Origin of the sequence: Hominisplanchenecus sp. (genome assembly GCF_046967715.1) — a bacterium.
GTDB classification, from domain to species: domain Bacteria; phylum Bacillota; class Clostridia; order Lachnospirales; family Lachnospiraceae; genus Hominisplanchenecus; species Hominisplanchenecus faecis.
Map to the genome: position 1 here is coordinate 1 of NZ_JBKVNQ010000009.1, position 52,993 is coordinate 52,993.

Annotated in this window: 35 protein-coding genes; 3 read left to right on the plus strand and 32 right to left on the minus strand. The window is 43.2% G+C overall.

Annotated features, from left to right (window positions below; all coding sequences use genetic code 11):
- Positions 1 to 328: 328 nt before the first annotated feature.
- Both ACLTL4_RS02225 and ACLTL4_RS02230 read left to right on the plus strand, forming a co-directional pair.
- Positions 329 to 421 carry a hypothetical protein gene (locus ACLTL4_RS02225; protein WP_412291261.1) on the plus strand — a complete coding sequence of 31 codons (93 nt, stop codon included), beginning with the start codon at positions 329 to 331 and terminating at the stop codon, positions 419 to 421.
- Between the two features lie 32 nt (positions 422 to 453).
- Positions 454 to 687: a tyrosine-type recombinase/integrase gene (locus tag ACLTL4_RS02230; protein WP_147632358.1), complete on the plus strand. Its 234-nt coding sequence runs from the start codon at positions 454 to 456 to the stop codon at positions 685 to 687.
- Positions 688 to 1,300: 613 nt separating this feature from the next.
- On the opposite strand, the gene ACLTL4_RS02235 is transcribed toward ACLTL4_RS02230, so the two are convergent.
- From ACLTL4_RS02235 to ACLTL4_RS02390, 32 genes are all read right to left on the minus strand, one after another.
- Entirely contained in the window at positions 1,301 to 4,450 is a 3,150-nt protein-coding gene (locus tag ACLTL4_RS02235; RefSeq protein WP_412291233.1) for a S8 family serine peptidase, read from the minus strand.
- Between the two features lie 93 nt (positions 4,451 to 4,543).
- Positions 4,544 to 5,761: an FHA domain-containing protein gene (locus tag ACLTL4_RS02240; protein WP_412291234.1), complete on the minus strand. Its 1,218-nt coding sequence runs from the start codon at positions 5,759 to 5,761 to the stop codon at positions 4,544 to 4,546.
- 35 nt (positions 5,762 to 5,796) lie between these two features.
- The gene (locus ACLTL4_RS02245; RefSeq protein ID WP_412291235.1) at positions 5,797 to 6,777 is read right to left on the minus strand and encodes an FHA domain-containing protein; all 981 of its coding nucleotides are present in this window, start codon (positions 6,775 to 6,777) and stop codon (positions 5,797 to 5,799) included.
- 17 nt (positions 6,778 to 6,794) lie between these two features.
- On the minus strand, positions 6,795 to 8,039 hold the full coding sequence (locus ACLTL4_RS02250) for a serine/threonine protein kinase (protein WP_412291236.1): 1,245 nt from the start codon (positions 8,037 to 8,039) through the stop codon (positions 6,795 to 6,797).
- Positions 8,040 to 8,049: 10 nt separating this feature from the next.
- Positions 8,050 to 9,075 carry a serine/threonine-protein kinase gene (locus tag ACLTL4_RS02255; protein WP_147632352.1) on the minus strand — a complete coding sequence of 342 codons (1,026 nt, stop codon included), beginning with the start codon at positions 9,073 to 9,075 and terminating at the stop codon, positions 8,050 to 8,052.
- A 43-nt stretch (positions 9,076 to 9,118) separates the two neighbouring features.
- Positions 9,119 to 11,617: a protein kinase domain-containing protein gene (locus ACLTL4_RS02260; protein WP_412291237.1), complete on the minus strand. Its 2,499-nt coding sequence runs from the start codon at positions 11,615 to 11,617 to the stop codon at positions 9,119 to 9,121.
- A gap of 39 nt (positions 11,618 to 11,656) precedes the next feature.
- On the minus strand, positions 11,657 to 14,029 hold the full coding sequence (locus ACLTL4_RS02265; RefSeq protein WP_412291238.1) for a protein kinase domain-containing protein: 2,373 nt from the start codon (positions 14,027 to 14,029) through the stop codon (positions 11,657 to 11,659).
- A 62-nt stretch (positions 14,030 to 14,091) separates the two neighbouring features.
- Positions 14,092 to 14,649 carry a hypothetical protein gene (locus tag ACLTL4_RS02270; RefSeq protein WP_412291239.1) on the minus strand — a complete coding sequence of 186 codons (558 nt, stop codon included), beginning with the start codon at positions 14,647 to 14,649 and terminating at the stop codon, positions 14,092 to 14,094.
- Positions 14,650 to 14,676: 27 nt separating this feature from the next.
- Positions 14,677 to 16,416: a hypothetical protein gene (locus ACLTL4_RS02275; RefSeq protein ID WP_412291240.1), complete on the minus strand. Its 1,740-nt coding sequence runs from the start codon at positions 16,414 to 16,416 to the stop codon at positions 14,677 to 14,679.
- Between the two features lie 19 nt (positions 16,417 to 16,435).
- Entirely contained in the window at positions 16,436 to 17,389 is a 954-nt protein-coding gene (locus tag ACLTL4_RS02280; protein ID WP_412291241.1) for an FHA domain-containing protein, read from the minus strand.
- Between the two features lie 15 nt (positions 17,390 to 17,404).
- Positions 17,405 to 19,741 carry a serine/threonine protein kinase gene (locus ACLTL4_RS02285; protein ID WP_412291242.1) on the minus strand — a complete coding sequence of 779 codons (2,337 nt, stop codon included), beginning with the start codon at positions 19,739 to 19,741 and terminating at the stop codon, positions 17,405 to 17,407.
- 12 nt (positions 19,742 to 19,753) lie between these two features.
- Positions 19,754 to 20,677, minus strand: a complete 924-nt coding sequence (locus tag ACLTL4_RS02290) for an FHA domain-containing protein (RefSeq protein ID WP_147632345.1) — start codon at positions 20,675 to 20,677, stop codon at positions 19,754 to 19,756.
- An 18-nt stretch (positions 20,678 to 20,695) separates the two neighbouring features.
- Complete coding sequence (locus ACLTL4_RS02295; RefSeq protein ID WP_412291243.1) at positions 20,696 to 21,550, minus strand: FHA domain-containing protein; 855 nt, start codon at positions 21,548 to 21,550, stop codon at positions 20,696 to 20,698.
- A gap of 53 nt (positions 21,551 to 21,603) precedes the next feature.
- Complete coding sequence (locus ACLTL4_RS02300) at positions 21,604 to 22,479, minus strand: PP2C family protein-serine/threonine phosphatase (RefSeq protein WP_412291244.1); 876 nt, start codon at positions 22,477 to 22,479, stop codon at positions 21,604 to 21,606.
- Positions 22,480 to 22,500: 21 nt separating this feature from the next.
- On the minus strand, positions 22,501 to 23,646 hold the full coding sequence (locus ACLTL4_RS02305; protein WP_412291245.1) for an FHA domain-containing protein: 1,146 nt from the start codon (positions 23,644 to 23,646) through the stop codon (positions 22,501 to 22,503).
- 95 nt (positions 23,647 to 23,741) lie between these two features.
- Positions 23,742 to 24,332, minus strand: coding sequence for a hypothetical protein (locus ACLTL4_RS02310; protein ID WP_412291246.1), 591 nt, complete (start codon positions 24,330 to 24,332; stop codon positions 23,742 to 23,744).
- Complete coding sequence (locus ACLTL4_RS02315; protein WP_412291247.1) at positions 24,317 to 24,946, minus strand: FHA domain-containing protein; 630 nt, start codon at positions 24,944 to 24,946, stop codon at positions 24,317 to 24,319. The genes ACLTL4_RS02310 and ACLTL4_RS02315 overlap by 16 nt, the downstream gene beginning before the upstream one ends.
- Before the next feature lie 26 nt (positions 24,947 to 24,972).
- Positions 24,973 to 25,671: a PP2C family protein-serine/threonine phosphatase gene (locus ACLTL4_RS02320; protein WP_173897817.1), complete on the minus strand. Its 699-nt coding sequence runs from the start codon at positions 25,669 to 25,671 to the stop codon at positions 24,973 to 24,975.
- A 233-nt stretch (positions 25,672 to 25,904) separates the two neighbouring features.
- Positions 25,905 to 27,074, minus strand: coding sequence for a tyrosine-type recombinase/integrase (locus tag ACLTL4_RS02325; protein ID WP_412291248.1), 1,170 nt, complete (start codon positions 27,072 to 27,074; stop codon positions 25,905 to 25,907).
- Between the two features lie 918 nt (positions 27,075 to 27,992).
- A complete protein-coding gene (locus tag ACLTL4_RS02330) occupies positions 27,993 to 29,573 on the minus strand; it encodes a glucose-6-phosphate isomerase (protein ID WP_412291249.1) in 1,581 nt (526 codons plus the stop codon).
- 160 nt (positions 29,574 to 29,733) lie between these two features.
- Complete coding sequence (locus tag ACLTL4_RS02335; protein ID WP_412291250.1) at positions 29,734 to 30,411, minus strand: hypothetical protein; 678 nt, start codon at positions 30,409 to 30,411, stop codon at positions 29,734 to 29,736.
- A 9-nt stretch (positions 30,412 to 30,420) separates the two neighbouring features.
- Positions 30,421 to 31,542: a hypothetical protein gene (locus ACLTL4_RS02340; protein WP_412291251.1), complete on the minus strand. Its 1,122-nt coding sequence runs from the start codon at positions 31,540 to 31,542 to the stop codon at positions 30,421 to 30,423.
- 73 nt (positions 31,543 to 31,615) lie between these two features.
- On the minus strand, positions 31,616 to 34,891 hold the full coding sequence (locus ACLTL4_RS02345; RefSeq protein WP_412320184.1) for a YDG domain-containing protein: 3,276 nt from the start codon (positions 34,889 to 34,891) through the stop codon (positions 31,616 to 31,618).
- A 21-nt stretch (positions 34,892 to 34,912) separates the two neighbouring features.
- On the minus strand, positions 34,913 to 36,997 hold the full coding sequence (locus ACLTL4_RS02350) for a hypothetical protein (protein WP_412291253.1): 2,085 nt from the start codon (positions 36,995 to 36,997) through the stop codon (positions 34,913 to 34,915).
- 380 nt (positions 36,998 to 37,377) lie between these two features.
- A complete protein-coding gene (locus ACLTL4_RS02355; RefSeq protein WP_022118193.1) occupies positions 37,378 to 38,769 on the minus strand; it encodes a sodium-dependent transporter in 1,392 nt (463 codons plus the stop codon).
- A gap of 64 nt (positions 38,770 to 38,833) precedes the next feature.
- Entirely contained in the window at positions 38,834 to 39,184 is a 351-nt protein-coding gene (locus ACLTL4_RS02360) for a PqqD family protein (protein WP_022118192.1), read from the minus strand.
- Entirely contained in the window at positions 39,181 to 41,079 is a 1,899-nt protein-coding gene (locus ACLTL4_RS02365; protein WP_412291254.1) for an OPT family oligopeptide transporter, read from the minus strand. The genes ACLTL4_RS02360 and ACLTL4_RS02365 overlap by 4 nt, the downstream gene beginning before the upstream one ends.
- A gap of 444 nt (positions 41,080 to 41,523) precedes the next feature.
- Positions 41,524 to 42,756: an MYG1 family protein gene (locus ACLTL4_RS02370; RefSeq protein WP_412291255.1), complete on the minus strand. Its 1,233-nt coding sequence runs from the start codon at positions 42,754 to 42,756 to the stop codon at positions 41,524 to 41,526.
- Positions 42,731 to 46,060, minus strand: coding sequence for an SbcC/MukB-like Walker B domain-containing protein (locus ACLTL4_RS02375; protein ID WP_412291256.1), 3,330 nt, complete (start codon positions 46,058 to 46,060; stop codon positions 42,731 to 42,733). The genes ACLTL4_RS02370 and ACLTL4_RS02375 overlap by 26 nt, the downstream gene beginning before the upstream one ends.
- A complete protein-coding gene (locus ACLTL4_RS02380; RefSeq protein ID WP_250843688.1) occupies positions 46,053 to 46,697 on the minus strand; it encodes a DUF4194 domain-containing protein in 645 nt (214 codons plus the stop codon). The genes ACLTL4_RS02375 and ACLTL4_RS02380 overlap by 8 nt, the downstream gene beginning before the upstream one ends.
- Positions 46,698 to 46,809: 112 nt before the next feature.
- The gene (locus ACLTL4_RS02385) at positions 46,810 to 48,210 is read right to left on the minus strand and encodes a Wadjet anti-phage system protein JetA family protein (RefSeq protein ID WP_412291257.1); all 1,401 of its coding nucleotides are present in this window, start codon (positions 48,208 to 48,210) and stop codon (positions 46,810 to 46,812) included.
- 14 nt (positions 48,211 to 48,224) lie between these two features.
- Positions 48,225 to 51,521 (minus strand): DEAD/DEAH box helicase family protein, encoded by a 3,297-nt coding sequence (locus ACLTL4_RS02390; protein ID WP_412291258.1) that lies wholly within the window; start codon positions 51,519 to 51,521, stop codon positions 48,225 to 48,227.
- Positions 51,522 to 51,802: 281 nt separating this feature from the next.
- Between ACLTL4_RS02390 and ACLTL4_RS02395 the strand changes: the two genes are divergently transcribed.
- The gene (locus ACLTL4_RS02395; protein WP_412291259.1) at positions 51,803 to 52,402 is read left to right on the plus strand and encodes a heavy metal-binding domain-containing protein; all 600 of its coding nucleotides are present in this window, start codon (positions 51,803 to 51,805) and stop codon (positions 52,400 to 52,402) included.
- Positions 52,403 to 52,993 lie beyond the last annotated feature (591 nt).

Below are 52,993 nucleotides of genomic sequence, written 5' to 3' on the forward strand. Positions count from 1 at the left end.
TGCACTTTCATCTCGGTAATTGAATTGCCGAGGATTCCCGCTTATTGTCCTAAAACTTCCCACACCATATCGGTGTGTTGAACCTTGAAAATTCAATATTTCAACCAATAAAAAAGGCATAAACCTGTTCACTTTGGTATAATGGAGTTGACTAGAAACCATCTTTACAAAGGAGATTTATGCCATGTCCAGTATACCACAAATCGTACTTCCATGCACCGGGAAAGAAATCATAATCAAGAAATCTTCCCGTGAATTTCGTGTGTTCAGCATAAATGAGCAAAAACAATTATGTACATATTTATGCAAACATATGTCCTATAAAAACATGGGAATTCTTATATGCCTCTACACAGGACTTCGTATCGGAGAAATATGTGCCCTTCGCTGGAAGAACATTAAAAAGAAGGTTATCTGCTGACTGGCTCAGATTCTTATGTAGAACCCCGAACGATGCAAAACCATTTTAAATATGTACTGACTGCCGCACAGGTAGAAACAACAAACTTCCACACTTTTGCGACAAGGTGCGTAGAAGCCGGGTTTGATATCAAAAGTTTAAGTGAGATTCTTGGTCATTCCAATGTCAATATCACCATGAACCGCTATGTTCACCCGACAATGGAACTGAAACGTCAGAATATGCAGCGACTGTCCTGCCCTTTCCCCTCTAATTTCGTGGAATAAGGTACTCTGCGAATTTAAATATTATCTTTGTTTCAAGCAGATATACTATATAAGGTTGTTTTTTTATAGTATATAATATATTTTACCAAATACCAAACACAATTTTGTTCTGCATAAAAAGAAAAAGCTGATATAGTACTTCAAAACAAGAAAAAGAAACCGGGAAACGTAACACTTCCCGGTTTCTTTTTATCACATATTTCTTTGGCAAGCGGATATTCGCAATCCGCTTTGCTACTTGCTCATAACCAAATAACTGCTCCGCAGTTTATCAGAAGGAGCTTGCACTCCTCCTGATACAAGCAAGTCCCCACCCACTGCTTATTGCTTTTCGCAATTGAAGCAAGGGACTTACTTGATTTGGTTAAATTCTCATATTAATGATTATAATTTTGTTAATAAACCACAAAAATAGCCGCCCCAGTCTGAGAAACTAAGCGACTATTTTAGCTAAACCAGACTAACCGTCTATCGGCAGCCCTTTTATATCGTATATATTAACACGCATCCTCACACATGTCAAATTTTCCGAACATATTTTTTATAACCATTTTTATCCTCTTCCAGCAAGAAAACTCCGACCTCTAAGGTGGTAGATAAATTGCTGCCATTATCATTGCATGGAAACCGTTATATAACCGAACTTACACCATTGATCCTGTTCTACTTTAGAATAATCGTAATAATATTCCGTCTTTGCAAGGCTGACCGGGTTGTCTATGTAATCATATATATGCTTCTTTCGGCTGAAAATCTGATCAACATCTACATTCAGACCAAGTGCTGCGTATTCCTGCCTGACATCCTCTTTGATCAGCTCTTCATCCGGCGATCCGGTTTCTCCTTCCGCAATGCCTCTTATATTGAACTGATTTCCATCGTATTGAGCCTCCATATACAGACATTTTCCATGTCCATCAAAAAATCTTCTTTCGACACTCTGCTCTGCTGCAAGAATCCACTGATTATTTTGCTGGTACTTAAATACTCTGGTATCACCTTTCTGAAAAACTTCAGCTCCTGTAATCATATTATAGGTTGCCTGACACAAATGCTCTGCTGCAAGACGAACCGTTCCGTTTTCAACTTCGTACATCTGCAGTCTTATTGTTGAACTTTGCATATCCGTATATGGTTCCAGATTTACGATCAGCAATTCATCTGCACCATCTCCGTCATAATCTTCAATATCACAGGTCAGTGGCTGAGGATCCAGATCGGATCTTCCCTGAATATCTTCTGCATTATTCGGATAGTAAATATATCCGTCATATGTTTCTGATTTTTCGCATAGATACTGATAATTTCGGGCAAATTTTTCAAGTTCCGAAGCTGAGTCTTCCGTTTCATTTGATCGCATTACAATCGTTTTAAGCTTAATATCCTGTCCCGGTGAAACATTTACGGTGGTTGTTTGCGTTTCATACCCATCTTTTTGAAAGGTCAGGGGCATTCTTCCGATTGCTGATATCATAAATGTACTGTCCGAAAAATTTAAATCCATGTTAAAAACCTGCTGATTCGATATTTCACACGTTCTCTTGCAGAGTACCCCGGTAATCGCATTGCCATTCTGATCTTTTATTTCTCCATTCACCGTTCCCATAATCGTAGAAGTTGCTGCCGATCCAAGATTCAGCATCGAATACTCACTTCTCGTATCTTCTTTGGCATGTTTCACAGCAATCTCCGCTGTATCGATCAGCCTTTGTTTAACCTCTGCCGCAGACATGCCCGGATTCAAAGACCATATGTACGCTGCCGACCCGCTGACGATCGGAGCTGCCATGGATGTGCCATCCTTATATCCAAAGCTATTATTCAAAACAGTACTGTAAATATGCTCCCCCGGAGCAACAATGTCAACATTATCACCATAATTACTATTAAAACGAAGTTTATACTTTCCATCTTTTTTCTTCTCGCCTACAGCCCCGACAATCATAATATGACTTTTTATCAGATCATAGGAAAGCATCGAGCATTGTTTCCTGAGTTCTTTATCAATTCCGCCAAACCACCCTGCACGTTTTACATTATAAGCTGTGAATCCATTTCCATATCCGTTGCCGGATGACTGAACGATCAGAAAATCCACCGTACTGTTTTGTAAAAGCTCGTTCATGATCTGTGTGGCACAAACAGATGAGTAAAACGTATATATATCTCCATACAGCTCGTTAAAATCCTTGCTCCGACCTGCCAGATTCGGAGCAATATATCTTGCAAGAAGCTCCCGTAACTTTCGCACCTTCCCCCAGGAATTGTTGATCACGATCGGCAGTTGTTCTCTTTCTGCATATTCTATCATCTGTTTAAATCCCTGACTCACCCCTGTAGGTGTAAGCAAATTAACTTCTGTGCCGTCCTCTTCCTGTGCCCAGTCAATACAGACCACATCCGCCGATGGAACGACTCCTCTTGATCCCAAATTGTTATCCTGTGCAGCGATCAGACCAGCCACATGTGTTCCATGATCATCTGCTGAATTGTCATTCAGCACTGTGAGCACAGAGTGTCCGTTCCGCTGAAGATCCATATGGCTCACTTCAAATCCACTGTCCATAACGCCAACCACGATCGGATTGCAGTATCGTTCAAAATCCCATGCACTGTATGCACCAATAGCCTCAGCCCACCAGTCCGCACCGGATGGAGAAGCCTCATTTTTGAGATCGCCATCTCCATCCCAGTAAGCTGCCGTATCCTCTTCCGGCATCACCGGAAAAGAAATCATGGCATACTGAACACCATCCATTTTTGTCAGTTCTTCTGCTTTCTGCTGTAATTCGGTATAATCAGACGGTGCAACCACGATATCAAGCATATTGATTGTACCTGAAAGATCACTCACAATGCTTTCTCCATCAATTTTCTTTTTTATCTTCTCCTTTTCCTGGTCGCTGATCTTCTTATCTAGATAAACCGTGATCAGATTGTCATAATAAATCATATTCTCCGTATCATCGAGAAAGATATGATCTTCCGAAGGCGTATAGACATAATCTCCATCGTCATAAGTAACGGTATTGTTCTGAAGTTCTTCTTTTGATGTGGAAACATGTTTTTTTTCACTTTCCTGCTTCTGTGTCTCCGTTTCTTTTTGTACCATTTCTTTTTGTAATGTTTCTTTTTGTAGTGTTTCTTTTTGTACCGTTTTAGTTTCTATCTGATTTCCAGAAGAACTTCCGAAAAGAATCAACAAAAGCACCATAAACAGCACATAAACAACCAGCAGTGCAGCTACGATAATTCCGATGTTTTTCCTTTTTTGCTTTTGCCCGTTTTCATCCTTTCTTATAATTACTTTGGATTCCCTGTCTTTTCCAAATACATACTTCATTTTCTGCTCCTTTGGAAGAGTTTGCAACCAACTTTCTTCCCTTAGCTGCAGTACATTTTCTGTGTCCCCAAGTACCAGAATCGCTCCTTTCGGAAGACGGTATGGTTCTTTTCTTTTCAGTCTCTGATTATTATAGAAAGTTCCATTGGAAGAATAATCCGTCACTTCATATTCTCCAGTCGAAATCATTCGGATCATACAGTGAACACGGCTGATTTTTCCATCCATAATCTGAATATTACATCCTTCTTTTCGTCCGATCACACATTTCTCTCCCGGCACATCATACAGCGGATATTCTTCTCCTTTAAAAGCACCGGATAACCCAAAAATATATCCGCTTGGATACAGATCATATACAATATGTGGAATCACAAAAACCTGCCCACCGTTTATTTTTTCTTTCTGATCTTTTTGCATTTCCAAATTCCCCTGCTTTGGCTGATATAACAAAATCCAGCTCATTCGTCCTGTTGGACAAATGGCCGGATTCTGTCCACCGAATTGTCAGTCTTAACCTAATTTGATCTCATTGCTGCCATCTGCCAGCTGTAATACCGTTCCAGCAGGGAAGCTCATCGGCACATCTTTCTGAAGTCTTGCCCCATTTACATAGGTTCCGTTTGATGAATGATCCTTAACAATATAAGTATTTGTCGCTGCTTTGTAGCGGATGCTGCAGTGTACATTGCTCACCATCGGAGAATTAATAAGCATATTTGTATTCTGCCTGCTCTTTCCGACAACAATTTTTGCCGTTTCCGGAAGTGAAAATCCCTGTCCGACTGCAACACCTTTGATGCATACAACCTGTCCCATCTGAGGCTGCTGATCATTCTGATTTTCCTGCAGTGCTTTCTCAAGTGCTGCTTTTTCTTTAAGAAGTTTTTCTTTTTCTTTTTCAAGTTCAGTCACCTTATCTTGTAAACCAGAATCCGGTACCGGCGGAATATATGGCGGCTCTACCGGAGGCCTTGGCGGCAGTATCGGCGGTTCTATTATTTTCTTACTTCCACCAACAAACATACTGACCACGCTCCACACCAGGATCAGAACGGCAATGATCAGAGCTACCAAAAATGCACATCCTAAAAAGCTTGTAAATATTCTGGAGATCAGAGATGAGATCAGAGATTCTGAAATCGGAACTTCCGCAAATGCTTCTTTGAAAAAATTATTTTTTGCAAGTGTACCAGGCATTACAAACCGCAGAAATCCAAAAATTCCTGCCACTGCCAGACCATATCCGGCACTGATTCCCAGTGGAATGTATTTTGACCATTCAAATACAAAACCAAGAATCGTAAGTACAATAACCAGAATCGCCGCAATGTAAACAATCCACAGTATGATACGCAATGTATTATATACGGATTTGAGCGATTTCAGGATCTCTGTCTGATCGGATGTTTTGTCCTCATCAACCCAAAAATATCTGCCTGCATCTCTTGTCATAATATTTCCAAAAGAAATGCTTGTTAATTTTATATCTCCTGCCTTTTCTGCCGTCTGGATTGCCTGATCTATCTGATCTTCAATTTCATCCATATCAATTCCGGCAAGCTCTGCCGTCTGGTCTACCATCTCTCCCGATACAACTTTTTCAAGAGCTTTCCTCAGAGACTTTCCATTTAGATGAAATGCCGGTAAAAAGATTGTGATCATCATTGCCGCCAGCAAAACGACCGCAACGATCATCTGCCATGCCTTCATTGTCTTTTTTCCATTCATGTTTTCTTTCCTCCTTTGTCCCTTTCTAACTCACACTACAGCAACATAAACTGATGCGATGCAATAAAAACAGTTGTTCCACTCTGTACTGCCGTATATCTGCCCTGATATAACCTTGCACCATTTCCAAGATAAACACCATTCGTAGACTGATCCAGAATCTCATAATATCCCGTCTGCGAATTAAAACGTATCGCACAGTGTGTTCTGCTGACCTGCGGATCCGGGATATAAACATTCACCGTCTCCGAAGATCCGATCGTTAAAGTTCTTCCATCCAGATAAATCGTGCGTCCCGCATATGCACCGGTGACTCCCTTCATTCCCGGGTGAAATCCGGCATATGTACTGCCGCCGCCTCTGTTTCCGCCATTGCTTACATAGAGTTTATCTGCCCTGTCGCTTACCGGACCCCAGAAACAATAAGCATAAAAGACAGCAATAAGAACCAGAATCAGCCAGAATGCTGTCGTTCCGATCCAGTATCCTTTGGCATTCATCCAGCTTCTGTGATAAGTATTGATATTATAATACTCGTCTTCACCGACATACTGTGCCGCATACATCAAAATCTGCATGATCATGATCAGAGCCACATTGCAGATTTCTAGGATTGTCAGCACCGTGCCCATATTCACCCTCGAAAAAAACTGGACAAATGCACAGGCAACCACTGCCAGAGACAGCAGAAACGTTAAGATAAACAAAACAATACTGAATGCCGTCTGCGGTCCTCCTCCATAACTCACACTGAACACCAGATAATGGATCAAAAATAAAATTGCATTAAATACGCACACACTGTAAAGCAGAGCCACTTCCTTCAAACGAAATGCCATGATCACGCCAAGACCTGCCGCCGTTAAAAGCAGCAGAATCCAGACAAAATTGCCTGCTCCCATCGCCAGTGCGATCAAAGATAACAATGCCGCAAAGCAGACGATACACCAGAGAACAAACTCCATCACGACACCTGTGGTCCTTCTTCTGACCAGTGCAGTAAAAATATTGTCCATATAAACCTCTCCTTTCCCTAATTCAATAACCCCTTACTTTCTTCCCGGAACTGTCGGATTGAACCAATTCTTTCTTTGATTTCCGGCTCCATTGCATGTCCCAGAAAGGTCTGCCACTGTCTTGCACGTTTTACTCTCGGTTTTTTCGGCAAACACAGTTTTGTATTTTTACCCTCCAGCCTCTTTATGATATCGGGTGGTTTCTGCCCGGTAAGAAGATAATAAATCGTGGCGCCAAGTGCATAAATATCTGTCCACGGCCCTTCATCGTACGGAATCCCCTGTCGTGCTGTTCGGTACTGTTCCGGTGCCGCATAGTTGACTTTCAGAAATGCCGCACTTAAGACCGGTCTTGCAGTGTTTGTATATTTGGCCGCCCCCATATCAATCAGGCAAATATCTCCGTTTGAAGTACGCATGATATTTCCCGGACTGATATCACTGTGGACAATCCTCTGGTCATGCATGGCTTCCAGTGCATCCATGACCGGATTTATGATCTCAGATAATTCTGCTGCGGAATATGGCTTATACTCTCTTTGCCGCATCTCCCTGCCAATGCTGATTCCGGATAAATATTCCATCACCAGATAGGCAGTATCATTTTCCGGAAATACATCATAAATCGTGACGATATGCGGCGTATTCAGGAACTTTGCCATCATCTTTGCCTCTTCGTAAAAAGACTGCAGACCAAATCGATAGGCGTTCAGTTTATCCGAAGACTTCACGGAAACATACGAACTCTCCCGCTCCGCCCACTGTTCCGGAAAATACTCCTTCACCGCAACAAGACGTTTCAGATACAGATCCTGACAAAGATATACAATCCCGAAACCTCCGATCCCGATACAGTCCAAAACCTGATATTGACCATTTAGAATCGTGCCGCACGGCAAAACCTGCTCTTTCTTTCTGCCCTGTTCTCTGTACTGCGAAAAATCAGGCATTTCCTCTGTTTCCTGTAAATCTTTCGCTGCAAGAACCGCCTGTATCTGCTGTTTTTTCTCTTCTGCGTTTTTTACAGAAAACAATAAAAACCAGTCTGTATCAATCTTTTTGACTGCCAGAATCTTTACAAAATGCTCATCTAACAGATTCAGTCTCTCCAGTTTCTGTGCCATCCGGTACAGCTGCTCCTGTTGACCTTCTTTTGCCCGGAAAGCAAGCACTTTGATCTCAAGAAGCTGGTCATACATTCTCCATACACTCTGTCCCGCTTTTTCCCAGTAGAGCATCCCCGGCAGATAACGATTTTCCATGATGCCCTCCTTACTCATGATAGAGATCCTGATACAGTTCCCGGATCGACTGATACCTGTTTTCCGGCTCGATACTCAGCCCTTTGCAGATGGCAAGATCCCATTCATCCGAAATCGGAACTCCCATGACCTGCAGACGCTGCACCGTGTCGTGTTTTTGCCTCTCTGGTGACGGCGGAATCCGAATCCCGCTCATCAGAAAATACATGCTCGCACACATACTGTAAACGTCCGTCCATGGACCCTGATTTCCGTCCCGCTTGTACTGCTCAATCGGTGCATAACCATGTTTCAGCAGAACCGGTGCATTTTCGCTGTTTCCATAGGTACGTGCCGCCCCGAAATCAATCAGGACTGCATGCATATCTTTTCGTGTCAGCATAATGTTATCCGGGCTGATATCCCGGTGAATGATGTTGTCCTCATGAACTGCCTGCAAAGCTTTCAGAACATCTTTCAGAAGAGAAATCACTTCCTCCGGCTTTAGCCTGCCGCCCCGCAGTTTGGCATATTGTTTCATATCAATACCATCTATGTACTCCATAACAATATATGCCGTCGAATTTCCGTAAAAGAAATCACGGACCGAAACAATACCCGGCATCAGATAATACCGTGACAGATTTTCTGCCTCTTTGATGTAAGCCTCCAGCCCTTTCATATAAGCAGACTGGATCTTGTCCCAGTGCTGCGTGTACGTCTCCGTATTGCATAAAAGAGAAACGGAAAGCTGCTCCGAATACGTGTGTCCATAGATATTTCGAACGGCGATCTCCCTTGGAAAATACTCCTTGACACATACACGCTTCGCCTGATAAAAATCCCACGCAATGTAAGTGATTCCAAAGCCGCCTATGCCAAGGACTCTGCCAAGCAAATATTTTCCGTTCAAAATCTCGTACGGAGGCAAACTGTTCTTTGGCTTCTGATACTTCCGAATATCAAATCCACACTTCGGGCACGGCATCCCCGGCCACTGCAATTCCGTCATGCATCCCATACAGAGACTGTCCGGATTGACTAATCGCTTTCCCACTTTGATTCTCACCCCTTTGCGTTGTTATTTGCTTCATAAAAAATTATGGAATAATCGCTAAAAAATCATCAGCCTCTCTGCCTGTAGATGAATTGTCGTCTGCTGAAAAATCGTTAAATCCTCTTTCGCCACTATTTGAAGGCACATTGCTCTCTCCCTGTGGTTTAGAAGAATTTCCTACCGTATCACCATTATCAAACCATCCGTCACTGCTACTATTTCTTGACGACGGTACACTGTAACTTCCGCTGTTATCATATCCTGATGATGGGGCACTGTAACTTCCACTGCTTCGATTACTTGGTGCTGAAGTACTTGGTGTTTCTTTTTCCGGCTCTTTGACCACTATGTCAAAATAAACTCTGATTCGATCATCTCCACTGACAAAGTCCAGTGGATCAGCACCTTCCGCCATTTTTCCGTTCTCATCCCAGGTAGGAAAATGCATCGTTACTTTCGAAATCTTCCAGCTTAAATCTCCTCCTTCATCAGACTCGGTCCTGATTCCATAATAGTAGAAATTTTCTGCCTCTAATTCTTCTATAAATTCTTCTGCGGTTTTTCCTTCGTAATCAAACACTTTTCCAATTACTTTAATTTTCAGGATTGTACCTCCCGGGTTTGATTCATCGTATTTCTTTCCTGCTGCTACGTTCTGACCAACGATGTCATTTACTTCATGCACACCTTTGAGCGTGTAATAATTTTTATCAAGAAAACTGGATCGTTCGATAGATTTTTTACCAACTTTCTTTTTCTTGTTTTCATCGCTGTATCGGTACAGCTGCTGTTTCGGAATCATATCAACTCTCTGATAACCAGTAAAATCAGGAAGCTGTTTCCAATAGAAAAAGTCCGTCACATAATAGTAGATTTTCAGATCATCGCTATATTCAAATGTTTTGTACCTGTTCTCAGCTTTATTGATCTCACCGCTTGTAACTTTTTCAGAACCGATCTGTAAAGAAAGCAGGTCATAATATTTCTTTCCGCCACTTTCTTTTGGAATAAAACGCTTTTTATCTTTTGTATTGATTCCCATCTTCTTTGCAATGGTATAGGCATCCAGACCTTTCAGTTCTCTGTAACGCACCGTTCTACTGTAAAGTGTAAGTTTGATCGTACCGGACACCTGAGTATGTAATCCATCGTTTGTGTATGTCAGATTTCCTGCTTTTGACTGCTGTTCGACATCTTCTGCCGCATCATAAAGAACTGTTCCTGCCGGTATAGACTGCTCACTTACCGTGCCAACCTCTTTGGACGGATCAAAAACGGTCAATGACGTATCCACTTTCAAATCCCATCCATAATCCTGACTCAGTTTTTCAATCTCTTTATTTGCCTCTTCCCGTGTCTTGCCTTTCAGATCCACCATAAGAACCTGCTGGACATTTTCCATACTGGTCTGTGTCTGATTGTTAAAAGCTGACATTACACCGATTCCGGTGCCGCCGATCAGTGCAATACCCAGCAGACAGATTGCTACTTTTGCCCCAACCGGCAGAGCACCTATCTTCGCTTTGATTCCCTTTGGCTTTTCCTTTGGCAAAATCCAGGTCGGCTCATAGACCGGAATAAAGAACTTGCCGTCAAGAGCCTCCATGAATTCTTCCGCACTCTGGAGTCGGTACTCCGGCATGATATTCAGACACACCATGATCGCCATCTCTGCCTGCTGCGGAATCGAAATCCCCATATCAGACAGCGGAACCAGCGGATCATTTTCCAGACGGTCTACAGCCGGGACTGGCTTCTGCCCGGTCAGCATCCGGTAAAAAAGTGCCGCCACCGCATAGAGATCGGTATATGGTCCCTGTTCAAACGTATTACGGTACTGCTCAATTGGTGCATATCCGGCTTTCAGCCAGACATCCTTGCTGCTGTCCATAACCGTGACATTTTTTGCTGCTCCGAAATCGATCAGTTTTACAATACCTTCTTTTGTAACAAAAATATTGTCAGGGGCAATGTCTCTGTGAAGCACCCCTCTTTTATGAACTTCTTTTAAAGTATAAAGTACCGTCAGAATAACTCTTCTGCTCCATTCATAATCCTTTTTATTTCCGGATTTCTGCAAAATCGTTTTCACATCCATTCCTTCCAGATACTCCATGATGATGTAACCGGTGCCATTCTCTTCAAAGAAATTCGAAATCTCTACTACGCCCTGCACATCATGCAGGGCAGCAACGTTCCTTGCCTCAACAAGGAACTGCTGCAGTCCACGCTGATAACGTGAAATCAATCTCTCATCCGCCACCACGACCGTCAGGCCATCCTGCCCCCTGCCGCAGTACTGCTCCGGATAAAACTCCTTAATCGCAACCTTCCTCTGCAAAACCTGATCCCAGCCAATGTAGGTATTACCAAAACCACCGGACCCAAGATGATACCCGGCAATAAACTTCCCGCCAAGAACCGTCCCCGGCTTCAGAAAACGCGGCTTCTGCTCCTCCGGATCCAGACTCTTGCCGCACACAGGACAAGTAGCAGCTTTGTCATTGGAGATTTGCGACATACAATGATAGCAAAGTTTCATGTTTTTCTATTTCCTTTTTTATTAATTTTCTCCATTCTTTCAATCATGACCTCCATTCAGAAAATCTCCATCGTCATTTTTTCCAGCAACAGAATCACTATGTTTTCCACTGTCAGAGTATCCAGAACTTGAATTACTATAGCTTCCACTATCATCTGAATTCAATCCAGATGTGCCTGATGTAGGTGGCTGCGGAAGATCTTTAACTATAATCAAAAAACATACATGTCTATCCGCACCGTTTTCATTCGGTATCTTTTCAAAATACTCAAGCGGAGTTTCAAGGTCTTTATCTTCAGCATTATATACTTTGACATCGACAATATCTCTATCTGGTACTCCCTCTATATCATCCCCGTTTTCATATCTACATCTGATAAACCCGAACTGATTCTCACTTAACTCATTTTCAAACTCTTTCCCTTTCTTCCCCTTATACTCGAAAACTGTTTTTATTGCTTTTACTTTTAATTGCGGCTCTCCCGAGTTGGTTTCATCGTATTGGGTTTTAGGAGATATATTTTGGTCTACAATATCCCCTTCTTTATACTTTCCTTCAATTGCATAATAATTTTGATCAATCATATAATCCGACAGTTTTCTCTTTCCTGCTTTTTTTCGTTTTGTCTCATTTCTATAACGATAAGCCTGATATTCATCCTCTATATTCTTGCCTTTAAAATCCGGAAGCTCATTCCAGTAAAGGAATTTCGTTTCATAGTAGTAAATTTTGATATTTTCTTTTTGATACTTCAGGCGTTCGTCCGGATTTTCCAGGTTAACCAGATCCTCTTTTTTAATTGTCCGGTCTGAGATCTCCAATGAAACTAAATCATAATAATTATCCCCACCTTCTTTTACAGGAATAAAGTGCTCCTTATCTTTGGTATCAATTTGTAACGCTTTTGCCATCGCATAAGCATTTCCCATATCACGGAGTTCTTTATAGGAAATCTTTGTCTGACTGTTCAAGGTTACTGTCACTTCCGTGACGTGTTTATCATCCTGCATCGATTCTGTCTGAGTCTGTTCTGTTTGTGCCTGCTCTGTCTGAGTCTGTTCTGTTTGTGCCTGTCCTGTTTGAGTTTCTTCCGTGTTGCTTTCTTTTTGTTGTGGATCATACAGTATCGTACCGACTTCCGGAGTCTGTTTTGCCACTGTTCCATCCGGTTTATCCAAATTAAAAACGGTTTCTTTTATTCCTGCATACTTTACTTCCACCCCTTGTTTTTGCAGCTTCTCAACGTACTCCTGAACTTCTTCCTCTGTTTTTCCGGTCAGATCTTCCATTTGGATCACGTTTGTAGCAATCACAGTGCTGCTGTTTCGTGTATTCCTTACGATATATACACCTCCGGCCACTACCACACAGGCAAGTCCGGCTACCAGAGCTTTTGCCCAGACTGGAATTTTTCCTGTTTTATTTTTCTGCTGTTTTACCTTTATACGTTTTACTTCCCGGCTGTTCAGCTCTGCAAGAAATGCTTCTGCAGACGGTGTTCTGTCTTTCTGATAAACATTCAGGGCATTCATCAGAGCATTTTCCATATTTTTCGGAATTGAAATTCCCAGCTTTGACGGCTCTTTCAAATCATCTGATAACGCACGTTCTACGGATTCCTGCGGAACTGTTCCGGTGATCATATCGTACATAACTGCACCAAGTGCGTATACATCCGTCCACGGTCCTCGTACACCCTTGCTTCGATACTGCTCTTCCGGTGCAAATCCTCTTTTCAGGATAATCGACAGACTCTTCGAATTTGCTGTCGTGACATAACGTGTCGCACCAAAATCGGTCAGTTTGATATCACCGGAATTTGTAACCATAATGGTTTCCGGTGAAATATCACAGTGTACGATATCCATGCGGTGCACTTCAACTAATCCCTGCAGAATTTTGCGGATAAAGTTTGCTGCTTCTTCTGCTGAATAACGTTTTCCGTTTTCGAGAATTTCTTTTAATGTATGTCCTTCTACATATTCTGAAATCACATAACCGGTTTCATTCTCAGAAACACAGTCATAAACTTTTGCGATTCCATTTATATTCCGCAGATGCTGGATACGATTTGCCTCATTCAGGAAATTGGTCAGTCCCTGTTCAAACTGCTGCTGACCGTCTCCAGAATAAATCGTAACTTCTTTTTCCCCTTCCGAGCGGGTGGAAAAATCACTCGGAAGGTATTCTTTTACAATTACTTTTCTGTTGTTTTCTGCATCCATTCCCATGTATGACACCGTATGTCCGCCATAGCTCAGAACTCGTCCGACGATGTATTTTCCGCCGATGATCGTACCCGGATCGAGATAGTAAGCTTCCTGACGAAGTGCAGTCTCATTAAATCCACAATACGGGCAAATGGAAAGATGATCTTCTATCTCATTCATGCAGCCCATGCATAATTTCATAGCTCTTTCGTTCCTTTCTTTTTCTGCTGATATCGGAACATTTACTCCGACTTACTTTTCTCTTAATGAGCCCTGACTGTATTCCAGTTATCAAATGTTCCAACGTAAGACATATACTGATTTCCTGAAATTCTCGTCTTATTTTTATAAAATTTCATTCCGCCTCCTGATGAAACACTCTTATACTGCACAACTTTTTTCAATTTTTTACCGCTCAGTTTATAACAGGTATAAGTGTTATCAGATGCCCCACTGGAAGTTAAAATGCAGATCTGTTTTTTACCTGAATTATAATAAATACAGCTGATTCCTGTTGAAGATTTTACACTTACCACTTTTTTCTTTTTGTAAGTATAGATTTTAAATCCTGATCTTGCACCGCTCATGTATTCAAAAAACATTTCCGGTACGCCATCCCGGTTAATGTCATACAAAGTGTACGCTCCATATGGATATTTTGATTTGGATAACAGTTTTTTTGATGCATATTTTTCATAGGCTCTCTTTACGGTTGCCGTGCTCGGTTTTGCTGCTGATACCTGTGTTGGTACAGTGAAAATTGTTGCACATACTGCGAATGTCATTGCTGCTTTTTTTAAATTTTTGTTCATTCTTAACATTGTCTTTCTCTCCTGTCTGATTATTTATTATTTTTCTACCGTCAACATTTCCGAAACATTTTTTCCATAATAAACTACTACCTGAAATTTGTATTTACCACCAAACTGTTTCAGATCGCTGTCCTTTATGTTCAGGTAACATTTCTTGGAATTACTTTTTGGATTAGTCATATCTCTGTCAAATTTCTCATTAAGACCACTTGCATCTTTAACGCGAATTTTTACCTTCGTAGCACCTTTATAATTGTATTTCAGATCGTAGCGTACTCCTTTGATGCCACCCAGTGTAATTGCTTTTCTTGTAACCTTAAAGGTTTTCGCCTCCGGCTTTGCAATTTTTACTTTCAGTTTTGTAGTATATGTTTTTCCGGCTACAGTTACTTTCAGTGGAATCGTTCCAAGCTTCACCTGTGAAAGTTTCTTTGAATTGAGCGTAAGTGTTGATTTCAGATTTCCGCTCTTCTGTGCATCTTTTAAACTAAAATACTTTTCATATGTTTTTGCATTTTTTGTTTTTGCATATGATATTGTATAATCTTCGGTATTATAAGTTGTTGTGATTTCTTCTGCTGCTTTCTGTGCACTCTTTGTATTGGTTTTGGCACCAATATAAATCGTAATTTCTTTCTTTGGCAGAGCTAATTTCTGTGTTACTTCATCGCAGTCTCTGCAATGTTTCACCAGCTCTCCTTCTGCTTTTTTTGTAGGCTGTTTCTTTACATCAACTACGATATGGTGACCGGTTGCCGGAATAACTGTCGTTCTTGTATCTGTATACGTTTTATTATTTACAGTTACACTTGCTGTATATGTTGTTTTTCCGTCTGCTGTACAAGTCGGCTTTGTATTCATCTCACTCACTGCTGCAGATACTGTCAGATCATCTACGCCACATTTATCACATTTCAAATACACTGTTGCCGATTTGTTATCTTTTCCCCATTCCCACTTGTTGACTGAATATTTATGAGGATGTATCAAGTATTTTTTCGCATCTGCCAGAACCTGGATTGCCTTCTGAATATTTTTTATCGTCATTTCTTCTGGCTTTACAGAAAGCTCTCTTGCTGCATCTAATGTCTTTTTAAATTCATCCCAGCTTTCTTTTGTATAGTAATCTTCACCTGTTTTTTCAATTTCTTCCGCTTCTTCGATAAGAAATTTTAATTTTGCTGCTGCTTCTTCTTGATCAAAAGTATATTCCAGCGTCATCATTTTTCCATCTTCTTCGATGTTTATATTCTTTTTCTCAAGTCCTTTTTTTTCACCGTCGTCTACTTTAATTTGAATCGCTTTACTATTTTCTCCAAATTTCTGTGCTTCTTCTTTATCCTCTTTTATTTTTAAAATGACTCTGACAGTATAGTTATGACCTGCCTGAAATTCTTCCGTATCTTCCATAGGCTTTTCGTTGTCTGCGGTGTCAGTGATATCATACCAGGCTACTGAATCTATACTGCAATTTTCATTATCTGTTGAGAACTTGATTTCTTCTGCTGCATCTTTAGATGTCTGTCCCTTATCCGGTGTTTTCATTTCCAGATACTGATCTTCTTCAAAAACAATCTCTGTTCTGGCATCTTTCGGTGTATCTGTTGTTGAGTCTGTCTCCGTCTGTGCTTCAGTCTCTGTTTCTGTTTGCTTTTCTGTATCTTTCTCTTCTTCATACACCACTGCATCATGATCGGCCGCCTGTGTAACCGGCATCGGCAGCAGGGAGATTCCCATTGCCATACATAAGAGATACGCAACTATTTTTTTCTTCATATTCTTTTTCCTCCTTTTGCTACTGGAATAAAAATACATTTTCGTTGTTTCCGAGAGCGATTTTGCTTCCGCAGGCGATTTCCAGATCCAGGTTCTGCGGCAGGCAGTCCTGCTGGTCGTTGATGTAGCTTCCGCCGCTTGAGTAGTCCCTGAAAATATATTTCTGTCTCTGGGCGTCCCAGCGAACGATACAGTGATGTCTGCTGATTCTGTTTTCATTTTCAAAAATCAGGTTATTATCATCTGCCCGTCCGAATGTGATCGTTTCTCCGTCCTTCATCTCAATTTTCGCTCCGGCATAGAGACCGCACAGTCCAACAAGTACACCATGTTTCTGTTCCGGCTGTGGTTGTACTGGTATATAATGCGGATCTTCTCCTGGCTGTGGTTGTACTGGTACATAATGCGGATCTTCTCCTGGCTGTTCCGGTACTTCATTCTTCGGCGGCTGTGGAATCACATTTTTCTCTCCCGGTATATCGGAAGTTCCATGATTGACAAAGTATTCTTTTCGATTGTTAAAATAAACCTTGTTTACAAGATACATGGAAATGCCGGCTCCGCAGCTTGCATATGCACCGGTAAACATATTCCATACATCACCTGAACTGTCACCAAATGCCTGATATACAATTACCGTTGCTATCACTATATACAGTAAATTTGCTCCAACGGTAATAAGCTGATAACTTAAGTATAGTTTCGGCCCCTGCTCATCAAAATGTGCCAGTTTCTGTCTTACAATAATTGCAAAAACAGCAAGAAAAATAGATACAATTCCCATACAGATATCCAGTGTTTTTAAATTACTTAACACTCCATAAAACAATTTCAGTTCAAAACTATCCAACCCATAGTGCGAACCTGTAAAAAAGATAATTCCCGCTCCAACATTAAAAACTGCTGCCGCAAACAACTGAAAATAAATCACAAATTTATACCATTTCATCGGCTTTTCGAATTGTTTTTCCAAAATACTCACGCTCCCTTAATTCTCTGCATAACTGTCCGTGTATTTTTTAATTCCTTCCACCTTCTGTTTCTTGCCAATTCCTGACACAAACCTGAGCAGTTCCCGGTTATTCGGTCCTGTTGTGATGCACTGGGTTCTGGCCTGCTCCAGTTCGCTGAATCCTTCGTAACCTGCATTGTAGGTCTGGAATTTCTCAAATACGCTCCGCATGATCGGATAGGTTGTCTGTTGCTGCTGGTTTTTCTGTGTCTGACCGGCCTCGCTCAACATAACCCACAGAAGACGCATGCATGCCGTTTGCTGGTCAGTGCTGGATGCCTGCGTAATCGCATAACGCTCTGAAAATTCAACCAGCATTTTGCCTTCTTCATCCGTTACAACATAGGTCTTGTAATCTTTCAGTGTATTTGCACCTTCTCCTTTGTTGTCTCTTGCATTGTTCATGATTTTGCGATAAGCAACTCCCGCAAGAATGTTGCTTCCGTAAACTTTCTGTTTCTTCTTTCCTTTGTTGATCTGATATTTATCGCTGTCTTTTTCTGTTCCGTTCTGTGCAGTCACACGCAGAGTCTGAAGGGAAGAAAAATTTCTGATCATCGTGTCATCCGGAAGTGCTTTTTTAGATGCCACTTTCTTCCAGGAAATCTCATTGTTCAGCAGCAGGACATTTGACAAACTGTCATCATCTAATACTGCCGCGAACTGATTGTTCAGCATACTCGAATCCTCCGGATTCTCTGTTGCCTTCTTTGGATCTTCTGCGATCAGTTCTGAAAGTTTAATGGTATTGTCTGTTCGATCCATAAAACAGGAATCTGTCAGTGTATTGTCCTTGTTGTACTCAAAACTGCAGGAATAGAGCAGAAGGGTGTCAAGCCCGGTTGGGATTTCCTTCATTTCTCCAAACATTTCTTCGTTTTCCGGTAAAAACAGATAAGCATTTTTATCCAGGGAATCGTAAACATTCTCTTTCAGAGAAACCAGCTTATAGTTGGAGAGATCTGTCACATGATCCGTCAGGAACATATTCGGAAGTTCGTCTGCTTTCTGCAGTGCCTGTTCCATATCTTTCTTAACTTCGATCTGAACCTGGACTTTTTCATCTTCGCTCTGCATTTTCTGGATATTTTCATCCGGATAGGAAGTCGTGCCTTTTTTAAATCCATTCTTCACCAGTTCATCGATCTGTTTTTTCTGATCTTTGTTTTCTACCCAGACTACAATGGTTGTATCTTTTTTTATCTCGGCTTCAAAGATGGATGCCTGTGGCTTCAGAACGGTGGAATACAGTCCGATTCCGACGGCTACTGCCATCGCTGCTGTTGCTGTTAAAGCGATCGCCCAGTTTCTGGTTCTTCGTTTTTTCTTCAGTTTTTCTTTTGGATTTTCTGCGATTCTTTTATTCTGCAGTGCTTCCTGGAATTCCTGGATGCCCTGGAAACGCAGTTCCGGTCTGACGGCCAGTGCCTCCATAATGGCACGGTCTGTGTTTGCACTGATCTTGACGCCGAGTTCTCTTGGTGATTTCAGTTCATCTTTAAATTCTCGCTCAGTGGATTCGATCGGTTTGACTCCGGTCAGCATCTGATAGAGAATGGCTCCTACGGCATAAACATCCGTATAAAATCCCTGGCGGCTCTTATCCCGATACTGCTCAAGCGGAGAATAGCCGACTTTGATCACCGGTTCTGCCGCCATACCTTCTTTGCTGTTATTTAAACGTGCTGCACCAAAGTCAAAGATTTTGATGGTATTTTCATCGGCAATAAAAATATTGTCGGGGCTGATATCCCTGTGAATGATTCCTTTACTGTGAATTTTTTTGACCGCCTCGATGATCGGCATGATAATGCTCATGGCTGCATCCGGAGCGATCACGCCCTGTTTGTCCAGATAATCTTTCAGAAGTACACCGTCTATGTATTCCATTACGATGTAGGCCGTTCCGTTTTCTTCAAAGAAATCAAAAACGTTTACGATGTCTTTGGCTTTTCCGAATTGAGCTACGCTCTGTGCTTCCAGAAGGAAACGCTGGAGCTGCTCCTGAAACTGGCCTTTTTTGTCACCGGAAAGCAGACCGACTCTGGATTCTCCCGGTGCACGGTTTACAAGACCTGCCGGATAAAATTCTTTTACTGCAACCACGACACCGAGGGTCATGTCAAAACATTTATAGGTAATTCCGAATCCTCCCACACCAATCGCAGTCCCCACAATAAACCGATTCCCCAGGATGGTTCCCGGGGTAAGGTAATGTGGCTGCTTTGGAGGAGTTCCTTCTACATAACCGCAGTAAGGGCATACTTCATATGCACCCTTAACGCTAAAACAATTCATGCACAATTCACTCATACTTTTGCTCCCTTATTTCAATAAAAAAATATTTTCTCTGTTTCCCAGTGCGATCTGACTGCCGCACGGCACTTCGATCTCCAGATTCTGCGGAAGACAGTCCTGCGAACCATTCAGGTAAGTTCCGCTGCTGGAATAGTCCAGAAACAGATAGCTCTGTTTTGCTTCGTTCCAGCGGATCTTGCAGTGGTTACGGCTGACACTTCTCTGTCCGGTAAAGATCAGGTGATTTCCTTCTGCTCTTCCAAGTCGGATCTCTTCTCCGTCCTTCATGGCGATCTCGGCTCCGGCATAAAGTCCCTGTATACCGACCAGCACACCATGCGGCGGCATCTGCTGTTTTGCCTGCGGTTTTTCCGGCTGTTCTTCCAGCATTACGTTGTATTTTGCCTCTACCTGCTGCTGTTTGATCTCTGCTACCTGCGGTATCTCATCCGATGTTTCTTTGACAATCTTCGGCGTTGCGATCCATGCCAGCACGGAGAATACGGAACTGACTCCTGAAATGATCAGTGCATACATACTTCCATTTCCCATAAGGTACGACTGACCTTCTTCGCCCTGCAGCAGAAAATTTCCTTTTGTTGCAAACATTATGATATCCAGCAGAAAAACAAGAAAAATAAGAATGCTGCTCACTCTCTGTTTGTGATCTCCAACGATCCCCCATACGCACGCTGCGACGGCAATGACAAGCGGCAGTGCCATCAGTCCGAGAATCCATGCCGCCTGCGTCGTCGTAAAGGTCTGTGGAAGATCCGCTCTTACATTTCCGATAAATATACCGATCGCCCCCTGAATGTAATCCAGTCGGCTCCATATATCCTCCGGATAATTTTCCTGCACCCGTTTCATAAACGGCAGAAACAGCGTGACCAGCTCCAGCAAAATGCAGATGCTGCCCATTACCCGGAATTTTTTTGCGAAACGCTCCATTTTCTTTCCTCTTATCTGTTATTCATGTTTCTTTTTCAGTTCATCCAGCACGCTTCCCCAGCTGAATTTTGCACCGCACAGCGGCATAAACAGAAGGTTGACATCACCTACTGTGATCATGTCATATGCTTCCAATTTTTCCGGTGTCAGGAGCAGGTTGTTGTTGTGGTATGCAAGGCTGCTGGATTCTCCCGGCTGGATCAGATACATATTTGACTTCGGATCATATACAACGATGGCGTGGCGTTCTCTGGAGACGCTCTTGTCTTCTGTCAGGGCAATGTCCATCTTCGGGCTGCGTCCGATAAAGTTCTTTCCGACTTTCAGGCGGAAATCTGTTCCGATGTGCTCACCGCCAAGTGCAACCAGCCATCCCACGCAAGGTGTGGATACTTTGTTGACATGCTGTACAGATGCCTGTGCCGGCATTCCCGGTATTACCGGTCCCTTTGTTGCTTCTTTTGTTGTATCTGTAAAGACATCATCAAAAAATCCTACGGTATGATCATCATCGTCGTCTCCGCTCTGATTCGGATCCCAAGGTACGGTTGGCGTATCTCCGTTATCGACTCCTATTGTTATATCGTTGGCTGAAAATCCTCTTACAGCCGGCGGAGTGTTGAATGGAATTTGCTGAACTGCCGGTTGGGATCCGACCCCTTCTTTTTCAAACGGATTTTCCTTCTGTTGTACAGAAATCGACGGTTTATCAGGTATATTATCTACAGGTACCGTAGCTCCATCACTTCCATTTTTATCCCACCAGGACACTGTTCGTTTTTCGTCACTTGCACTTCCTCCCTTACAATGTGGACAGGTTGGGTATTTCTCCTTATCGTAAAAATGTCCGTTCTCACATCTGCATAAATTCATAATGTTCTCCTTTCCTGCACATTCTGTGCTCCCATTTGTTTTTTCTTTTTATTTTAATGATGTTTTTTTATATCAACTTCTTCGTAGTGGAGCAACACCACGGAAGTGTTATCCTGTGAATGTGAATTTGCATGTGTTGCTGCCTCTACCAGAGCTTCTGCCTTCTGAGCCGGTCTGACTTCGTCTGCCAAAATGATCTTTTTTATCTGAGCATCCGGAAGTGTCTTGGTTATGCCATCACTGCAAAGCATGATCATATCGCCGTACTGCATGGTAAACGGCTCTGTATTGATGTCCATCAAAGAGACATTTCCCATGCCGAGATAACTGATCAGTGCTTCTTTGTGACGCTGTGCCATCGCTTCTTCCATTGTCATCTGACCGGCTGCCACTTTTTCCTGCAGTCTGAGCCAGTAGTTGTGGTCACGCGTCACCTGCTGCATCTGATGATTGCGGATGATATAGATACGACTGTCGCCCACGGATGCCCAGTATAATTTATTGTCTTCTACAATACATGCCACCATCGTTGTTCCGGATCCTCTTCCGTTTTCCTTCGGGAAAGCACTGACTACCTGATCGATCGCATAGATTCCCTGCTGAAAAAATGCCGGTATATTGACCTGTGGTGCTTTTTCGATATTTTTAAATCCCTGCACCATCATCTGGATTGCAGTGCGGCTCGCTTTGCCTCCGTCTGCCATTCCTCCCATTCCGTCACATACAACTGCCAGAAGTCGGATTTTTTTATTTGCAGACAGGACTTTGCTTTCACTGACATACAGTGCATCCTGCTGATAATTTCGGTTTCCGACGGAACTTCGTGCCAGTGTGGTCATCTGCGGAACCGTGCGGATCACCGGTCTGCTCTGCACCGGCTGCGGTATCGGCTCCGGCTGCACTGCTTTTTTTCTTTTTATTCCAAACATCGTCTGTTTCCACCCCCTCTTCTATTTGCCTTCTTCCGAAACAACATCCTGTGTTTCCAGCTGCTGTTTTGGAAGATGGAATACAAACTTTTCTCTTCCTGCCGTGATCACATCGCCATCCAGAAGCATTCTCCGGTTCGTGATCTTGACGCCATTTACAAAGGTTCCGTTTGTTGATTCAAGATCGACGATGTAGCAGCCCATTTTGTTGACTTCTATAACAAAGTGCTGTTTGGATAAACGGTCATCGTCAAAGAAAATGTTGCAGATATCGGAACGTCCTACAAACAGGCTTCCTTCTACATTCCATTCTACGTCTTTGATCATTCCGGCACGGTCGGTGATCGTCAGGCGGATCTTTTTGGTATCTGCTTTTTCCAGGTCATCCGGAACAACGCCGACAACTTCTGTTTTCTTTCTGCGGATCACAATCACGATGATCACACCGATGATCAGCACCAGAACGATCAGTCCGATCCACCAGTAAGATTTGATCGTGTTCTGAAATTCCACTTTTTTTGCATCCAGACCGGTCGTGATCTTAAACTCTGCGGTGACATCCATCTCATTCTGATCCTGTGATTTATCACGGATGTTTGTCAGATGCAGCGTATAGCTGTCATTGTAAAGTTCCTCGCCGGTTGTCAGTGTGACTGTGATCTGATTGCCGGATACTGCGGTATTGATGGATTCGATCGACCATACTTTGCCCTCTCCGTTGTCAGAAACAGTCTGGATCATATAGTTGGCTGCCTCATTGGCATCCATGTTGTTGACACCGTTCTGATCCTGGATGGAAAATTTGATGGAATTGCTGCTCACTTCTTCGACATCACCAACGAGTGCCGGAGCGTCACTGTCTTTGTCATACGCAGAATAATCCACATAAATTTTTCCAACAGCGGAATTATTCACCGTCAGTGCCAGTTTTCCACGGCCTGCTGTCTGATTGGTGGAAGCGGTCAGATTGACTACATAAGTTTCTTTCTGCCATAACGTAGTCAGTGTGTTAAATGCGGCATCTACGCTTTCCGGTGTGGCCTCCACGCTGCAGTCATAATAGTAACCGCGGCTGTTTTTCTCTTCCAGGATCTGATTTCTTGTATAGGAAATCTTCTCATCGGATCCTGCGGAGCTTCCGGATTTTGGCGGTTTCCGGTTGAGCATGATTCCATATACCGGAATGGATGCTTCTTTTACGGTCTTTGCTGTGGAAACGTTATCGATATCTTTTCCCTGAAAATCGTCCTCACCATCTGTGATCAGCAGAAGAACGGTTCTTTTTCCGGTGATGCCTGTTCTTTGAGGATCTGATTGATCGAACGGTACAAAACGGTTTTGATATTCGCCGATTTCAGATACGGAATTTTTTCTATTTTTTTGCAGTCGCTTTTCTGTTCTTTTTTCTCTTTGTCTTTGCCTTGTACCTTTCTGGCAAAAACCTGTGTTTTTTCGCCGCCGGCATTGTCCGTTCCAACGGTGCAAAGTGTCATCTCATCGCCTTTTTTCAGCGATTTTCTCAGATTTTTCAGCTGTTCTTTTGCTTCTGCAAACTGTGTTTCATTTACAGAACCAGAATTATCCATCAAAATGATATAATTCATCTTTTCGCCGCTTTTTTGAAAGGTAGTGATATCGCCATTCTGCGTAAGTTCGATATCACCGATCTTGCCGGTTACCGCTGCATCTTTTTTCATCTTTGAACCGGTTACATAGGCTTTCATGTTTGGTGCTTTACCGATGGCCTGTTCTGCCACATACGGTGTCCCTATAGCAGCTGCCTGTACCATACCGGAGCCTGCCAGCACCGCCAGCATAAATGCTGCAAGAATTCCTGTTATTCGTTTTCCCATTTTCTCTTCCCCCTGCTGAATGGTATAAATATAAAACTCGTATCTCCGATCGTGATCTTGTCTTCCTGTTCCAGTTCCTCAGTAGATTCCAGAAGCTCATCGTTCAGATAAACCAGATTTCCTGATTCTGCTGCCACATAAAAAGAATCGCTTTTCGGATCGTAGATCACGGAACAATGCTTTTCCCGCGAAATCTTTTTGTCATCCACCATCACCACATCCATCGACGGACTTCTGCCGACAAAATTTTTGCCCGCATGCAGACGATAATCTTTTCCACGCTCATTTCCTGTCATGCAGACAAGCCATCCTGTCACCGGCTGCTGTCTGGTATCTCCGAAAAACCCAAAGGAAATTGTCTTATCATCGTCCTCTCCGCTCGCCATGCTGCCCGGTATCGCTGTTCCGGTGATCGGATTTCCCACTGAATTGCCGATAATGGCTCCCAGCTCATCTCCCAGCGATAAACCGACATCCGCAATCGATATCGTGCGGTCATCTTCTTCCACATCCTGAATACCGATTCCAAGCTTTTCACTTTCCAGCTTACAGTGCGGACATACCTTGTTGGTACTTGTGTCGTACCAGTGCCCTTTGCTACATCGTCTTATCATTTTTTCTTTCCTTTCAGGCGATCGTTTTATCTTACAAACACTGCAATCGCCGAATAATTATCCATGTTTGTGCCTGTTCCGTTTTTCAGCACAATCTCTTCCATTTTTCCAAGCCAGTCCTGCGGATCCGCTGCCTTTTTCAAAAGTTTGCACATCTGTTTTTCATCAATCAGCTCCCAGAATCCGTCGCTGCATAATAAAAAGCTGCTGCGGTTTGTCAGTTTTATATCATCGACCACCTGATATTTAGGACTGTCCCATTCCGTTCCCATCACACGTAGCAGACGGCTTCGGTCTTCGTGGTGCCTGATGTCTTTCTCTTTGATATCCCCTCGATTTACCAGCATCTGCGGAACACTGTGATCCTGACTTCTCTGCACGTACTTTGCTTTTTCAAAATGGTAGATCCTGGAATCTCCGACGTGTGCAAATCTTGCTTTATTTCCTGACAGCTCAAGGCAGGTCACGGTCGTCTTCATGGAATTTTCCGCATGCTCTTCCTTCTGCTTCTCCAGGAGCTTTTCCTGTGCTTCCATAATGCTCTCTTCGACACTCATTTCCTTTTCCAGGGCTTCTTTTATGGTTTCCGTCACAAATCTGGATGCCACATCCCCATTTCCATGTCCGCCCAGACCGTCACACAAGATAAAATCCTGACGATCCGAGCTGATAAGAATGTCCAGAAAATCTTCGTTGGCTTTTCGCTCCCCGGAACTTGTCAGCATGCCATAGGTAATATTGAATTTTTCCGTTGTTATCTCCTCCCTTATTTGCAGAAAATTATGAAAAAATTATACTTCTTTATTTTTTCAACCTATTTATTTCATATTTTCAGAACATTTAAGTGTTAAAATAAATTTTAATTTAATCCTGATTATAATCTGCACAGCATCATATTCCTGATTATTTTTTCGCAGAGTATCCTACTCTGCGAAAGTATAGAAAATATTCAGTTTTTCTAGTAATCCTGGGCATTCTGACGGCTTGAGCTGACGGCGAAAGAACAGGTTAAACGCTGCATATTCTGTCGTTTTAGTTCCATTGTCGGATGTACATAACGATTCATTGTAATGTTTACACTGGAATGTCCGAGAATTTCACTCAAACTTTTTATATCAAATCTGGCTTCAACACATCGTGTCGCAAATGTATGTCTAAGTGTATGAAAATTTGTTTCTTTAATTCCAGTTTCTTTCAATATACGTTTAAAATGATTCTGTAGCGTTCTTGGTTCGATACAGTAATCTTCCTGACAAGTAAGCATATATCCTTGTTTTTCGTGAATGGTATTTTTCAAAAGATTAACAATATCTTCTGGAATCGGAATTACTCGAATGGAACAAGGGCTTTTGGGTGTTGTGAGCATTAATTTTGTACGTTGTTTTGTTGCATTTTCGACCTGCAGTCGCTGCATGGTCTGATGTACATAAATGGTATTTTCGATAAAAGAAATATCTTTCCATTGCAATGCACAGATTTCTCCGATTCTCAATCCTGTATAAAGACACAATAGAATTCCTATATTTTTAAGGGAAAGATGGGTACATAAATATTGACATAATTTCTCCTGTTCATGAATGCTGAAAATGCGAAATTCTCTGGCATTTTGTTTGATTATAATCTCTCTTGCATCACACGGTACATCCACTCCTTTTGCCTTTGCATAGCGAAACATATTTCTGACCAGCGACAGGACATCGGCAACTGTTTTTGCAGATAATCCCTGATGATTTTGCCCACCATTTTGAAGTAACTCTGAAAAAAATGAATTCAGACACTCTATGGTTAAATTATTGATCGGATAATTTCCAATTTCAGGAATTATGTAGGACTGGATCATATTTCTATATTTGATATAAGTAGAATCTTTTATTTGACATCTAATATCGGTTAACCACTCATTTGTTATATCTTGTAACAAAACGATTTCTTCTTTCAATTGTGCTGTCTGAAAATGCCCATTTTGTATATCTCTTTTAAAAGAAATCATTTTATTTTTTACTTCTCGATATGATTTTGCATAGACATATCCATAAATTGCTTTGTTGTTTGAGTCGTATCCTTTAATATATCTTCCTTCCCACCTGCCATCTTTACGCTTATAAATATTTTCTCCTTTTCTTGACATAACCCATAACTCCTTTCTATGACGGATATTTTGACGGCAAATATCCATATAACATAAAAAACAATACTTCTAAAGCAGGATTTTTTGTTTCAATCACGACACATTTTTTCAAATCTCATATTCAAACAAAGTTTTTCAAAGAATTTTTGTATTTATCAGCAAAATTGTTCAAATTTGTTGCCGCATATATTGACATTTTAAGTGACGTTTTGTAAAATTAAGTAGAAGTTTGATATAAAAATCGATAATTATGAAATCGCAGAGTAGGATACTCTACGAAATTTAGTATTAGCATATTGTTCCCACAAAAAAAGATTCCAGAAACATTACATTTCCGGAATCTTCTTTCTTTTCCTAATATCTTTCCTACGTCTTTTCGCAACTTTATCAGTCTTATCTATCAACAATTTAATTGCACGCCGAATTTAATTTTTATTACAATCAATTTACATAAGTTTCTCAAGATAATGCTACATTTTTGCTATTCCTTAACCGTTACTCTTCTGAAGTTCACCTTTTTCGCTCCGGAGTCCTCTTTCACCAATGCCCTCAGATCTATTAAACCCACCCTGTTTTTATCAAAATCTTCTGGCAGACAGATATCTGTTCCGGATCACGATTGTAATATTCCTAAACTAATTATAGAATCCTGAAAAATCTGTCGCAACAGAACAAAGCATGCATCAAGGCACATTCTCGCACCTGCGGCGGTCGCTGACGCTATCTGCCTTATACACCGCAGTGCACATCCCTGTAAATCAAAAAAATCCCGCCGCACATCTCCTGTACAACGGGATTTCTTTTTTATATCATGCCTTTATATTATACTGTCAAATTCGCCATGTTCAAGCATGCCTCTGGCATTCTTGCTGCGAGATGCATCTCCTGCATCGCATGGCAAAATCTTCTTCTCTGAGACTAAATATTCATCAGATCACTGAGTACTTTCAGTGCTCCGTCTGTCTCGTGGGCCAATACGCGTTTTGCCAGTACTTTACCGAGCTGTACTCCTTCCTGGTCGAAGCTGTTTACGTTCCATACGAAGCCCTGGAACATGACTTTGTTTTCGAAGTGTGAAAGCAGTGCTCCCAGTGTTTCCGGGTTCAGCTGTTCGCCGATGATGATGCTGGACGGACGGCCGCCTTCGAAGTTTTTGTTGCGGTTTTCGTCTTCTTTTCCGCATGCAAATGCTACGATCTGAGCTGCCACGTTTGCACACAGTTTCTGCTGGCTTGTGCTGCCCTGGATCACTACGTCTGTGTTCATCTGGTTATTCTTGAAGCCTACGAACTGCAGTGGGATGATGTCTGTTCCCTGATGGAGCAGCTGGTAGAAGGAATGCTGTCCGTTTGTTCCCGGTTCACCAAAGATAACCGGTCCGGTTACATAGTCAAGTCTCTCACCGAAACGGTTTACGCATTTACCGTTGGACTCCATGTCAAGCTGCTGCAGATGTGCCGGGAAGCGGCTCAGTGCCTGTGAGTATGGCAGTACTGCTGTGCTTGGATAGCCCAGTACGTTACGCTCATAAACGCCGATCAGTGCATCCAACATTGCCGGATTCTTTCTGATATCTTTTTCTGTTCCGAGTCTGTCCTCTTCTGCTGCACCGTTTAAAAATCTTTCAAATACTTCCGGTCCGAATGCCAGGGATAATACGGCTCCGCCTACTGCGGATGTGGATGAATAACGTCCGCCGATGTAATCATCCATAAAGAATGCTGCCAGATAGTCGTCGCTCTTTGCCAGTGGAGATGTCTCGCTGGTTACTGCGATCATATGTTTGGAAGCATCCAGTCCTGCATTTTTCAGGGCATCTTTTACGAAGGACTCGTTGGTCAGTGTCTCCAGTGTTGTACCGGATTTGGAAACCAGGATAAAGATAGAATGTGCTACGTCGATACCATACAGAACTGCTGCTGCATCATCCGGGTCTACATTGCTGATGAATTTTGCTTCCATCTTGAAGGTATCGTTTTTCTTTGCCCAGTTTTCCAGTGCCAGATACATTGCACGAGGTCCGAGGTCACTGCCGCCGATACCGATCTGAACAACGGTTGTAAATTTCTCACCTGCTGCATTTGTGATCTCTCCGGCATGTACTTTGTTTGCAAAATCTGCGATCTTCTGCTGCTGTTCTTTATAGAAAGCACGTTTGTCTGTGCCGTCAGCGTTTACAGCCTCACCGAGCTGACCGCGTGTCAGGTGATGAAGAACCATTCTCTTCTCTCCGGTGTTAATAACTTCACCATTGTAAAGTGCTTCGAATTTTTCAGTCAGCTGTGCTTCATCTGCCAGTTTCTGCAGATCTTCCAGCAGTTTGTCATCTACCTGCTTTGCAGCATAATTATACGCAAGGCCTTCTGCCATCGGTGTGCTGTATGTTTTCACACGTTCTGCACCGTTTTCTCCAGACATTGCCTCTGTGATATTTACACGCTCTGCCTTTGAAAGATTTTTAAATGCTTCCAGTGTATCCAGGTTGTTCCAGGTAATCATAGTAGATTCCTCCTTAAATGTATAAAATAGTATAAGCGGGTGTGTGATAAAGTTTACTTCTCTAAATCACTGATGATTATAATAGCAAACCTGCATAAATTCAAGCATCAATCGCATCTCCATGGTTTTTTACACCGTAAGAATTGTTTTTTACCACCATTTAATCTCCTGCCGTTTCATTAAATTTACTAAACAGTTGGAGATACATTGCCATTTTATCCACTGCATCCACAGATACACCCGTTTCGGTATCAATTTCGAAATAGCATTTCTCCCCAATATAACCCTTGAGATCTGCTTTTCCGCTGCCGATCTGATTGCCCTCGTAATCGTAAAGTTCCTCTCCGCGTTCTTCTGCCAGATAATCTTTGGGATTTCCGTCTGCATCCATAAATACGAGATAATATTCACGTTCCAGATTTTCGTTCTCGAACAACCGCTTCTGTGCATAGCCAAGGCACTGATTGTTTTCATCATAATAACCATAGGTTGTCCCGGCAATCACGCCATCGATGTTATTGATCGGCTCATCAGTCACAAATTTCATCCAGAACCAGGTTTTTCCATCGACCGATACCGTCCATTTCGTATTGAGAATACCTGTTTCTTTTAACCGCCCGGCTATTTTCCCGTCCGCAAGGATATTCCCCTCCTGGTTGACCTCATCCAGATCTCCTTCTACCAGAAATGTCCGGCACTGACTCATTGCCTGCTTTGCTTCCTCTGCAGATGCATAGGACTCGACATTAGATTTTCTGCATCCCAAAAGAACACTTGCCAGAATACACCACATCACTGCGATATACACCGCTTTTCTTATCTTTGCTTTTTCTTTCATTCACACCTCCTAACTGCGATCCCGTGCAAGTTCGCGTGCCACCATCACCGCCATTGCCGCAAGCAGCGGAAGATATTTTTCTTCATATGCAATGATCACTGCATTGTCAAAAACGATATTTTCCATTTTCAGATCCAGGTTGTCCAGGATCGTCCCCAGCGTTTTGCCATTTAAGGTCACGCAGAAATTATGGCCGATCGAACCGGCATATTCGGTCAGTTCCAGTTTTCCTTCTTTGACCTTCATCTCAAATTTATCTTTGACCAGCACAAATTTCTTCTCCAGCGTGCCGTAAAGCTCCCCCCGGTAATAAAACTGGTAGGTCGGCAGTACACTTACGATCTTCTTGGTCATTTTAAAGATCTCGTTATGCTGATCGTCATAAACAGAAAGTGTACGCAGCGGAGCCGTTCCTTCGATTTCGAAAACACGGTTTCCTTCGTTGTCACAGAGATCAAAATGCTGACCGGTCAGTTTAAAATCCTCCGTAAAAGTATAGACTTCCGATGGGCGGGACTGCGGAATTTCCAAAACCTGTTTTGTTTTCACAAAATGCTCCAGGCTCTCCCTCAGTTGCTTCTGCATCAGAAGCACATCCGACTGATAGCAGACATATTTTGCTGTATTATCGCCAAAATCCTCTTCTGCCGGAAATACCGGATCGTTATATTTTCCTTTTATCATGCTGGTCATGAACGAATAGCCAAGATAACCGATATTCCCGTCTTTTGAAAGCCAGAAATAGAGATAATCGCCGTTTTTGTCCGGCCCGAACATCAGAGCCGGCTGTCTCATCGTGTAAAACTGAACAAGATAAGCAGAGCCAAGCGGCGTGCGGACATCTTTGTAGGCCTCATAAAATTCTTCGATCTTTCTCGGACAATCCATGGCGATCATACTGCAAATATCTGTTGAACCATTGTAATCATCCGGCGATGCCAGCATCCAGATCGCAACACCGATGATCAGTACAACCGTTGCCACACTGAGCGGAATCTTATTCCAGTTGCCTTTTGATGCGATCCAGACGGCAAGTGCACAAACGATCACACTGATCATACGGTACTTCCACATACGTGCTCTAAGTGGAGCGGAAAGTTTCTGTTTTTCTGTATTTTCTGCTCCCTGCATAGTTTTCATCCTTTCCGGGCATTTGCGAGTGCCAAAACCACCTTTGACACTCACTGCCCCGGTATTTTTTATCTTATGCTTTTTTAGATTTTACCTTAATCGCCTGTACTTTTTCTTTTTTTGTGACTCCGCGTGCTTTCAGCATCTTCCTGTAAGCAGAGAGTTTTTTCTTCGGCACTTTGATGACTGTTTTCGCATGGATGCCGAAAAATGCCTTGCTTCCCACTCTTTTCTTTGTCAGCTTTGTCGTTTTGACCGTGATATTTTTCAGGTTCTTGCAGCCATAAAATGCCTGCTTACCGATCTTCTCTATACTGGACGGTATGACCACTTTTCTAATCTTTTTATTCTTTTTAAATGCATTCGCTGCAATCTCTGTGACTTTATAAGTAACATGGTTTACGGTAATGTTGTCCGGTATGTTTACCGTTCCTTTGACACCCTTTTTCGGTTTCAGATATGCCACTGTAAATGTCTTTCCGTCCGCACAGGTTACTTTATACTGATTATTGTCCGGTCCTATGAACTTTGTTCCTTTTTTCAGATATTCTGGTTTCGATGGCTTCTGTATCGGCTCAGAAGTTCCCGGTTTTGTGCCTGGATCTGACGGTTTTTGTGGTGTCTCCGGTGTTTCCGTTGTCTCCGGTGTCTCGATCGTCACTGCTTTTGTCAGAGGGATTTCTGTAACTGGCTGTGCCAGCCTGTAATTTGCTTTGTCTTTTCCGGCAAGCGTCAGTTCCGGTAATGTTACCGAAGTATATTCTCCTGCTTTTTTATCTTTTAACGTTCCATGCAGATCCGTCAGATCTACGCTCACTTCATCGCCTTCCAGCATACCGCTTAGCAGTACTTCCGTGATGGCAACCTGATTTGTTCCATCATATTTCCTGTTTCTGGCGATCGCCTTTGTTACCGTAAGTTCTTTTGCATTTACTTTGATCGCTGTGCTGCCTTCTGCATTTGCATATGCCTCATCAGATGGCATAAAGATCCATTCTGCACTTGTCACGGATGTATCCGGTCTTTGTGTGCCGTCTTTCCATACAAGCGTTCCTTCCACTGTATTTCCTTCTTCGTCCACAAATTCTGCTTCCGAAAACTCCAGTGCCGACAAAAGACCACCGTAAGTAAGCGTATCTTTTTTCAGGGTTACTTCTGTTCCTTCCTGTAATCTGACCGGTATCTGGTCATTACATTCCAGATTGAAGGTGATCACAAAGTCCTCATAGTTCTCAGTCGTAACTTTGATCTGGATCTTTCCTTTCCTGTCCAGTGCCCCCTGCTTCACTGTATAAGATAATATATCATCTGCTATACTCGGTTCTGTGATATATTCCATGTTTCCGGTCATCTCCGGTGCAGCATACTGTGCATTCCCGCAGTCCACCGGGAGGATTTCCCTGAGACTGATCCGCTCTTCCTGATCCTTTAAATATAAGTAACTTTTATTCTGTTCTTCGATCTGAAGCCCACTGCTTTTTGCCACATTCACCACTTTTGTCAGAGGAATTTCGTCTGTCGGCTGCACAAGAATATAATTCTCCTTGTCTTTTCCGGTTAATCTCAGCTCTGGCAAAGTTACCGAAGTATAATTTCCCGCTTTTACATCTTTCAAAGTCCCACGGATCGTTCCGATGTCTGCCGAAACTTCATCTCCTTCTTCAATGCCCTCAAGAACAATATCACTGAAGCTGACATACGCGGTTCCGTCATATACTTTATCATCTGCCGTTGCCGCTAAGACTTTCAGTTCTTTTGGCTCTACCGTGATCGCTGTGCTGCCTTCTGTGTTTGCATATGCCACATCATCCGGTGTAAAGATCCATTCTGCACTTGTCACGGATGTATCCGGTCTTTGTGTTCCGTCTTTCCATGCAAGCGTTCCGGGAATCTGCGTATCCGTTCCCTGCTCAACAAAGACTGCTTTTTCTTTCCCTTCCAGATTCAGCTGCAGATTGGATAATGTTTCTCCGTAAGTAAGTTTCCGATCCTGTAAAACTTTTATTTCACTGCCTGCTTTCAGAACAACCTTTTTCTGATCTGTCAGTGTGACCGTTAAGTCATAAGAAACATCCTTGTAATTTTTCATTGTTACCCTTACATGAATTGTGCCTGTTTTTCCTATCATGCTCCTGTCTGTAAAATCTTTCACTTTATAATTTAACTGTCCATTCCGCGTAATCTCATAATCATCAAAAATCTGCTCATCCCCTGCTGCAGAATAGGAATAATAATCTTCCTTTTTGTCCGCCGGGAGTTTTGCCCGCAGATCCACAAATACCGTGCCAGAACCCTTGGTATAAATATAACTTGCCGATTCATGAAATGCAGTCTGCTGCGGAGTCTTTTTCTCAACATGAACTTCTACACCTTTTATTACATAATAAGGATAATTTCCATCTTTCGGTGTAAAAACAAGATCGCATATCAATCTTTTTCCAAGTTCCGGTATCACTTCCAGATTTTCTTTCTCCGTAAAACTCCAGGTTCCTTCCAGCAGCGTACTTTCTCCGTTTCCGGTATCTGCCCTGATCACGCCCGGAATTAAGGTATACTCCTGCAAAGTCTGTTCTACATTTCCGGAAATCTGCGGAAGTGTCTCACAGCTCATACCTGTATTTCGAACCTCCACATTTTTCAGATCACTCTGAGTAAGTACTTCTTTTCTGCTCAGAAAGCGTCCATCTTTCGTACTGTAGAACGCATAACCCTGCGGAAGCATATTTTCTGCACTGCCTGAATATAATACGATGTTCTGAAAATTTCCGCCGGTCATTTCTATACTGTTTTGATAACTGTCCCAATAGCCGATCTGTCTGAAATCACCGCTTTCTATTCTCAGTTTCCCGCTCCTCTGTGCTATTACAATATCAAAGGTTCCGTTTTTTACCGTAACCTCTGCTCCGTCTATGTAGATCCGGTCAACACTTTTCGCTGTCAGAGATTTTTGATTTAAATCCAGAGTGATTTTTCCACTTTTCAGAGTCGGAAGACTTCCCGTATTTTCCATTGACTGCATAAAGGTAATCTCTGCTTCTTTGCCATTTGCGTATTGTAACGCTTCTTTCAGTGTATCTACATAAGTTTCTACTCCATTTACGGTGATCCGAACATAACCCTGGAAATCCGGATTTTTCTTATGGCACCACACGCAGTACTGCACATCCTGCTCATAATCATGTTTCTTACACGCCTCGACATGCACATTCGTACAGCTTGTCTCGGCATATGGCTGTTTCTCATTCGTCTCATTATCCACCAGACAAAGCTCTTCTCCAAGTTCTGCCCATTCTTTTGAAACCCGATCGAATTTTCCACCGCTCACCTTAATTTTCGCACCGTTATACACAAAATAGCTGTTCGACTGATTTTAATAAATTCCGCCGGCAAACTCTATATTTTTACTTCTTACTAGCAACGTACCGTAAAATACACCCGTCTGCGTTTCACTGCTGTCTGTAATTTTAAGAGAAGCATCCTGATTCAGAGTGGTCCTCTTTAAATTTTGCAGACGATATCCATTCAGATCCAGAATCAGATTTCCACTGTTTACCTCCACTTCCCGTACCGATTCAATATTCTTCAACAGCTTCATCTGTGCTGTTTTTCCCTCTGTATCACGAAATGCTTCTGTCAAAGTAACATATGGTTCGGAATGTCCATCCATAGTTACCTCAATTTCTCCGTCCGAAATTTTATATAACAGATAATCCGATTCTGATTTATATTTTTCACGGAAAGTCATTTCTACTTTTACATAGTAATCGCCTTTATCAGCTGGCGCTCCGCCTTCGGTAAGTGCACCGGCATTTTCTGCATTTGTCAGCACGCTGCCGCGATCTTTATAATAAGTGGTTTTTACGGATGTCGGTGTTTCCTCGCAGCTCCAGGTGATTTTTCTTCCTTTTTCAAAGGACAGTTCCCGTGGATTTCCGGTATAAGCATAATCTATGCTTTTGCTGCCTGCGATTTTTTCCATCTGGATTTCGGCATCGAAGTTGATCTGATAGGAAAAGATTTCTGAAGTTTCCTGATAAAAATCTTCCACTTCCAGAGCCGTCACTTTTACATAATATTGTCCCGGCAGTGCCGGTGCTCCGCCTTTTTTAGCAGCTCCGCTGTTTTCCGCCGTGGTCGGTATCTGTGCCTTTTCATCCAGATAATAGCCGACCTCTATTGCTCCGTCCCCTTTCCAGTTAAAAACCTCGTTTTTTTTCAGAGACAGTGGCTTTGTTTCAGACAGATTATCGCTTGTCCGCTCAATCTGGGTACCGGATACCAGTGAAATCTCATTTTTTGCCATACTTCCCGGATGATTGCTGTAAGTATCGTTTTCCTCCAGATAATAAACCTTTCCATGTGTGCCATCCATTACAGGATAAGCATCCGGATTTTCTTCAAGATTCTGGAACCACTTTGCCTGTGAAGCCAGAGAATTATCCTTTCCATTTAACACCCAGGTCGCCTTTCCGGATGCAAACTCTGCGGTTGTCATACCTTCTGAATCTTTGACACTTCCATTTTGATTTTTATTATAAACCTGTCCCTTAAAACGATCGGTATTAAAAACACAGTTCTGAATTGTGTCACCCTTGTCCAGACTCCCTACAATTCCACCTGTTATACTTCCTGTCATGACTGCATCGCTCCAGCAGGAGATGATATCACAGGCTTCTTGATTCTTATAGCCTTGATAAGCAACTATACCGCCGGCATAATATCCATCTGCTGTTCCGGTATTATAACAATACTTGATATAGGTTCTTACATATTGTTTTGAGCTGTTCATATCACAGACCTGCTCCCCGGCGATACCTCCGCTGCGTCCCCAGCCCCACGTTGCCTTTACCGATCCGCTGTTTTTGCATGATTCGATCCAGCCCTGCGAACTTCCTACAATGCCGCCTGCGTAATCATGTGCGGTTACTTTTCCGCTGTTCCAGCAGTTGATCACTTTTCCAAGATTGCTTTTTGCTGCAACTGCTCCGGCCGTACTCGTTGACGATGTGAACACGCCATCTTCCATGCCAAGATTTTTGACAACGCTGTTCTCCTTCAGCTGTGCAAACAAGCCTGATACCTGTTTATCCCCTGTCCGCTCGCAGACCAGCTTGCTGATCTTATGTCCGTTTCCGTCAAAGATTCCTGTATAACCGTCATTTGTATCTCCGATCGGTGTCCAGTCTTCACCTGTCATATCAATGTCTGCCGTCAGCACTGCATTGACAGCGTTCTCTCCGGCATTGACCTTTGCCGCAAATGCCTGCAGATCTTCTTTATCTGCGATCGCATAATATCCTGCATAATCTCCGTTTAAATGAAAATTACTCTGGTTCTCTTCAGTAACCTGTACTAGTCCTGCTGCATTTGCCTGAATACTTACCAGACCACCAAAATCCATTGCGGTAAATACAAGTGCAAATGCAAGTAATCCTGCTGCAATTCGTTTTCTCATATCTTCCCTCCTGTTTTCTTTTTTTAATTTTTCATTCCTGTCTGATTCCTGCAAATTGCTCCGTTGAAAAATAACTTTCGCAATTCTATGATGCCAGGGTCAAAAGGTCTAAATCCACATGAGCTTGCTCATAGGTGGATGAAAGACCTTGGGACCCGCCCCGATATGAGCATAAAAGTGGGATGATAATCCCACGATATGCGAATACTGGGGAGGATTGTGGGAGTGCAACGCACGGAACAATCCGTAGGCATCATAGTTGGGGACTTTTGACACCCACATCATTCTATAACCATTATATAAAATTAAAAAAGCATTGTACACTAGCCAAACGGCCAGTTTTACAATGCTTAATCGAGTTTTTTCAAAGTTTTCTGTTTTTACATCGAAATCCATCCCAGTACATTTGCAATGGAGCTGAGAAGGATAATGATAACGCAGGCGGATGCCAGATATTTCAGGAAGAAATGATATAATTTCTTGCGTTTAAAATCAGATGACTGTTCAATCTCCGCATCCATTCTTTTAAATCCGACGACTTTCAGAATCAGAATGCAGGTAGCAAGTGCTGCGATCGGCATCATGACCGAGTTGGTCAGGAAGTCAAAGAAATCCAAAAACTGCATACCAAGGATCTTCACAGAGTCCCAGATACCATATCCAAAAGAGGATGCCGTTCCGATCACCAGCATCACGACAACCATCAGCAGACAGCATTTTCCACGGCTCCAGTGAAGCTCATCGTTCAGGGTGGAAACGCTGGTCTCAAGAAGTGAGATTGCACTGGTCAGTGCCGCAAACAGAAACATCAGGAAGAATGCGATGCCGACAATCGTGCCAACTCCCATACTCGCAAATACTTTCGGCAGGGTGATGAACGTCAGTGCCGGTCCTGCCTGGAGCGTTTCCATATCTCCGCCGGAGAATGCAAACACTGCCGGAATGATCATCAGACCGGCCAGAAGTGCGACACCGGTATCAAAAATCTCAACCTGCGTGGTGCTTTTTTCGATGTCTACATCTTTCCCGATATAAGATCCATACGTATACAGGATACCCATCGCGATCGACAGGGAATAAAACATCTGCCCCATCGCCGCAACGACCGTCATCCAGGAAAAATTCTCCAGATTCGGGATCAGGAAATATTTGATGCCTTCCACGGCTCCCGGTCTTGTGATGGAATAAACAGCCACACAGGCTGCCAGCAGGATCAGAAGCGGCATCATAACCTTTGAAACACGTTCTACTCCATTTTTTACACCTGCAAGAATGACAATAAATACCAGTGCCGCAAAGATCAGAAACCATATTTCTACTTCCATGGAAGAGGTGATAAAACTGTTGAAATAGCCATCCTGTGCAACAAGGTTTGCATTGCCCCTGATATACTCAAACAGATATTTCAGAACCCAGCCACCGATCACACTGTAATAAGGAACGATCATCATCGGGATGACTGCGTTGATCCAGCCTCCCAGGTGAAACGGCAGGCTCTTTCCGAATTTGTGAAAAGCTCCAACCGGGCTTTTTTTCGTCATACGTCCCAGTGCTGTTTCGGATACGATCATAACATATCCAAAAGTGACCATTAAAATCAGATAGACAAGCAGAAACATACCTCCGCCGTATTTTGCCGCAAGATATGGAAATCGCCAGATGTTTCCAAGTCCAACCGCAGAGCCGGCAACTGCCAGCACATAACCGATGCGACCGGAAAATTTTCCCCGTGCGTGCAAGAGATTTTCTGCATGTTTTTTATTTGTACACATAAAAAGAATCCCCCTGTGGTAAAAAATCCCTTACAGCAGAAACTGCCCGCCGCAAGGGATTTTATTATTTAAAACTTACAAAATGATTGTTCTCAAGAATCTGAAAATACTTTACGATTCGTGGATAAAGGGGTTCTGCCGCTTCACCAAACCGCTCTTTTTCCAGAGCAGCCAGATCCATGACGGTTCTCTCTCCATCGATAAAAGGCCAAAGATAACTTCCATGTACATCTAGATGTATCTTTGTGACTTCCGGGCGGTTAAATACTTTCTGTGCGATCCCGTTAAAAAAACCTTCATTTTTTACTTCCAGTATCACGCGATCCCTGAAGTCTTTGTGCCACTTCAGGCCTTCGGCTTTTACCGGAATCAGATCCAGATAATTTATCTGTTGTTCCTGTTTCTTTTTTTTCATGCTTTTTTCTTTTTCTTAAGAGAGAAGTAAAGCAGGGATGCAATCATCAGCACCATAAGAATGACACCACCGATGTTGCCAAAGTTTACACTCTCTCCGATGCTTGTGTTGATACCAAATACTGCGAAAATTGCCAGCAGGATACCTACCAGACCTTCTCCGGCGATCATACCTGCACAGTACAGTGTTCCGTCTGTGGACTGCTGTTCTTTTGTCTTTTCATCGACATTCTTACGTCCATCCATTACCATACGTACAACACCACCAATCATGATGGTTGCATTCAGGTAGATCGGCAGATACAGACCGATTGCGAACGGCATTACCGGGATACGCAGGATCTCAAGACCCAGTGCCAGGAATACGCCGACAAATACCAGGTTCCATGGCAGGTTTCCGCCCATGATACCTTCTACGATCATCTTCATCAGAGTTGCCTGAGGAGCCGGTACTTCTGCTCCGCCGTAACCCCATGCTGCATTCAGCAGGTAGAGAACACCGCCGATAGCCAGACCGGATGCAAGAACACCGATCAGCTCACCAATCTGCTGTTTTTTCGGTGTAGCACCAAGCAGATAACCGGTCTTCAGATCCTGTGAAGTATCACCTGCGATTGCTGCGATAATACAGATAACAGAACCGATTGCGATTGCTGCTGTCATACCGTCGATACCTGTTTTGCCGCTTCCTTTGATCGCCATAGTTGCGATCAGCAGAGTAGCGATTGCCATACCGGATACCGGGTTATTGGAACTTCCTACCAGACCTACCATACGGGAGGATACCGTTGCGAAGAAGAATCCGAAGATTACGATCAGTGCTGCTCCAAGCAGAGATACCGGAATAGCCGGAACTGCCCAGATGATAACGACCATGGCAACGATTCCGATCAGGATAAACTGCATCGGCAGATCCTGTGCAGTACGTGCAGTACTTGTATTTTTTCCGCCTTTTACGCTCTTCATGGAGTCGCTGAATGTTCTTACGATCAGTGGCAGTGATTTGATCAGAGAGATGATACCGCCTGTTGCGATGGCACCTGCACCGATGTATTTTACGTAAGTACTCCAGATAGCTGCTGCACCGCCGCCTGCATAAAGCTGAGCGATCGTTGTGCCTGCTTCTGCCGGATACAACCAGGTATCAGGTCCGAACAGACAGATCAGCGGGATGATAACCAGCCATCCGAATACAGAACCAACAAACATGTAAGATGCGATCTTTGGTCCTACAATATAACCAACACCAAGCAGTGCCGGGTATACTTCCATACCGATCTCACCTTTGAAAGATTTAAAAGCTGCTGATACGTCTGCCGGGATCACCTTCAGACCATCAACGATAAATTTAAATACTGCTGCAAGTCCCATACCGGAGAATACCGTAGAAGCGTTTGCTCCGCCTTCTTCGCCGGCCAGAAGTACATCTGCACATGCAGTTCCTTCCGGGTAAAGCAGTGTCTGGTGCTCTTTCACGATCAGGGCATTACGAAGCGGTACCATGAAAAGTACACCTAAAACACCACCGCAAAGTGCGATCAGTGTGATCTCGACAAGGCTCGGCATAGAGCAAAGACCCTCTTCTGCCCAGAGGAACAGTGCCGGCATCGTAAAGATCGCTCCTGCTGCAAGTGACTCACCGGCTGAACCGATGGTCTGTACTATGTTACTTTCAAGGATGGAATTCTTACGCATGATAATGCGAATAACACCCATAGATATAACTGCTGCCGGAATAGAAGCAGAAACAGTCATACCAACTCGGAGTCCAAGATATGCATTGGCTGCTCCGAAAATTACTGCGAGCAAAACACCCATAATAATGGAAGTCACAGTAAGCTCCGGCATGACTCTGTCTGCCGGAATGTACGGTTTGAATTCGTCTTTCTTATTCATTTCCTTTTCCTTTCATACTTTTTTCTTTTAACAATCCGAAAACCTTCGTATATCCGCCCTCTTCCATCTCCGGATCATTATTTACCTAAAATAATCCTTATGAATTGCTCCGCTTTCCCTCAGCTTCTGCAATTCCGTATCATCATAGAACTATATTGTACCTAAAATCCGACTAAATTGCAAGAATATAATGCATTTTTCTACTTTTTTCCTGTTTTTCCCACTATTTTTTTGTGCACTTTTTGAGATGCCAGGGTCAAAAGATCAAAATGTCGTTCTTGCTTGCAAGATAAGACATTTGAACTTGGGACCCGCTAAACATGAGGAAGTAGCTATTTACGCAGTAAATATGCGAATTCCGAATGTTTATAGAATTGCGAGAGTTACTTGTAACGGAGCAATTCGCAGGCATCTTAATGCCAGGGTCAAAAATCTGAAATCACACTATGATCCGGACGGAATCCGCACAATTTTCTGTTCCCCTTCCATCTCTGTCATCACAAGCACCGACATATGGCGTTTACGAAGTGCATGGATCAGCGGATACACCGCAAAAAGATCTCCCTGCACATAGACTGCTTCCGGTTTGGATTTCAGAATCTTTTTCACCTGATCTTTGATCTGTGCTTTCCATTCCTGCTTTTCAAGTGTGGATTCACCGTAAATGCCGTCCCACTCCATCGGCGGAAGATCCGGCAGCTCCATGTGCACGATTCTGGCACCGGAAAACTGCGGAAGTTTGAAAAGCAATGCATCGGCTGCCTCATCTGTGCCAAGATTTACGATCACAACCTGCTCATGGAACTGCTGCTGACTGATCTTGCATGCCTTTATGGCATCTTCGAGCGTACTTGTCGTCATAAGAAATCCGCCCTTATGACAGAATTCTGCACCGGAAAGACCGCTCTCTTCTTTTAATTCTTCTTTTTCAAGACCAAGCCAGCTTTCCGGGAAACTGCATTTATAATTCAGGGAGTATTCTCGCTTCTGAGGCTGAATACAGTAGCCGCCGCGATTGGATGGAAAGATCACGAATGCAATGTCTGTCTCGGAAAGATATTTCTGGCACGGAACATAATCCGGCAGCACCAGAATCTGCTTTTCATCTGCCGGCTTTTTGCCGGAAGCGATCTCTTCCTGATGCTGTTTTAAAATTTCTTCTACACGTTTGTCGGCACGCTCATTGCCCCGATAACGCTCCAGTTTGTTATCAAGGATCATGCCGGCCACACCGACCGCCTGAAAGAACGCCGCATCGTTTCCGCCCTGTGCATCCCATGGCGGATTGAAATTGCCGATCAGGGTGGCAAGTTCATTTTTTTCGCCGGTGTTGTCATTGTTGTCCAGTGGCTGCACAAAAGCCTCGTCAAATTTTTCTGCCAGTTCTTCTCCTAAAATCTCAGCACCCAACTCTTCCCATAAAAGTCCGAAAGCTGCATACGGCACACCATTTTCACGGATTCTGCTATCCCTCTGATGATGGTCGTATTTCCCTCTTCCGATGTCAAAAACAATCCCTTTAAAATCCTCCGGCACCTGACTGCCGCGGTGGATCGTGATCTCCGGATTGACAGACAGCAGAAGTGCAGACGAAAATACATCGTCCGCATGAAACTTTCCGCTGTGGGTAAATGCCTGTGCATCTTTTTCTTTAATTTGCTCCATTAACTGTGTCATGAAATTTCACCTTTCCGATCAACATATCGTCGTTTGCATTTTTCAGAACCGGGATGATCACACCGCATTCACTTCCAATCGATTCCAGTTTATTTGGCGGTGCACAGAAGATAACCTGAAAGTCCTGGTTTTTGAAGAAATCAAGCATCAGTTTGATATTGTGGTCACTCATTTTTTCGAACGGCTCATCAATAAAGATCAGTCTTACGGAATTGACTCGCACATTGTAGAGCATGGAGAGTGCCGCCGACAAAATCAGTGTATATGGGATCTGCGTTCCGGCACCGGAATTGTATCCTACCTGTTTGGATAATTTTCCGTCTTTTACTTCCTCGTTGTTGATGATGATCTCGTAGCTCATATAATTGCGGTAATCTGCAAATTTCTGGATCTCCGCCAGATCATTTTTTTCAATGATGCGGTTAATAATATCTTTGATCTCCCGCTCCCGTCTCTCTACTTCGTCATCCTCATAACCCATCAGCTTTGTAAGGGCGATCTGACCGTCCGCCAGATTTCCGGTCTGCTGAAGATACTCTGCATAACGCAGAATTTTGGCATAGTCGGAATTGTCATTCAAAAATTTCACATCAAACTGATAGCATGTCGCGAATTTCAGCTTGCGAAGCTCTTTGTTGATCTGTGCGATGTCTTTTCTTGCAGCCCTTGCCGTCTCGTAAATATTCAGAACAAATTCTCTTTTGAAAATGCTTTCATAACGCATGGTCTGCTCTTTTAATTTCTGCTGCAGATTCTGAAGGTCATCGATCCAGATTTTTCCGCGTCTCTGGTGATAGCTTTTTTCGTACTCAAGACCGATTGGCAGACGTTCTTCTTCCTGCTTGCGGTTGTTGTACGCCTGCTGCTGTCCGTTGATATTTGCCGCAAAACTGCTGACACGTTTTTCCATCTGCTCTTTCTCGGAAAGCTGCATGATGCCGCCTTTTTTATCTTCTCCGGCAAGATAGCGGTCGTATTCTGTGATCGCCTGCTCTGCTGCAGAACGATTGAGCTTTTGTTCTTCTTCCAGATGTTTCTGCTCTTCCGCTTCTTTCGCCTGATACATCACGCTGTCTTTCTTTTTCTGTTCGATTTCCGCTTCCAGTCGGTAACGCTTTTTGCTCTCTTCATCTTTCTCACGTGTTTTATTGCGAAGCTGTTTTTCCAGATCGGTCACACGCTGCGAAAGTGCCATAAATTCTGCATTGTTTTTCTGGGCTTCCAGAAGTTCACGATAACGCACCTTTTCTGCTTCCAGCTCTGCATTTAAATGCTCACATTCTCTGTTGGCTTCCAGATTGTAATCTTTGAAATAATCCAGACTACTCTGCAGAAAGACATCCTGATTCTGCATCGTATGTCTGCTGCTCAAAATCTCTTTTTCCCGTTTTTCCAGCTGATCCAGTTTTTTCGCAGCTCTTTTGCGGTTCAGCTCGATCGCCGCCCCGCCAAGGCAGTAGCTCTTGATCTTTTTCGTGTTGATGTAAGTAACTGCCATATTTCTGCCGAGTTTTCCTTCTTTTGACATGGCATTATCGTATTTTGCAACCTCGTCCAGCTCAACTGCATGGATCGCACCCAGCCAGAACTGGAAATACTTTGCTGCTGTCTCATTCTGAATCTGAAGATAATGATAGACCGAATCTTCCTCACATTTGATCTTGCGTTCAGCCAAACGCTTTGTATTGACCAGCTCCACATAACGATGTCCGGAGCGGTCCATAACCTGATTGGCAACATCAAAGGCCTGCGGCGAGACCAGGATCGCATAGCGGTGCACACCAAGAAAAGCTTCGATCGCATCACGCCATGCTTCATCTTTCAGTTCCGATACATATTCACACGCCATGCGGGCTTCTTCATCGATGCCCTGTTTTTTCAGTTCTTTGTTGATCTCCCGGATCAGCTGCGTCTGTTCCTGCACATGCGAATAATCCGCTTTGTTGCGGTCACAGTTTTCAACGATCTTGCTCTGTTCACTGCGTTCCAGCTGTACTTCTTTGAGCTCGCGGTCCAGATAAGCCCTGTTTCGCACAATGCTGTCACGTTTTTTACGGATTTCCGCTCTCAGTGCATCGATGGCTTCCTGTTTCTCCGAATTGGAAAGATCGACTGCCGTCAGTTTGCCAAGCGTTTCAAAATGAGAAACCTCGCATTCCATTTTGTTCAGTTCTTCTGCCACATGCAGCAGACGTTTCCGGAACTGCTCCAGCTCTTCCCTTTCACTTTTCCGCTTCTCCAGCTGTTTCTCGAAAGCAGTGATCTGCTGTCTGGAATTGTCGATCGCTTTGGAAACATTCAGTTCCCGCAGTGCGGCTTTTGCTTCCATATAATAACGGTCAAGTGCATCGATCTCCGTGCTCAGTTCTTTGATTGTTTTGATCTGTGCTTCTACTTCAATGCTGTTTTTGCGGATCATTTCTTCTGCCATGCAGCGTTTTTCTTTCCAGGAAAGCATATTTCGATATTTTAATTTAATATCATCCACTTTCAGCTGCATGACACGCTCATCGTATTCTGCATAATCCTTCAGGATCGCATCCAGATCACCGATCTCTTCTTCGATCAGCTCCAAACGGCTGTTGATCTGCTCAATATTTTTCTTGGCATCTTTTAATTTTTCAAAATTAACATCGTGTTCTTCCAGAACCGATTCCCGGATAAATTCCTGGATCTTTGCCGCCGGATTGTATGCCATGATATTTCGAAGTTTTCTCTGATAACGAAACACTTCCTGATACGGAAGCTTCAGTCCAACCATCTGCATAAACAATGCCACTCCATCCTGTTTCTTGCGGAGTTTGACATTGTAACGTTTCTGAAATCCGGACGCATCGTACGGTTTTAAGGCAGAACCGTCTTCATAGACATAGGAAATATCCGACAGATGTTTGTCTTCCATCGCATACCAGTACGTGCCGCGGATATCCGTCACGGCTGTCTCGATGATCACGCCGAGCACAAAGGATTTTTCGTTGATCTGGTCATAATATTCCAGTGCGATGTGGGTATACACAACCGGGATCTTCTCCGCCGGTCTTGCATACACGCCGGCACTTGCATCAACCAGACAGCGTGTATACGAGATCAGATTTCGCTTGCCCACGCCTGTATTATATCCGCTTGTCGCCTTATTAAACTGCGTATCACCGGTGTAGGCATATTTGATGGCATCGAGGATCGTCGATTTTCCGCACTCATTTTCTCCGGAGATCAGGGTGAGATTTTCTGCAACCGGAACGACCGTGTTGGTAAATCCATACCAGTTGATCAGCTGTACATTGCGTAAAACTATTTTACTCATCGCTCTCCTCACTTTCTGCCTCTTCCAGGTCTGCCATATCCGCTGCCTCGAAATCTTCCTGTTCCACAAATTCTGCCATCACCTGCCTGAGCTGTCCGATATCCAGACAGAACTGCAAAGAAGGATAAAGACGCACAGCCCCGTCCTCTTTTGTGATATCGTCACTGTAATCGATCAGGCAGAACCTGCGGAAGGTCGCATATGCCTTTTTAAACTCGACCGGCGTCAACTCAATATCATAAAGCCTGCATTTGTCGATAATCTCACCGACCGTCACATAGACTGCCTCTTCATATCCCATCCGTTCCAGAAATAAAAGCCACAGCACCAGCAGCAGCTTCATATGTCTCTGGTCAAAATGATAGAGATTAAGACGTTTCAGTCCGACTGTTTCTTTATCATCATCATTTGGCTGCAGCATCGCCACACCCATCTGTTCTTCTACAACCACTTTGTAGCCGATCACTGCCAGATACTGGTTCATGTCGTAACGGTTGGATTCGGAGGCCACAAACTGATAGAGCTTTTCTTCTTTGTCTTTTACAAGAAATGTCGTATCCAGAAGCCGCCGCACACAGCGTTTGAACAGATACGCATCCTCGTCGCTCATATTGCTTATAAAACTTAAATCCTGCATATAAATTTACCTCATTGTATTTGTAAAGCGGACATTCACAATCCGCTTCTCCGCGTTCAAAAAGATGCCCTGTGAATATTTTCGTACCCTGTGATCCACAATTCTGACATCTTTATTTTCTCGAGATCACCACATTACTGATATCGGCAATTTTCGTGCTCACTTTTTCGTCCTTGATACGAACTTCGTATGGAAATTCTGCATTTTTCGCATAAAGCATCGCCGCTGCGATCATCAGTGCCTCTTCTTTTGTCTGCACACCCTTTTCTTTCAGCTCCATGCTCACATCCAATCCAAGTGCCTCATCCAGATATGCTCCGACACGGGCCGGAGCATATCGGTTCGGTGCACTGCGGAACAGATTCTCCGTCCGTTTCTGCATCTCTTCTTCCGACATCGCATTGGTGTTTAATGCGATATTCTGACCTTCGTTGCGGATACGCCGATTCTGCTCGAATGATTTGTAACCAACGTATTTCTGGTTGATAACACAAGTGCATTTTTCCACTTTTTCCATCGCCGCATCCTGCTCTTCTTTTGAAATCCTGGAAACACGGTCCAGGAAATCGCCGAGAAGATTCTCCAGTCTGACACGGCTGCTCGCCATCTGCATAATCCTCGTATTTGCCAGATTATAATAACTGTTGATGCGAGTATCAATCAGTTCCATATTTTCTTCGTATTCCACACTCAGGAAATACTGGAGTTCCGCCATGTAACGATCCACACGGGAAATTGCCTGCTCTTTCGGGCAACGCAGACGTTTTCCACATTCTTCGACCATTTTCTCATACATATCCCCATAACGCAGATCCTCGATCCGGTCACGGATGAAAGAAAGCTGGGTAGGGATCAGTCCGTTGTTTTTTACGAAGAAATATTCACTGAAGAACCGGTCCAACATTTCATTTTTCATAATGAACTGCCCGAAACTGTTCATGTCCTGAAATTCGATGACTGTTTTCATGATATCTGATATACTGTCTTTTAAATCAGCCAGCTCATTGCGAAGCTCGGTTTCATTTTCCATCATCGGCACCAGAATGTTTGAGTACGGACGTTCTTTTCGCACCGAGCCTTCTTCCGATGCGGATTTCATGATCTCATACATTGAGAGAATACGGTTTGACATCGTACCTTCTGTTTTCTTTTCAGTCAGTTTGTCCAGAAAATCCATCATTCGTCGACAGTCTGTCGAAAGATTTACAACATATTCTCCGCTGCGTCCGATCTGCCGTGGCTTGATCCATCCACATTCACGGAAAATGGCCAGAATCTCAGCCGCCTGAAGCTGCACCGCCTCATTCTCATCATCCGCTTCTTCGATCAGTCGCTGAATCTCTTCGTTTTTCAGATACAGCGTGATACTGTCCTTTGCATCCGACTCGTAGAGAACCGGAAGTTCCTTCGAACGGTCGATCAAAATCCGGATACAGTCATAATAAATCCTGCGGTACTTAAACGTAAGCGGTTTAAAAAACGACTCGTTCTTTATGTAATCAAAAAAATTCATAGTTTATTTATCTCCTAAGCTGCTGCTGCATTTGCATTGATCTGGTCGATCACTTTCCGGATTCCCATCCATACGTTCAGATCCGTAAAAATGTCCACGACACTTCCCTGATCCGTAAATGGTGCCTCCTGAAGCACCGACAGATCTTTCATCATGCCATTTTGCACAATGTATTCCACGATCTGATTTACGAAATAAATCTGCCTGCTGTCCAGGCTGTTTTCATCCAGATATTCTGAAAATGCTTCTTTTGCAGCGTTCATATCCAAGCCGACAATTTCACGGACAAATTCTCCGAGCGGCTTCTGCCCGTACTCCGTCTCATACTCTTCTTTTGTCCCCAGTTCTCCCCAGAGGATCTCTTCCAGAAGCTGTACATCCGCCGCTGTCAGCGGCTGATTATTCTTCAGCCTGGCAATCGCCTCATTATCCTGATGCCTACGGACATAATATTCTGCTTTCGCTTTATAATTTTTCAGGTCATCATTTTCCAGCTCCGACTCTTTCCATTCCATCGCCAGAAGTTCATCCGCAAAATCGGTATCATACCGCTTTCCTTCTTTTTCTTTGATATATTTGATCAGTTCCCGCAGATTTTCACGGATATGTTCAAATTCATCCACACCGGCCGTCTCCAGATAATCCGTGTGCAGGATCTGATTCAGCAGTTTTTCCTGTGCTTTGATCTGCGGAATATTGGCAACACCTGCCACCGCACGCACCTTTTTCAGAAGATCCTTTCTCGCTTTTCCATATTTATTTCCCATCAGATAAGCAAGCTCAATCCCATAGAGCAGTGCGTCAAAACGAACGGCGGACGCCTCTTCCTGATCCGGCATGATCAGCGGTGCAACCTCCTCCTGAACGGTCAGCGTATCCTCGTAACGGATATTCTGATAATTCTCCGGATTGGAATAATATTCCACATATTTCAAATGCTGACGCACCGCAAAATTATCCCGGCTCAGTTCCTGTACTTTTCCCTGCATACTCTCAACCAGGTTTTTGCGATAGGCAATCAGTCTTTCTGTCTGATATTGTAAATCCTGCAATTTATACGAAATCTGAAATTTCAGGTTAAAAATCGCACTCTGCAAAGGCAGCCGGACTGCTGTCTCTTTTCCCTTCTGCATCCGGAAAAACTCGAAATTCCCACAGAAATCAAAAATATAGAATTTCTGCTTATCCTCACCATCCAAAAGTCCCGGGCAAAGCCTTGTCCCCCGCCCGATCATCTGCCAGAATTTTGCCTTGCTCATTACCTTTTTAAAAAAGACCAGATTTAAAATTTCCGGCACATCGATTCCCGTATCCAGCATATCAACGGAAATGGCGATCTGCGGCAGTTTATCCGGCTCCGAAAACTGATCGATCAGGCTCTGGGAATGGCTGATACGATTGTTGATCACTTTTGCATAACCCGGCAGATGTGAATATTCTTTATTGAACACCTCAAATATTTTTTCCGCATGAGCATGATTTTTCGCAAAAATAATCGTCTTGCCGAGCTTTTCTCCGTAGTCTGTATGGATTCCATGTGTCATCAGAATGTCCAGCACCTGTCTGATCGTATCGTCATTGAAAATCCAGGTATTCAGTGCTGAGGACTGGATCCGCTCCACAACCTGTCCGTTTTCATCCACAAAGGTGTTCTCGTATGCTTCTTTATCTTCGTCCGAAAGCTCATCGTACGCAATGCCCTCTTCCAGAAATTTCAGCTTTGTTTCCACCGAAAGGAAATCCACCAGATAACCGTCTTTTACCGCCTGTGCCAGCTCATAACCGTAAGTCGGCACGCCCTTCTCCAGCTCAAAAATGCTGTAGGTATTTTTATCGATCTCATCTTTCGGCGTCGCAGTAAGACCAACAAGCGGTGCATCAAAATATGTGAAAATGTCTTTGTATTTATTGTAGATCGAACGATGTGCCTCGTCACAGATCACAAGGTCAAAATGGCCGCTCGTAAATAATTTTCCGTCTTCGTCCCGTGTGGCATCAATGCAGTTGATCATCGTCTGATAAGTCGAAAAAATACAGTGTGCATGCAGATTGCTTTTCTCCTCACACAGATTTGCCACCGAAAGATCCGGCAGCATATTGACAAAGCTTCGTTTTGCCTGTGTGACAAGGGAAGTGCGGTCCGCAAGAAACAAAATATTTTTCACCCAGCCGTTTTGCAGAAGCACATCACAAAGTGCGATCACCGTCCTTGTCTTTCCCGATCCAGTCGCCATGACAAGCAGTGCTTTTCTTCTGTTCTTTTTATCAAAGCTCTCGCATACTGCCTTGATCGCCTCTTCCTGATAATACCTTCCGGCGATTTTTTTATCAATCCGGACACTGCCAAGGTCGCCCCGCATGGTTTTTAAATTAAACCATTTTTCGAGATCTCTTCTGGAATAAATGCAGGAAACCTGCCGCTCCGGATACTGTCCGTCCACAATCCTCGTCTCAAATCCGTTCGTAAGGAAAATGACCGGTCTGCGTCCATACTGCCGCTCCAGAGAATCCGCATATAACTCTGCCTGCTGCCGTCCGCTCGCCACATCTGCACAGGTCTTTTTCGCTTCGATCACCGCCAGCGGCCGGTGTGCATCGTCATAAAGCACATAATCCGCAAAACCGCTGCCTGATTTATTGGGCATGCCATAGACTTCGACTTCATTCAGCCAGTTCTTTCCTTCCATCCATCCGGCATCAATCAGCATCGTATCGATATATTGTTTGCGGGTTGCATACTCCGACAGCTCCAGCGGCTTCGGAACATACGTCTGCTTCTGCTCCTCACGCCTGGAAGTCAGTTCTGCCTTCAATGCTTTATTTTCTGCGATCAAAGCCTCCAGATCAATATCCGGAAAGGCTGTCTCCGCTGCCAGGATCTCCTGATTCTGCTCCGGAAGACCTGCATCAAACTGCCCCTCCTGATAATCATCCGCATAACAATAAGCTACAAAATCCAGAAATATATAAAGATTCTCAAGGCACAGCTTCGCCTGATCCAGCGTCAGCTTTCTTCCCGTATGTGCCACCTGATTTGCCACCCTGCGAATAAAATCCATTCTCCGCAAAATGTCTGCATCCACAATTCCTTTAAACTCTTCCGTATTCAGCAGACTGACCAGCTTGTCCTGATATGGCATCACCAGCATATCGTCAACCGAATACATCCATTTGACGGCAAATTCCATCGCCCGCCGGCAGTTCATCACGCTCGCCTCCGGGTCAATCATCAGGATCTTTTCCGCCGCCACCGCAACATCCGCAAACGCTGCAAACTGCGGAATATCCTTCAGGAAATCAAAGTTCGTCACGCCGCCACCCCCTCTTGTTGTATTTTCGTGAAATGTCTTCTGATATTTTAACACGAAGTGGTTTTTCTCACAAGAAAGTTATAAGCGGAATCCTGTAAAGTTATGAGAGGAATCCTGCAAATCCGGTAAATTCTGCTTGAAAACACATATTTCACCAGAGAATAACAGGTTCGGTTCCTGTTCACCAAAGAAAAACATTGTACAAATGGCAGCTTCCTATTACAATGATATTAACTTAAGAGCTTACCGCTTTGAAAATACATACGCTAGGAGGAACGCTTATGATTTTATGCTGCAAACACTGCGGAAATTGCAGAGAAACCAATCATCTTGCAGAAAACTGCGATTATTGTGGAAATGAAATGGTTCAACTGTTATCAGATGAAGAGTTAAGCCAGATCGTTCCAACAGAATTGCCTCAGATTATCGAAGCGATGCGTGCAGGTTATCGATATGGCAATCCGGATTATGATGAAAAATTATGGTACAGTCGTGCAAAAAAGGAAGAAATACAACGGGCGGAAAACGAAAAAAAAGAGCTGGATTATCGCGAAAAACACCACATGGTAACAACCGGATTTCAGTTTGAAGGTTATGAAATCGTATCTTACCTGGGGATTGTCGCCGGCGAAGTAGTTCTTGGCACCGGATTTCTTTCAGAATTTACTTCTTCATTTGCTGATTTCTTTGGCGTGCAATCCGGGATATTCGAGGAAAAGCTCGAGACAGCAAGGCACGCTGCCATGGATAAACTGATCAAAAAATCAGCTGCATTGGGTGGAAATGCAGTCATTGGCATTGATATTGATTACAACATATTTTCCAATAATGTGATCGGAGTCATTGCAAACGGGACATCTGTTGTAATCAGAAAGATCTGATGAATCGCTTATAATAGCCGCTTAAGATTCTGCTGATAATTTGACACAAAAGTCGTTTTGTGCTATGATACAGACAGTTCATATTTAAATACAAAAAGGTGCTACCATGACGGTTCGCCTGATGTTTATTAGGTTAAAAATAACCGCTTAGTTTGCAGACTGGGGCGGTTATTTTTTTTCGGTCTTATTGCTATTCGCACCAATCGTATAGCCAAGACCAAAACTGGTTAAGCAGAGACTAATTACTGCAATCAAGTCACCGATTGTTAGCATAAGCGAGTTCCTCCATACATATTTTCTGATTAAGTAATCTATGTAATCGAAGCTATAAACTCTCCGTAAAAAGCAAACCGCCATTCACGTCAATTGTGAAGTAGCACCTTGGGTATTAATACCCATGTGCATTATATCAATCCTTCTCTTTTCTTTCAAGCTATTTGTTGCTTTATTTTGCAAAACGTTACTTTTATTGTGTGAATTTTTATATATTTACATATTATATTGCATTTTTTATCATATGAATATATGAGCAAACTTTGTATTATTTTGATTTGTCGACGGATGCAACAAAGTCTGCGAATTGGTTTTGAA

Coding starts and splice junctions, on each gene's coding strand:
- ACLTL4_RS02225 (WP_412291261.1), top strand. CDS start 329: ATGGGAATTCTTATATGCCTCTACACAGGACTTCGTATCGGAGAAATA.
- ACLTL4_RS02230 (WP_147632358.1), top strand. CDS start 454: ATGCAAAACCATTTTAAATATGTACTGACTGCCGCACAGGTAGAAACA.
- ACLTL4_RS02235 (WP_412291233.1), bottom strand. CDS start 4,450: ATGCAAAAAGATCAGAAAGAAAAAATAAACGGTGGGCAGGTTTTTGTG.
- ACLTL4_RS02240 (WP_412291234.1), bottom strand. CDS start 5,761: ATGAATGGAAAAAAGACAATGAAGGCATGGCAGATGATCGTTGCGGTC.
- ACLTL4_RS02245 (WP_412291235.1), bottom strand. CDS start 6,777: ATGGACAATATTTTTACTGCACTGGTCAGAAGAAGGACCACAGGTGTC.
- ACLTL4_RS02250 (WP_412291236.1), bottom strand. CDS start 8,039: ATGGAAAATCGTTATCTGCCGGGGATGCTCTACTGGGAAAAAGCGGGA.
- ACLTL4_RS02260 (WP_412291237.1), bottom strand. CDS start 11,617: ATGAAACTTTGCTATCATTGTATGTCGCAAATCTCCAATGACAAAGCT.
- ACLTL4_RS02265 (WP_412291238.1), bottom strand. CDS start 14,029: ATGAAATTATGCATGGGCTGCATGAATGAGATAGAAGATCATCTTTCC.
- ACLTL4_RS02270 (WP_412291239.1), bottom strand. CDS start 14,649: ATGTTAAGAATGAACAAAAATTTAAAAAAAGCAGCAATGACATTCGCA.
- ACLTL4_RS02275 (WP_412291240.1), bottom strand. CDS start 16,416: ATGAAGAAAAAAATAGTTGCGTATCTCTTATGTATGGCAATGGGAATC.
- ACLTL4_RS02285 (WP_412291242.1), bottom strand. CDS start 19,741: ATGAGTGAATTGTGCATGAATTGTTTTAGCGTTAAGGGTGCATATGAA.
- ACLTL4_RS02290 (WP_147632345.1), bottom strand. CDS start 20,677: ATGGAGCGTTTCGCAAAAAAATTCCGGGTAATGGGCAGCATCTGCATT.
- ACLTL4_RS02295 (WP_412291243.1), bottom strand. CDS start 21,550: ATGAATTTATGCAGATGTGAGAACGGACATTTTTACGATAAGGAGAAA.
- ACLTL4_RS02300 (WP_412291244.1), bottom strand. CDS start 22,479: ATGTTTGGAATAAAAAGAAAAAAAGCAGTGCAGCCGGAGCCGATACCG.
- ACLTL4_RS02305 (WP_412291245.1), bottom strand. CDS start 23,646: ATGCTCAACCGGAAACCGCCAAAATCCGGAAGCTCCGCAGGATCCGAT.
- ACLTL4_RS02310 (WP_412291246.1), bottom strand. CDS start 24,332: ATGGGAAAACGAATAACAGGAATTCTTGCAGCATTTATGCTGGCGGTG.
- ACLTL4_RS02315 (WP_412291247.1), bottom strand. CDS start 24,946: ATGATAAGACGATGTAGCAAAGGGCACTGGTACGACACAAGTACCAAC.
- ACLTL4_RS02320 (WP_173897817.1), bottom strand. CDS start 25,671: ATGCTGACAAGTTCCGGGGAGCGAAAAGCCAACGAAGATTTTCTGGAC.
- ACLTL4_RS02325 (WP_412291248.1), bottom strand. CDS start 27,074: ATGTCAAGAAAAGGAGAAAATATTTATAAGCGTAAAGATGGCAGGTGG.
- ACLTL4_RS02330 (WP_412291249.1), bottom strand. CDS start 29,573: ATGATTACCTGGAACAACCTGGATACACTGGAAGCATTTAAAAATCTT.
- ACLTL4_RS02335 (WP_412291250.1), bottom strand. CDS start 30,411: ATGAAAGAAAAAGCAAAGATAAGAAAAGCGGTGTATATCGCAGTGATG.
- ACLTL4_RS02340 (WP_412291251.1), bottom strand. CDS start 31,542: ATGCAGGGAGCAGAAAATACAGAAAAACAGAAACTTTCCGCTCCACTT.
- ACLTL4_RS02350 (WP_412291253.1), bottom strand. CDS start 36,997: ATGAGAAAACGAATTGCAGCAGGATTACTTGCATTTGCACTTGTATTT.
- ACLTL4_RS02355 (WP_022118193.1), bottom strand. CDS start 38,769: ATGTGTACAAATAAAAAACATGCAGAAAATCTCTTGCACGCACGGGGA.
- ACLTL4_RS02360 (WP_022118192.1), bottom strand. CDS start 39,184: ATGAAAAAAAAGAAACAGGAACAACAGATAAATTATCTGGATCTGATT.
- ACLTL4_RS02365 (WP_412291254.1), bottom strand. CDS start 41,079: ATGAATAAGAAAGACGAATTCAAACCGTACATTCCGGCAGACAGAGTC.
- ACLTL4_RS02370 (WP_412291255.1), bottom strand. CDS start 42,756: ATGACACAGTTAATGGAGCAAATTAAAGAAAAAGATGCACAGGCATTT.
- ACLTL4_RS02375 (WP_412291256.1), bottom strand. CDS start 46,060: ATGAGTAAAATAGTTTTACGCAATGTACAGCTGATCAACTGGTATGGA.
- ACLTL4_RS02380 (WP_250843688.1), bottom strand. CDS start 46,697: ATGCAGGATTTAAGTTTTATAAGCAATATGAGCGACGAGGATGCGTAT.
- ACLTL4_RS02385 (WP_412291257.1), bottom strand. CDS start 48,210: ATGAATTTTTTTGATTACATAAAGAACGAGTCGTTTTTTAAACCGCTT.
- ACLTL4_RS02395 (WP_412291259.1), top strand. CDS start 51,803: ATGATTTTATGCTGCAAACACTGCGGAAATTGCAGAGAAACCAATCAT.